Origin of the sequence: Nostoc sp. T09 (assembly GCF_002154695.1) — a bacterium.
Lineage (GTDB): Bacteria > Cyanobacteriota > Cyanobacteriia > Cyanobacteriales > Nostocaceae > Aulosira.
The window spans coordinates 1-53,494 of record NZ_MTAV01000110.1 but is presented as its reverse complement, the minus strand read 5'-3'; the positions used below and the strand labels follow the sequence as shown (position 1 = coordinate 53,494).

Genomic DNA, 53,494 nt, shown 5'->3' with positions numbered 1-53,494 from the left:
TTTGCCTATTAATGGGAAGTTTAATCGCAATAATTACGCAAAAGATAGGGCAGCAAATAGGAATACCAAAGCGAAAGTTAATCCTAGTGCAAATCTTAGCAGCAGTGGCACTGTTGAGCATATTCTGGCTAGATTACTTCGCCGCACCAGCACAAGCACAATTCTTCAAAAAAGCAGAAGACTTCTTCCAAAACACCCTCACCTCGGGTTCAAACACCAACAGCAACAGCCAAGCAGCCGTAGGATTAGTATTCAACGTTTTGCGGGCACTATACCTACTTTATATAGCAGTCGCCTTAATTGGAGTAGTCAACGCCGTGCGCAAAGACGAAGATTGGCAAAATATCGCCAGAACACCCTTATTAGTTGTGGTTGCAGTCACAATCGCGGATGTATTAACAGGGTTTGTCATTGGTAGTGGAAATAAATAAGGGAACAGGGAACAGGAACATAGCGAATGTGTAATGAATTTTATTTAGGTACATAATTAAGCAATTTGTGATGTCTATTGAACCAGACAAAGACTTTCGTCCAGTCAATCAAATTCTCGGCAGCCAACCATCATTAGGGCCATTACCAGCAGATCAAATCTTACCTTGGACAGTCATCGCCCTCTGCGCCTACTTCATCATCAACGGCATCTTTGGGGGACTGTTCACTGACGAATTTAAAAAATGGTTATGGACAGTGCTAATAGCTGGTTGGGGAATGGCAACTTGGTGGATACTAACTGGTGGCAGAAGTTGGAGTTTCTTAAGTAAATTTATCGGTGTTCCTGCATGGACAAGAGGCTTTGCCCGTTATCAAAGCTTGCTAATAGTAAATCATGAAGCAAAAAATCGGAAAACAAAGCATCGCTACCGCCGCCGGCAACACAAGGTTAACACCATTTGAAGACGCCTTACACCTAGCAACAATGCTGCGCGTCGGCTTCAATAAACGTGATATCGGCGCTTATATTCTCACCAAAGGCACCCAAAAAGACAGATTTTGCTTTGTTTTTGGTTTTGATTGTCGTGGCATTCATAGTACCCTGAGAGCCGAACAAATTGAGACCATATTTGACAACATAGAAGCCGGATTAAAAGACATTCCTAGCGGTGAAAAAATGACACTGCATTTAGGGTCTTTTATTGACGACAATCAACGACAACAAGAACTAGCAGCTTTAGCCAAAAGTACGTCATCACGAGATATCAAATATTTATTGATGGCAGAAAGAGCCAGAGCCAAAGAACTAACAAATTCCGGCATTCGCAAACCGAAATTTCTGCGGATATATGTAACTTACACAGTCGAACCAAATGCCGCAAATGCCGATGATGTCATCGAGAAGCTATTAGCCAAATCTGAAGCATGGTGGTTGAAATTTAAAGGCGATATCGCGGAAGTAGAAAACCAGCGCCTAGAAACAGTAATTACCAACGCCTATAAACAAGGTTTTAGCCGTTGGGAACAACTTTTATCTAACAAAATGGGCTTAGATATCAAGCCATTAACAGCCGAAGAACTCTGGGGAGAAATCTGGAGAAGATTTAACGATACACCACCCATAGATATTCCCCAATTACTGACATTAGATGAAAATGGGCTACAGGAACAAGTTTATTCAGACCTAGCTAGTACCAAACTTTTAGTAGACAATATTCACAGTACAACTTTATTGATGGAGTCCGGCGTTCCTTGTGCTGACCGTCGTTGGGTAAATGTTAACAATCGCTATATTGGCGCACTCACATTTCTAGAAAAACCCGGAGGTTGGGCAAATAAATCTTCGCAATTACGCTATCTCTGGGAACTACTCTCAAGAGAGACAGTAGTAGATACAGAGATTTTTTGTCAGCTAACTGCGGCAAATCCCGCATTAGTAAAAACCACCTTACAACGAGTCTTGAAGCAGTCGAATATGACAGCAATCATGGCTCAAGAAAAGAGTCGAACAATTGATGTAAATGCGCAATTAAAATTAAAGAAATCCGTAGCTGCCCAAGAGCAATTGTATGAAGGAGCCGTACCGATATATACAAGTATAGCGATGTTTGTGCATCGTCCCACTGTTGGGGAATTGGATGAAGCCACAAGATATATCGAAAACTGTTTTCAACGTCCAGCCAGGGTAATTAGAGAAACAGAATATGCCTGGAAGATTTGGCTGCAATCTTTACCGATAGTTTGGGAAGGTTTATTAGTCAAACCCTTTAATCGGCGGCAGTTATATCTAACTAGTGAAGTTCCCGGATTAATGCCTTTGGTATTAACCAGAAAAGGCGATAGCCAAGGCTTTGAATTAATTGCAGCCGAAGGCGGTACCCCTGTACATTTGGATTTGTTTACTCAACACAAAAATTTAGCACTGTTTGCCACAACTCGGGCAGGAAAATCAGTGTTAGTGTCAGGAATTTTAACTCAAGCATTAGCCCATAATATTCCAGTTGTCGCCTTAGATTTTCCCAAACCCGATGGCACATCTACCTTCACAGACTACACAGAGTTTATGGGGGAGAATGGAGCCTATTTTGATATTTCTAAACAATCGAATAACTTATTTGAGCAGCCAGATTTGCGGTTGTTGAGTGTCGAAGAACAACGAGACCGGATGCTTGATTATACCGCCTTCTTAGAATCAGCTCTGATGACAATGGTGTTAGGGTCATCCACAGAAAACCAACTCTTAGGGCAAACTGTACGGTCTTTAATTAACCTAGCATTAACAGCATTTTTTCGCGATCGCAATATCCAACAGCGTTATCAAGATGCGATGGCTTGTGGTTTTGGTTCTCCCGCTTGGCAAAAAACCCCCACACTCAAAGATTTCTTAAATTTCTGTTCTGAGGAACATCTACAACTCGATTCAGTAAGTAGCAGAGTTGAAGATGCGTTGAGTCAAATTCAGCTACGCTTGCGGTTTTGGCTTTCTAGCCGTGTAGGACAAGCGATTTCCGCACCATCAAGCTTTCGCACTGATGCCAAACTGTTAGTATTTGCACTGCGAAATTTATCTGATAGTGAAGATGCAGCTGTACTCTCCTTAAGTGCTTACTCCGCCGCCTTGCGCCGCGCACTTAGCAGTCCCGCCTCGATTTTCTTTATTGACGAAGCACCAATTCTATTTGAATTTGAGCAAATCGCCAACTTGGTAGGCAGAATTTGTGCTAACGGTGCGAAAGCTGGAATTCGCGTCATTTTATCTGCACAAGACCCCGATACAATCGCCAAATCCAAAGCTGCATCGAAAATTTTGCAAAACCTCACCACCAGATTAATTGGACGCATTCAGCCAGTTGCAGTTGATAGCTTTGTCGACATCTTGAAATATCCCAAGGAAATTATTGCGCGTAATGCCACAGAAAGCTTCTTCCCGCGCAAAGAGGGTATTTATAGCCAATGGTTGCTAGATGATAACGGGATTTATACTTTCTGTCGCTACTATCCCGGTTACGAACAACTGGCTGTAGTCGCTAACAACCCTCACGAACAATCTGCACGTCAACAAGCGATGCAAAAACATCGTGATAAATATGAAGCAATTTCTGTATTTGCACGTCAATTAGTGGCTTCATTACGCGGGAGTTAATTATGAATAAGGCAGAAGGCAGAAGTTAGAAGGAAACACCAAGTGAAATTTATGGGAGGAAGTTATGCGAAAAACTGTGATTTTAACTTTGGGTTTAGGATTGCTGGTAAGTCTACCAGCAATGGCACAATTAGGTGATGTTTTAGCTGATTTTCAATCCTATTCTGGCGATTTACAAAACTATCTCAAAAATAATTTGAGTGAAACTTTAAAGCCTGTAGAATTACAATCTCAAAATGCACTCAATGAAGCTACAGGAGAATTGAATGTCCCGAATCCAGTTGCAGCAGGTGAACGGTTGGGTGATGTGATTATTCTCAACTCCATCTCAGATAAATTCGATAATAATTCCGTACTCAAATCTACAACAGCGAATAATGAAATCAATCGCTTAATTACTCGCAGTTCTGTTGCGAGTATTTTGGGAAAGAATGGACAGATTAGGACAAAAATTAAGTTACAAGCTACGAAAGATACACTAGATAATATTGCTCAAATAGCTCAAGCAGCGGACAATAATCATCAAAATTTTCTTAACGATATTCAAAAACAAGTAGGTCAATTGAGTGCTGCGAGTATTCCTGGTTTAGGTGCGTTACTAAATACTGGTCAATCTGATTTACAACTGGAAAATATCAAAATTCAAACTCAACAATCTAAAATTGTTGGGGAAACACTGGCGCAGACAATGCAGACCAATCACTTTTTGCAATATTCTAATTTGAATTTAGCAAATATCTCTCAGCAAATGGAAGAAAATAATCGCTCAAGGAGAGTCGATTCATCAGCGGAAGCGGCGCGGCTGTTGCGTACAACTTCGCAAATGGATTTGTTTGGGAGGAAGGAGAAATAATTAACCGTCGATAAATATGAATTTTTATACTTTACAAATTCCTGCGGATACAGGCATTAACGATATTCTCGGTAATGGCGCGACAACTGCCAAAAGTATAGCTGCTTTACCTAATGCTCCAGTTCCACTACAATTGGCTGCTTTTCGGATTTCTGAAGCTCGACTGCAAATTTATCGAATCTGTGAATTAGAAGATAAAGAATGTAATGTAAATTGAAATTAGTTAAAAAAATGACTCAAAATTCAATTTCTTCAAATAATTCTTCACCAAATTTAGTTAATGGCAAATCTGACCATTATTCATTAGAATCAGATGCTCATCCACAAAATTTAGCTAATCCCAAATCTAATAACTACGAACTAGAGGTAGACTCTGCTGATTGGGAATCACGAATGGCAAAATTAGTTGGATTAGAAGCTGAATCTCTATCTGCTGATGTCGAAGTATTAGAAGAATCAGCTAACTTACAGCCATCACTATCTCAATCAGTGGAAGAGAAGACTGAACAATCACTCTCATCAAATCCCTTTGCTAAGTTAGGCTTGGTAGGTACTGCTACGTTAGCTATAGTTTTATTTGCTGGCGGTTTTTTATCACAGTTGATGAGTAGTTCTAATCAAAAGCCCAAAAAAAATAATATTGTTCCTCTAGATATGCAATCGCCAACAAAAGAAGAATCTAGAGAATCAGATTTAGAGGAAAAAGTAGAGACTCTAAAAACGAAATTAGCTCTGACTGAACAAGCAGAAGCTGTGAAATCAGCACAACAACAGTTAAGAAATGGAAAACTGATAGTAGTTCAACAAAATTCACAGCTAGATACTTCTCCGTCTAGACAGACAGTGCTACAAAGAACACCAACACCGATGTCAACAGTTTATGTACCTCGGGTAGTTACAGTTGAGCGCATTGTTAGATCTCCTTATCCTCAACAACCTTTTGCTCAATCTTCACCACCACCTCAACCAATAATTGGCAATCCACAAACTCAACCATTAGTAAATATAACTCCACCACCTACACCAAACCCACTCCAAGATTGGCAAATGTTATCTAAATTAGGTAGCTATGGACAGGTGGCTGTTACTGATAAATCCGATGACCAGGTGCCGCAACAGAAAATAAATCCTCAGATCGAACAAATGCCAAAGCAGCAAACTTCTGTAGAGCGCCAAGCAGTGCAGCAGAGTCCAAAATCTGTAGCAGTCGGAAGTCATAGCAAAGCTGTTTTAGCAACAGCTGTATTTGGAGAAACGACTAAGTCCTCAAATAGCAATAAAGAAAGCGATAACAAAAATGTATTTGTAGTACGTTTAAAAGAACCTTTAAAAGCTGTGGATGGTGCGATCGCTCTGACTGCGAATACTGAATTATTAGCTGAAATGAGTGCTGTTTCTGACCAAGGCTTGGTACAACTGAATGTAGTAAAAATTATTATGCAAAACAATGGCAACCTTTCAGAAAAGAGCTTACCACAAAATGCGCTAATGATTCGTGCTCCTCAAGGTAAACCTCTGATTGCCAACCAATTTCCCAATAAAGGGTCATCTATTGCCAGTATGGATATAGGACTATTTGTTTTAGGTGGTCTTGGTAAAGCAGCAGAGTTAGTTAACCGTAGTGAGTCTCAAGTTGTGACTACAAATGCTGGTGGTACTATCGTTAGTAATACTAATCCTCAACGCAACATCTTGGCTGGAGTGTTTGAAGGTGGTATGAATACTGTGGTTCCCCAAATTGCTCAACGCAATCAACAAGCAATCTCCCAAATGACTCAACGAACCAACGTGTGGTTTCTACCAGCCGGTACAGCAGTTGAAATCTATGTCAATCAAGTTATGCAATTTTAGAGGTCATAAGTAGGAACGACATTTTAAGCATTATTTAAGCGCTGTTACTCTATGTAACTTTTGCAGTTAATGGTTAACACATGACCATTATCAATCAACTCAATAACACGACTAATAGTATTCCGAATTGATTTGTATTTTTAGTAGAGTGGCACGCCTCGGTTGTAAGCATCTATGAAACTTGCATAGTCGTACTCAACTTGAGTTGCGTAGTCCAATGCAAATTTGACAATCTCATTTTTGAATGCAGCCTTGTTACCACTCACCAAATCTGTTACTTCTTTGTCAACACTGTAGGGAACGATCGCATCATTATAATCCTTGTCAGAAATAGCATGGTTCTTGGCTACAACTTTCCCCGCATATCCCATTGCATCCATAAATTTTGATTTGGTTGTTAACAACTTATAATCAAAGTCCTTTTGATAAGGAGATTTTTCATGCAGCATGAATGGAATATTGTTGACTGTAGTGTAACCAACTAAGGGATCGCTATTAGAAAGCATCGCTTTGTTGGTAATTGTCACTCTTGCTCCTTCATTGTTGTCATAGACAGAACTCGGCAACAAACCCGGAACTGCGATCGCAACAGCGCTACTAGTTTCTTGCTTCATCTCTACGATGCGATCGTCATCAGTTACGGAACTGGGGCCCTCAATTAGCAACAAATATCGATATCTGCCAAGGCTACCAGTACCTGAACCTAATTTAAGACGAATATCCTTGATAGTGTAGTAACTATTGATGTAGCGTTTGCTACTAGGAATTGAGGCAATATAGCTACTCATAGCAGCAGAAATATCTTCATAGGTTCTGCTAGATACAGCTTGAAGTTTAGGGGTTGTTTGGAAGATGCGATCGCCACTGCCATTGAGCAACGTATATTTGCTTAAGAAGCGCGAACGGCTTTTGCTTGCAGCTGCTTGAATTAAATTTTGAACTACACCGTTAGTATTACTCGATTCTAAGCGATAAGACAATTCATCATTTGTTCCTTTAAAGTCGCCCATTTTGTTGAGGTAAGTCTCTAGAAAATTGCGAACAATATCTTGAGCATCAGATGAGCTTAGTCTATTCTCTTTAGCAGCTAAAAGAATTGATACTGCCATACGTCGTAAGTCCCAAACGTAGGGACCAAGATAACCTTCATCAAAATCGGTGGTATCAAACACGTTGTTGCCATTGTTATCCCTCATTCCTCCAAGATTCTGCATATGCATATCTCCGTCTAACCAAATGGCTCTTGTTGAAGAATTGACAAATGCTGAAGCTGGTAATGTCTGCATATCACGATAGAAGATGCGATCTGTCCCTCGATAAAATCCGAGAGGGCTAGCTGCCATCTTTTGCATTTTTGTTGCTAGTTCTTGAGGTAATTGAGCAGCAAATGGATGATTATATTGATAAATTTCATTTTCCACCCAATTCGGGCGGAGAGTTGCAGCAGTAGCCGTAGATGCAAATCCTAAAGTTACAATGGCTAAGGCGACAATTATAAATAGTTGTTTTAACATACTAGAAAACTTAGGTTATAAATAAATATATGTTTGCTAGATTACTTTAAAGGCAGACAATTATCAAACAAGCATTTCTTAACCTGTTTGAAGAACTGCAACTATTTGGTTACGGTTACAGGGTAGAGGTTAAACAACACCAAACCGATGTATCATAAAAATAGATTTACAAAAATCAACAATGATAGAACGCCCAATCAAAAAATCGGAACGTCAGTCCCAAGCAAATACTGACAAAAATTCAGAAAATGAGGATTCTGTGCTTCCTATTGAACCAAATACCAAAGGTTCAAAACCAAGCAGTAAACGCTCCTCTGGTAAAGGGAAAAAAGGATCTTTTGGTGATGAAAGCAGGCAGCCGGTTAATCCTGCATTAGCGCGAGGTCCGAAACCCGTTAAACCTAAAATCAATGTCCAAACAAACTCTGAAGCTGAATCAGAACCTATTTCTGAAGAATCTCAAGATTAACATAATTATGGACAAGCTAAGAATCTGTAACTGCTGAAAACAGATAAGCTTAGAATCAATCAGTTTTCAGATGAGACCTACGAGTAGGATATCACCTACTTGTAGGCTATTGATACCAAAAACATTCAAGTGTACGGTACTTTCTTTGCAAATGATTGTGTAGGCTCGGTAGTGAATAGTTAAATCAAGTTATTGCAGGAAAAATCGAGTATCATTTGATAGCTGATCTAGAAAGTTTACTCAGTTTTTTGGCTTGGTAATATTCAAGAGCGCTAATATTTATGAGCTATATTATCTCATCAATTTATGCAATTTTGAATCTTAAAACTGAGCAGTCTGGTAAACATTGAGCAATTTGCGTTCTGTACAACTTCATAAGCACAAATCCTGATTTATCCTGGCTTAAACCAACTGAACAATACAGTATTTTTACTATTCAAATAAAATTAACTCTTTAGATAGAAGACTATATTAAATAGTGAGTTTAGCGTTGAAAGTAGATCTCTCAATTACTAACTAGTAAGGAGAATCTTATGCCTAACCAATCCGAACAAGGACGTGAGGATCGCGGTCCAGACAAGGGCGAGGCTTATGGAGTAGCAGCAGTCACTCAGGCACTGGCAGGTAGAGACTTTCCTGCTAGTAAAGAGCAAATCCTCGAACAAATCAAAAGTCACGAAGAAATTCACTGGACAAAAGAAAAGACTATAGATTTACGATCGCTACTTGAACAAACAGGCCAAGATCGGTTTGAAAGTATGCCAGAGTTAGTCGAAGTTATAAGTCAGAGTGTGAGAGAAGAAGAACCAGTAGCATAGCAAGTAGCTGCTTATTTGCTAAATTTTTCAAGTGCTGTGAATTAAACTCTTGTATACAATCAAATTTTTAGCAAGATCTTGGCAAAAGTGCAGGTTTCTGTAGATTTATGCCATTATTGGGGCAAGCGCGTTTTTCCGGGTAAAGCTTGCCCTTTTCCTGTAAAATACACTGACTCCAAAGGATGCGATCGCAAGGATTATTGGATTGTAGATGCAAGTGGTGACAACACTTGCAGTAGCAACAAGCTAACCTTGTAGGTTAGGGTTGGCTGGGGTGCTTTTGGACAAACGGTAGTAGAAGCTATACCCATTGAGTGAGAACGAGCAGCGGATTGATAATTTACAATGCAAAATAATTTAACTAATTGATAGTTAGATCCTGGCTGCCTCATAAAACTTCTAGGTCAAATGGCAGATACCAGATACTCAATTAATTATCTGTGAAATAATTTCATGCACACCAGCTGGAGATTATGACTAGAAAACTTGCATTGTGGTTACTGTGGGCTGGATTTATCGCCTATATTGTGTTTTTGGCACCGCCTCTGCACTTAGATGAAACGCTAGCGTTGTTGAAAAATATATTTACTTTTAACTGGGCTGCGATCAATCCAATTATCCTTTCTTTATTTTCTCTGGTTGGTATTTGGCTATTAATTTATAGTGGTTTATTGTTCATTGATGGCAGGATGCAGCGGATTGCTTTTTGGCCTTTTGCCATAGCATCAGTGGGTTCTGGTGTACTTGGACTTTTGCCATATTTGGCTTTACGCGAACCTAATCAACAATTTTCTGGGCAAAAGGATGCTTTTTTGAATCTATTGGATTCTCGCCTTTACGGTATCATCTTGACTTTAAGCACAGTTGTCTTGCTTACTTATGGTTTTGCCTTCGGTGATTGGGGAGATTATGTGCAGCAATTCCAAAGCGATCGCTTTATCAATGGCATGAGCTTGGCATTTTGCCTGTTTTATCTGTTATTTCCTACTGTTGTTGGTGATGATATGGCTCGTCGCCGCTTCCCTAATGCCCAAGTATTTTTAGCAGTTGTATTCGTTCCCTTACTTGGTTCTGTTGCTTATCTTTGCCTGCGCCCGCCACTAATGTTATCAACTATTCGTGAACAATCATTAATAGCTAATCAGTAAACAGCCCTTCGCAGGCTTCTCTGGGAATGAAGCGTTACGGAACTCCAAAAAATAAATTATCCAAATTTCTGGACTCAACACGACTTTTTTCCCCCTGCTCCCCTGCATTCATAGCGATGGGATATTTTTATTATTCGGAGCGGCAGAAGCCGTAGTAGACGCAAAGCGGCTTGCCGCAGGTATCTGAACTTCGGTGTGAACACAGATAAATATCAAAAGCCTTCATCTACTGTATTCTCAACTGCTTTAGGATTGCGGCTACATTACAAGCGATATAACCAATTGCCAAAGGAGATTGATCCTTTAAAAGTAACAGCATCCGCTCAAGGGTTTGTGGCAGAGTCGCACCATACAGCCGCCATAAATAATCCCGCAGTTGATGCAAAATGCGATCGCCTGCAATATCATCAGTACCAGGTCGCAGTAACCAATGAGTTCGCAGTATTTTAAAATGACGCATATCATTACTCTGCACTACCTGTTGAATCTCTTGAGCAGCGCGTTCTACCAATTCATCGGTGACAACTTTCATGACTAACGGTTGCAAGCTAAATGAGATTTCCCCTGTACCGATCCATTTTTCCAAAAGCGATCGCCTTTCTAATGCGACAATTGCCTCTAATACTGTAGCTGGATCGACGGATATTAATAGATGGGTTTGCAACCGTGAGAAAGAGACAGGTTCTTGCCAGATTGCTAACCAATAGAGAATATCTTGTTCTAAATCGCCAAGTTGCTCGAACTGTTGTTTGAGGATAACTCGTAAGCGATCGCCAATCACCAGGGTATTCTGAGTGAGAAATGCAGCGACATTCCCAGCAAACACCGACTGAATCAACGGCGTTACCAGTTTCAGTGCCAAAGGATTGCCGCGATAAAGTTGAATTAAGGCTGATAGTCCTAATTCTTTACCTGTAAATCCTTTCGATTGCAATAGTTGTAGCGCTTCGGTTTTTGGCAAACCTTTGAGGCTTAAACAGCGGACTGTTTTTGTATCGATTTCAATCGCCTTTGGTTGTTCGCGGCTAGCGATCAGAATACAACTTTGATGACTGCGGCTGATTTTTTGGATAAATTGATTGTAGTTGTTCAAGTCTGCATCTAACCCATCAAGTATTAATAGACAGCGACGTTGTTGCAGGTGGTGTATGAGTTGTGCTGTATCTTGTTGAATATCATGGACAACGTTGCGATCAAAGGTATTCAGCAAGCTATCCAGTAGAGAATTTAGAGATGGTGCAGAATGAAGAGATTTCCAAATCAAGCAATCAAATTGTGACTGAATCCGGTCTATTAAAGCAAGTGTCAGAGCAGTTTTCCCGATACCAGCAATCCCAACAATCATGACTAACTTACAGCCACTCTCAATCCATTGTTCTAGCTTGGTTAATTCCTGATTTCGCCCATAAAAACTTTCCACATCTGGGGCTTCATTCCAGTCAAGATAAGGTGTAGGGATATCTGCAATAATTTCCGAGTGTAGATCGGGAGAATCTGCGATCGCTTCCCAGTTAGTGATGCCAACAGCTTGACAGATAGCGATGAAAATTTCTCGCTGAATGCGATCGCCCTGCCAAAATCGCCGTAATGTAGCTCTAGAGGTGTGAGCATCTTGCCACCAACGCGCCGTGCTGGTTTTCGTCCATCCAAGACGCAGCCGTGCTTTGTCTACAATTGCCAGTCCTGCCGTTGATGCTTTGAGCGAGTTTGACATACATCTGTTATGTAAGCCGATTATTTCAATTTTGGCTTAGTGGAAAAGGTAATGGTAATTCTAGTACTCATGACTCTGAGATGAATATTCTTCTCTATTTTTACCTGCGATCGCTGCTGCTCTCAACGATAAATGCGATCGCGAATTGTCTCAAAACGAGAATCTCCCTGCCAAAATCGCTGTAAATGGATATTCTACCAAGTCACTGTTGCGTGATTTAGCTACTTGGCCTAATCATTTAAAGACTGAAGTAACTGACTAGGACGTGCAGCCTTCACAGCAAGATAAAGATCGGGATAATGGACAAATATATAGTGTTCATACTCGTACCAATGCATCTCACCCTTGTCTTGATTACAAACTTTGCAAATAACCCACAAATTCTTAAATTCCATTGATAACCAAGGATACTGCGATCGCGGTAACTTGTGATCTATCGTCTTACCACCTTTTTCAGAGTAGTGATGCTCACAAATTGGACAGTACCAATCTGAATTGTCTCTTACCCAGTCTTTGCTTTCTTGAGTGGTTCCACACTCATAATCACCATTAATATACCGCCAGTAGTCGAATTTTCTGTAATTTTCAAAATCTTGATGAGTTAATTTGTGATACCGCTGGTTACCAATCTTGTTGGCAAGCTCAAATAATTCTTTAAGTTCTTTATTTTCCAGATTCATGGTATATCACACTAAAGTTTTATAGTTTTATATATTTTTTGTTTCGATATCTCTTGGTGGAGCTTTTACTAAAATCAATGAATTCTACTTCTGTCTCAAGAAACTGTTTATCTATTTCTTCCGCAATCTCGTTAACTTCTATAGCTAATTTCTGATTAAATTCTTCTATTTCTTGAGTAGTAAGATATTTATTGCCAATACGATCAGCTTCTAAAAATAATTCTTCGAGCGTCAACTCTTCAATTTGATGTTTATTGATAAAATCTTCTATTTTAAGATAAAGATTAATGACATTGCTCCAACCAATGTTTTTATATAAATTTTCTTTTAACCAAGCTTGTTCTTTTTTATGAAGCTTAGCTCTATTTTTAGAGTTAGTAATTTGAATATCGCGATAAGTCATCCCCTTGAAATTTGTTTTGGGACTTTTTTTATTGTTCATAGTAACACTTCCTTAACCTAGTGTCGATTTAAACATATTAATTACTGCTTTGCGAATTTCACTGTCTTCATATTGAAGAAGTCTTTTAGTATCTATAGCTAGTTTGAGCTTAATTGCATCAACTAAATTTTTCAATGCTTTATTATCTTTTTTAAGTTGGTCGTTTAGTTGAATTACTTGATTATGTTGAAAATTGATAGTCTGGAGTTGACTGTCTAAAAACTTATTTTTGGCAGACAAGCTTTGAATTTCAGCTTCGTATTTTTCCTTTTCTTGTTGATGAGACTTATTTAATTGATCAATTTTGGCAGCATATTCCTGATTATTCCTTTCAATTTCTTTGTTTTTCTTGGTTACCATACCTTTCTGAGCAGCCTGAAGACGCTGGCGATTGATAAGTTCAGAACCAGCAAAAGACGAAATAGCTCTACGAATGGTAATTTCATCAGGATTGGTATTAAAGTTAATTAATTCCAGCGCCCGCTTAGCATCTGCTTGTGTCCATCCCTCACTTTCAAGTAGCTGAATAGCCTGTGATTTATTCACGGTTTCCTGAGATGATTTAGGTAATATATATTACAAATTACTAATATATTGTACCCGTGTGGTTAGTTAGACTAACAATTACAGTCTATCTACTAGGGAAAAGTGGAATCTCACACTGAAGCAATCACTGAGCATCTGGTGAGCACAAAGCTGAGCACTTCTACCAGATAAACACACTTACGCTAAAGGTAGAAAACGATAGCGTAAGGTTACTAATATGACTCAAACTCTAGAACGCCAACCTGGTGGCTTATACGTTCAAACTCCTAATCAACAGCAAATTGCTTTTCCTCTCAAGCACACGGAAGTACAAGCGAAGGTTACAGGTAATATCTCACGAGTAGAAGTGACTCAAAGTTTTGAAAATCCTTTCACTACTACACTAGAAGCCGTCTACATCTTCCCGTTACCGGATGAAGCGGCTGTTGATGATATGCTGATTCGCATTGGCGACAAGACTATCAAAGGTAGTATCAAAAAACGCCAGGAAGCACAGCAAATCTACGAACAAGCGAAGCAACAAGGACGCACAGCTGGGCTGCTGGAACAGGAACGGGACAATATTTTTACTCAATCCCTGGCTAATATCAAACCTGGTGAGCAAATTGATGTGATTATTCGCTACTCTGATAGTTTGAAATTTGAGGGTGGGAATTACGAGTTTGTCTTCCCGATGGTGGTTGGGCCGCGTTACATTCCAGGGACAACTATTGAAGAAAATACGGTAGGCGGTGGCTCGGCGTCTGCACCTATGATGTCTAATCAAGATACCGACTTAGTACCAGATGCTTCGCGCTTGAATGCACCCATATTGCCATCGGGTACTCGCTCTCGCCATGATATTAATGTGACGATAGAAATTGATGCGGGAGTTGAGATTCAAGATGTGAAGTCGCCTTCTCACCAAATCCAGATTAGCTATGAAGGACAGCGGGTACTGGTAAAACTTGGGGGTGGAGATACAATTCCCAACAAAGATTTGATTTTACGCTACCAAGTCGCAGGCAATTCCACTCAAACAACCATACTCAACCAAGCTGATGAAAGAGGTGGACACTTTGCGCTTTACTTAATTCCGGCTCTCCAGTACCGTCCAGAACAGGTACTTCCTAAAGATGTAGTGTTTCTCATCGACACATCCGGTTCTCAAAGTGGTGCGCCACTGATGCAATGTCAGGAATTGATGCGGCGTTTTATCAACGGACTCAATCCCAATGACACTTTTAGTATTATTGATTTCTCAGATACCACTCAGCAACTCTCGCCTGTTCCTCTCGCCAATACCCCGCAAAATCGCGCCCTGGCAATTCAGTATGTAAATCAGTTAAATGCTGGTGGCGGAACGGAGATGTTACGCGGTATTCGCGCTGTCTTGAACTTCCCGGTAACAGATCCTGGACGCTTGCGGAGTATTGTACTGCTCACCGATGGCTATATCGGTAACGAAAACCAAATTCTCTCAGAAGTGCAACGTCATCTCCAAGCAGGAACTCGCCTCTACAGCTTTGGTGCAGGTAGTTCAGTAAATCGCTTCTTACTCAACCGCATTGCAGAATTAGGGCGAGGTATTGCTCGCGTCATTCGCCACGATGAACCAGTTAATGAGGTGGTGGAAAAGTTCTTCCGCCAGATTAATAATCCGGTTCTCGCTAACATTAATTTGCAATGGGAAGGTGATGGTGCATCGCCAGAAATGTATCCTTCCACACCACCAGATTTATTTGCAGAACAGCCGTTAGTGCTATTTGGACGCAAGCCTGACAGCCGTGCTGGAAAACTGCACATCAGTGGAATTGCTGCGGGTGGTACACGCTATCAACAAACCTTCAACTTGAACTTTGAGAAAACGGGTAATCCTGCAATCGCACAACTTTGGGGACGTTCCCGCATCAAGGATTTGATGAATCAGATGGTGAGTGGTGAAACTAAAGTAGGCGTAGAAGCAGTGACAGATACAGCTCTTACCTATCAACTGTTATCGCAGTATACCGCCTTCGTTGCCGTCAGTGATGATGTCCGAGTCAATCCAACTGAGGCTTCTGTTTCTGTGCAAGTAGCTGTGGAAATGCCTGAAGGTATCAGCTATCAAGGAATATTTGGTAGTGTTGCGCCAACAATGATGAGTCCTCCGTCTAATGCACCTGAGTTTTTAACTCTCGCAAGAATGCAACCAGTTGCTCCACCAGCCGCAGCGCCTATGTCTCCCCCTCCTCCAACGGCAGCAATGCCACCTACAGCAATACCATCGTTTGAAGAGATAGATTCATTAACTGTAGAAAGAAAACGGGCTAAAAAGGAGGCTAATCGTCCATTCCCGGGTGGAGTACCAAATACTAATCAGTATGATGTAGGATCAGCAATTCCATCTGCTCCCAGAGATGCAGAATTAGAAGATTTAAAAGCCAAACTTTCAGAAGGAATTGCGCCTGTCTCTCGTCTCCAAATTGTGAGTGTATCAGGATTAGATCAACAGATGATTTCTCTTCTGACTCAACACTTGCAATCAATTCGGTTTATTACAAATTTCAATGGTGATTTAGTCTTTGATTTACAAGTCAACAAAGGACGGGTAAGACAGGTGGTGCTTGATGAGCAGTTGTCTTCTTTTAAGGAACAGACAATCATTGAGACAATCAGGCGATCGCTCTTAACTTGGCTACCACCGCAGACGCTTACAACTACGGTAATTCTGACAATTAGAATTCAACCGTAATAAACTAATAACTACCGGGGTCTACCCCGGTTTTTACTTTGAAATAATTATTTTTTCTCACGCAGAGGCGCAGAGACGCAGAGAGGAAGCAAGAGTATCGATTCATCTGTGTTTATCTGTGTCCATCTGTGGTTCCATATTCTTTCATCCAATATGTTTGCGGACAAATTGAATTACTTCTGTCAGTCCCTGTTGGGTTTTTAAGTTAGTAAAAATAAAGGGTTTATCGCCACGCATTTTTTTTGCATCGCGTTCCATCACATTTAAATCTGCGCCGACATAGGGCGCAAGGTCGATTTTATTTATAACTAATAAATCAGATTTAGTAATTCCTGGCCCACCTTTGCGGGGGATTTTATCACCAGCGGCTACATCAATTACATAAATTGTTAAATCTACTAATTCAGGACTGAATGTAGCTGCTAAATTATCGCCGCCACTTTCCAAAAACACTAAATCTAAGTTAGAAAATCGCAGTTCTAACTCTTCAATTGCAGCCAAATTCATCGATGCATCTTCCCGGATCGCAGTATGGGGACAACCACCAGTCTCTACACCCAAAATGCGATCGCTTGTCAAAGCCTGAGAACGCACTAAAAATTGTGCATCCTCCTGAGTATAAATATCATTCGTCACCACCGCAATCTGATACTGCTCGCGCAAAGCCTTACACAAAGCATCTACCAACGCAGTCTTCCCCGAACCTACCGGGCCAGCAACCCCTACTCGAAATGTGTTGTTTGTCATTGGTCATTTGTCATTTGTCATTGGTCATTGGTCATTTGTCATTTGTCTTTCTTCCTCTCCTCCTTGGCGTCCTTGGCGTCTTGGCGGTTTGTTAACTCCGAAACAACCTTGTATACTGCGTCTCATGCTGCATACTAGCTAAAGACAAACCCCAACTACAACAGCCGAGTTCATCATCCTCCAAAGCCAAAATTTCTACCGCCGCAACACTCAGTAATTCTTGTAAATCTAGCAATAACTGCTGTCCTGCTGTTTGTCCTAAAGGAATGAGTTTCACCCCAGCAGTAATTAAATTACTTGCCCAACTATGCAGATATCCTAATAAAGCAGCGTTCACATCTATTTGCCAATGAGCAGCAGCAATACCAAAAGCGATCGCATAATTGCAAGGATTACCAACAGCATTCAGCGTTGGCATGATTTCTGGATGTAGTTTACCAAGTAACTGAATAAGCGATCGCCCCATTTGCCAGCTAGAGGTGCGTAACTCTTCTGTTTCCCTAGCAGCAGATAACCATTTATTCCAATAAGCTAAAGTCTCTAAATCGCCAATTTTCGCAGATTTGTAAGCACGTAACATCACCGCCGCTTCGACTCGAATTGCGCCATAACGCAGTTGAGAATATAACCAATCTTTGAGGTTTTGCTGATTAGCGTTCGCACCTTGTTCAACTAGAGTTTCCAAACCTTCAGAATAACTATATGCTCCCACAGGTAAAGCTGGGCTAGTCAGCTGCAAAATCGATAAAAAAGAGTTATCAGTGAGCGTGATGTCCATAAGCTCCCTGTTCTGGTTGAAATGGTACGATTTCTTCTTTAATTTCTAGCCCCAGTTGTTCCAACATTGTGCGTAAAACTGAGTCTGTAGATAAGCGTAAATAGTTAATTGTAATTTCTACAGGTACATGACGATTGCCTAAATGATAAGCTGCCCTGAGTAATAACTGTGGTGTTTGGGCAAAGACGGTCAAAACTGGTTCTGGTTTGGCGCTAATCCTAATTAAATTAGTTTGGGTTTCATCCTCGAGAATATCACCATCTTGCAATACTGTTCCTCTAGGTAAACCCAAAAACACAACTTTGCCATCTTCTGTTTCCCAACGATGACGACTGCGGCTGCGTTCTTCCGCAGTCAGAGAGAGGGTAAAGCTAACTAAAGCATCAGGATCGGGCGGTTTACGTTGGGTAAACGTCAACATAATTAATAAAATTAAACTGGCAAATTTGTATCTGGGTGAATTGTAAACTCACATTCCGCTTTGTGAAATAGTAACTCGTCGGCGCACAGGTAACCGAGCATCAATGTTTATGTTGTAGTCTAAACAGTAAGTTCTCACATCGCCTGCGGCAACAATTGCCCAGCCTAGTCGCTCAATGGCGTACTCAGTCGAACATGACCCAACACCGTGTACAAGTCTGTGCCTTAAATCAAATGCTTTTATCAGTCCCTCCCAATAACTGATTACTGTATTCAAGCTTTTATGCGTTACTGGAGAGGCTTTATCTAATCCTCCTTGAACCACCTCTTTTTTCCACAGTTCTTTGTAACGTTTGAGTCCGTGACACTGTTCGAGAGCTTGTCGGATCTCATAATTTGATGAAGTTCCTAACGCAATTATTGCTCTCCTTACTGTCCATTCAAAGTGGATAATTGCTAACAATTCAGCTAAAGCAGGGTCTTCATTGGATAATTGCTTAATCCTCTGTTCGCGATTGCTGCTGGCATCTTTCACTAAAAACAAAATTTAACCCCTATAAGTATCAGAGTTTTTTTACAAACTTACTACTTAGTCATAACAATGTTTTTAGCAATTGACATCTTTTAAGAGCTTTTCGAGGTTGGCCCCGACAACCATTTCTCATGCAGCATTTATCAAGACAATACTAATTGTGTAAATACAGCAAATTACAACTTGGTGAGGTACGGATAATCGTAGGGGCACAACATGTTGTGCCCCTAACCGTGTACTTCATTTAACTGAAATACGCTATATGAATCAACAGTTCTAGGAAATCTCCAGGTTGAACCACTTATTCAGCTTTGTTTGTCTACTGGAACCAAGATGTAGGCTGTCTGGTCATCAGCTACGTTGGCCTTTTGACTACTAGGCTGCTCATGCTCAACTACACTACTAGCTAGGTCTACTGTATTTTGGACAGTATCACTAACACTGACAGCTGTACCCTTAACAGTAGATACTGTATCTTGAACAGTGTTATTAACTTTGACTGATGCCACCTTGACGGCGCTTACTGTATCTTGGACAGTATCGTTAACACCCTGAGCTGAAGTTTTGACAGCATCCCCTACATCTTTTGCAGTGTCGTTAACACCCTCAGCTACAGTCTTGATTGCCTCTCCTACACCTCTTACAGTTTGGTTCACACCGTTAGCTGCACCTTTTACCCCATTTCCTAAACCTTGGATAGTTTGGTTAATTCTTTGGGCTGTGCCTTTAATACTTAAAGCAACGGCTACTGCGCCCAATGTAGCACCAACGATCGCTCCCATTGCTACTTTAGCTAGATCATTCGTGCCCCTATCACCTGTATAAGTCTCAGATTCTTCTGTTACCAGATCAATGTCGCCTTGGGACTGATCTAAAAGCTGCTGGTTTCCATTCATAGTAATTTTCTCCTTTGTCACAAAATCACTTAAGGCTGATCTATCTTTAGTATTTCTAAGTCCTGAGAACTCAGGAATACTTGTGCTCTCAGGACTTATTGCTCAGCAAGATTTGCTGAAGTTCGCACTAATGAAGTCTTGGTTTGGAATATCAGCTATCTGCTTCTAACATTCAGTCAAGCCGAGCAATTTCTTCTTCCAGCGAATTCTCTTCTAAAGAAGTTAGGTTATCCACATCTTCTGTGGTAACTGAAGTAATAATCAGTCCCTCTGTCTGCTCTGGAGATGAAATGTAGAACATCGACTCACGGTCTTGTTGACCTATGCCCATTTGATCATTCCTGTTCTGCTGGCTACCTGTCATCTGGCCTTGAGATTGATAGCCCTGATTCCCAGATGGTTGGAAATCGTTAACTCTATCCTTGGCTGATTCTGCTGTACCTTGCACAGCTTGGTTAACACTCTGAGCTGTATTCTGTACTGCGTCCAGCGTACCTACTGTAGTTTGCCTAGCTACATCAGTGACGTTCTGTGCTGCATCTTTTGCGATGTTGGCTCCAGCTTGTACAACTTGACTAACACCCTGAGCTGTATTCTGTACTGCGTCCAATGCACCTGCTGCGGTTTGCTTGACTCCCTCAGCAACACCCTCTGCGGTATCCAAAGTACCACCAACAATAGCTTGGCTAGCACCTTCAGCAACACTCTTTGCTGCTTCGCCTAAACCTTTGGCTGTTTGACCAAGACCCTCACCAATAGTCTTTGATGCTTCTGCTATACCTTTAACAGCAATGTTCAAGCCCAGACCGATTCTTCTACCAGCCAAAGCTCCTACAGTAGCACCAATGAGTCCTCCTATTAGTGCTCTAGTTAAGGTAGGATTTATACCTCTATTTTCTGAACGAGTATCAGGTTGAGGCGTACTTCTAGAGGCATTTACATCTCTAGCTACTCCAGCACCTTGGTTTAGGTTAGTTGAACCTGAATAAGATTGACCCGTTGTCGTACCACTATATCCAGTTCCAGATACTCCAGTACCTTGGTTTACGTTACTTGAACCTGGATAAGATTGACCCGTTGTCGTGCCACTATATCCAGTTCCAGATACTCCAGCACCTTGGTTTATGTTGGTTGAACCTGGATAAGATTGTCCCGTTGTTGTGCGGTCAATATATTCGTTTCCAAATACTCCAGCATCTTGGGTTGCATTACTTGAACCTGGGTAAGATTGTCCCGTTGTTGTGCGGTCAATATTTCCACTTTGGTTGTTCAAAGCCTGGCTGCTTTCTACCATATCATTGGTCTCCATAAATTAAAAAGGATTAACAAACATTAGATGAATGTTAATTATTGCCAGCTATTAACCTAACAATTACAAACAAAAACTTAATTACTCTAAAGAAACACATAATTAAGTGAGTTTTTGTCTAAAGGAGTAGTTTTTAAATCTAAGTTGCTAGTAAAAGAACAAAGAAACAACAGCTATCATAAAATTCCTTGCTGAGACTGGCTCACAGAAAAAAATGGTTAACAAAATTATTACTATTTACTGTAGCGTTTACGACATTCAATTAATTAATTGACATAAGAAAATAGGCGTATAACGTCGCCTATTGCAATAATCTTGAGAAACGCTGCATAATAGCTAAATTTTTTCGCGTAAATCAGTAAAAAACTTGTAAATACATGGCAGAGCATGGTTAAAATACTTAGATATTACCTAAGTTTTGCTTCAATATCGTTCACATGCGATCGCAAAATCTGCCATTAGATAGAAATAGCGCTAACACAAGTTACCCTTGGGTAAAATAATCTGCTCCTCTTTATTAAATATGTTAAGCGAACTCATCTATATATAGTTTATTAAGTGTGTCTAGCGAGCGCAAAATCATATAAATGATGTGCCATTTGCAATTTAGAACAAGGGGCAATTTCTACCTGATTTCCTTGTTTATCTAAAAATATCGCCTGATTATTATCGCTGCCAAAACCAGTATCGGTTCTGTCGATGGGATTAGCAACAATCACATCTAATTTCTTAGTTTTTAATTTTTCTAAAGCAGGCGCGACAATATCGCCAGTTTGGGCAGCAAATCCAATTAATTTTTGATGAGGCTGCTTTAGTTTTGCTAATTCACTAACAATATCTGGTACAGGTTCTAGAGGTAAAGATTGGGGAAGCGATCGCTTGGGTAATTTTTCTGTACTATAATCTCTGGGTTTGACATCTGCTACCGCTGCGGACATGACTATGACATCTGCACTGGCTAAATACTCCCGCATGACTTGCTGCATTTCCTCCGCATTAGTCACGGGAATTGCTTGCACTCCCAAAGGGACATCCCAATTGGCTGGGCCATGTACTAAGGTAACGTTTGCGCCTCGATGGAGTGCTGCTTGTGCTAAAGCCAAGCCCATTTTACCTGTGGAAGGATTGCCGATAAACCTTACTGGGTCAAGATACTCTCGCGTTCCCCCAGCACTAATTAATACTCGTTTACCTACTAAATCTCGTTTCCCACTCGTATGCAATAGAGATTGAATATAAGTCAAAATCTCTGGCGGTTCTGCCATCCTACCAGCACCGATGCGATCGCAAGCTAATAATCCCGATGCTGTACCCATCCCATGATATCGATTATCTGTCAATAATTGCCGCCAATTGCGCTGTACAGCCTGCTGTTCCCACATATCTGTGTTCATCGCTGGTGCTAACAGCACAGGACAAGTAGAAGCCAGTACAGTATTTGTCAGTAAATTATCAGCCATCCCATAAGTTAACTTGGCTAATGTATTGGCGGTTAAAGGTGCAATTACCAACAAATCTGCCCATTCACCCAATTCAATGTGTAATGGACGAGAGTGAATTGGTTGCCAAAACATATCATCCGTATAGGCGGGATGACGGGAAAGGGTGGCTAGAGTTAGGGGTGTAATAAATGCTTGCGCTGAATTGGTGAGAATTACGCGCACTTCTATCCCAATTTTAAACAGCGTCGAAACAAGCTCACAGACTTTATAGGCGGCGATACCGCCGCCTACACCGATTAAAACCCTGTGCAATTTTGGATTAATGGCTGATGGCATAGAAAAATTAGATCAAGTAGGTAATACATTACCCCGATCATCTCTGATTCTAGCCAGTCAACCTTAATCGCAAATCTACAATTTAAGCCTCATCGTAGGGTTCTAAGTCTAAGAGGTGGATATAGGGTTCAACTAACTCCGGACGCTGAAATGCGATCGCTCGCAGTAGATGCCAATCATTCAAACCCTCAAAAGCATTGCTATAATTATCCATCTCTAGACGTGTAGCTAACTCTTCAACTTCTGCCATAGTCATGGCATCAATTTCTTTCCTAGAAATGCCTAGAGTTTTCATAATGCTTGCCCCTCCCTTTTGCAGCATTGGCACCCAGCATGGGTCGGGTTGTGCTTTTCACGGCCACCCAATATATCTTACTCATTAGATGGCGTGGATTTTGTAAAAATTTTCCGGAATTCTACGATATTTTGTAAAAAAATTGCAACCGAGACTACTCAATTGCATTCACCACAAAATTCCGTAGCAGGTCTAACATTTGCAATCCGATTTCATGACCCATATCAAATTCTTCGTACTGCACTGCAACCCCCAACGCTTCAAGGGTTTGTCGTGCCTTCACAGCAGCTATTAATGGTACAACTTCATCCTGTCTACCATGAGTAATTAATGTTGGTGGAAAAATATTTTTAGTGACCTTTCCGGCCTCAGGATGTAAATAACCACTCATGGCAACTAAACCTGCTAGAGGCAAGTTTAATCCAACATCCAAAGTCATTGCTGCCCCTTGAGAAAATCCACTCAAAACTGTCCGCGATAAAGGTACACCAGTCACACTTTCCAAAGATAGCAACCAATCTGTGAGTATTTGCCGACTTTCTGTTAACCCCTGATACATATTTTCTGACCTCAGGTCATACCATGCCCTACCTACGGGAGCATAGGGATAAGGAAAAGGACCATTAGGAAATACAAACTGATAATCTGGCAAGTTAAAAAAAGGCAATAAAGCTGCCACATCATCGGCGCTGGCACCCCAACCGTGTAAAGTAACGATTAAGCCTGATGGTGCTTGCTCTGATTCTGGGGGAACGGAAATAAATTCTAAAGTTTGAGTCATTAGTTGGTGGTCTTTAGTCAGGGATCAGTATTAAAGTACAACCGACCACCGACAAAGGACAATCCTCTTGCCAAGTATAGGAAATTCTTTCTTTCTGTTCCCAGGCTTGCCGATATGAAAAATTTCATCTTTTGCAATTCTTCTTGGTGTTCTTCATGGCTAGTAAAATAATCTTCTGCCTTCATTGTTTATACCAAAGGAAACTGGGGAATTATGGCGCGTCTGGCTCTGCTGAGTGTATCCAACAAAACTGGTTTAATTGACCTAGCTCGTAGCTTAGTTGAAGAATTTAACTTTGATTTAATTAGCAGTGGAGGCACAGCTAAAGCAATCAAAGATGCGGGAATACCAGTTACAAAAGTCTCTGAGTATACAGGTTCGCCGGAAATTTTAGGCGGTCGAGTTAAAACCTTGCATCCCCGGATTCATGGCGGTATTTTGGCAAGAAGAGATTTTCCTCAAGATGTGACAGATTTAGAAAATAATCAAATTCGTCCGATTGATTTGGTGGTCGTCAATCTTTATCCTTTTGAGGAAACTATTGCTAAACCAGGCGTGACATTACCAGAAGCAATTGAACAAATTGATATTGGTGGGCCAGCTATGTTAAGGGCTGCATCCAAGAACTTTGCCCATCTGACAGTGTTATGCGATCCCGCCCAATATGATGAATATTTACATGAATTACGTCAACATGATGGCGCAGCTTCCCTAGAATTTCGGCAAAATTGTGCCTTAAAAGGCTTTTTACATACTGCTAGCTACGACCAGGCGATCGCATCTTACCTCGCAGCAGCACAGCATGGTGACTCCTCTTTACCTCAGCAATACAGTCTTTCTGGTCAACAACTGCAATCTCTGCGTTATGGCGAAAATCCCCACCAAAGCGCTGCTTGGTATGAAACAGGTACTACCCCAACTGGCTGGGCGGCTGCAACAAAATTACAAGGAAAAGAACTCAGTTACAACAACTTAGTTGATTTAGAAGCAGCACGCCGAATCATTACGGAATTTACAGATGCTCCCGCCGCCGCAATTCTCAAACACACTAATCCCTGCGGTGTGGCTTTAGGAGATAGCCTCAAAGAAGCTTACGAAAAAGCTTTTAATGCTGATGCTGTTTCTGCCTTTGGGGGAATTGTTGCTCTTAACCATCCAATTGATGAAGCTACAGCCAGTGAATTAACCAAAACGTTTTTAGAATGTGTGGTAGCACCGGGTTGTGAAGGAGATGCGCAAGCAATTTTGGCTGCTAAATCTAAAGTCCGGGTTTTGATTCTACCAGATTTGAGTAGTGGTCCTAAAGAAACAGTCAAAGCGATCGCAGGTGGTTTTCTCGTGCAAGCTGCTGATGATGCGATTTCTGACGCTAGCCAATGGCAAGTTGTCACCGAACGTCAACCTACCGAGAGTGAATTAGCCGAATTGCTATTTGCCTGGAAAGTTTGCAAACACGTAAAATCGAATGCAATTGTCGTCAGTCGCGATCGCGCTACTCTAGGAGTAGGTGCTGGACAAATGAACCGCGTCGGCTCAGTTAAAATTGCCCTCGAACAAGCTGGAGACAAAGCTAAAGGTGCATTTCTAGCTAGCGATGGCTTCTTTCCTTTCGATGACTCAGTTAGAACAGCAGCATCTGCGGGAATTACTGCCATCGTTCAACCAGGAGGAAGCTTGCGGGATCAAGATTCCATCAAAGCTGCCAATGAACTAGGTTTAGTGATGGTGTTAACAGGGGTGCGACACTTTTTACACTAATTTTGTGCCCGTGTTTAGTACAGTTGATAAACTGTCACCTAATTTACTTGTAATTTTCGGGAACAACTGATATTTTATAGTTGTGTGTGAGGAGCAAGTTAAAGATAAAAAACGTCTGGGGTGGAAACACGGCAACACTCCCAGGCGTTTTTTAATTGGTATACAGAGATTTTATTCTTTTTCATCTCATACCAATTTAAAAAAAAATGCGACTGAAATTCCTGTTTCCCTATCTGATGATTTCATCTTAAATGCTCTATCTGTCGCAAACATTTTTGAATTTGGTGTTATTTTCCGAAATTAGCAACTCAAGCGTGGTAGTAACTACCAGAGCGCCAATTTATAACTAACTTCTATAACTAACCTTACAGGGAATATAGCCCCAGCAAGAACCCGGTCGTTGTGACCGGGTTTTTGCTAAGAGTATTTGTCGTCAGCATCGCATCCATCGACAACAAAAAACCCCGGCGAAACTAACCGAGGCTATCCAGAGAAGAACAAATGACGAACAGAGATACCGATAGCGAAATCAAAAAATCTTAGCTAACGCTCAATGCAACTAAAACTAAAGTAGCGACCATTAAACTAGCAAAAACACCTTGTACAAGGTATTTACGTTGTTGCCAAATTGCAGGGTATTCAGCGTAATGCATCTGGGGTTCAGTTGCGTAGTTGTTGAGAACGCCGTCTTCATTAATAGTGGTATACATAGTTGTTTTCCTTTATTTGTTACTTTATGTAAATAAATTTAACAATATTGTTACAAACAGTCAATATGGCTTGACAAATAATTTTAGATGATATTTATAAGGCTTGCTTATGAAGTGCATAGACACTGACTCCGGCAAAGAAGCAACTTGTATGTCTATAGAACTCTAGAACAGTAATGAGAAAGCCAATCTTTTCACCCTTGACTATGGTTATGCTAACTACGCTGACACTCACCAGTTGCAGCACCATAACTACTCACCAATACGAAGCAACAGCGCTTACCACTTATACATGGCAGGTTAAATATGCTAACAACCTAAGCAATGAACCATCACCGCAATTTGAAACCTTTGCTACCACTTCCTTGCTCAACCGCAATGGCTTAAAACCAGAAGGAGCAGTTACTGGGCCTGATGACCAAGGTCTATGGTGGCCTGCGCTACCACCACGTCCTTCAGTAGATGAATTGGAACAACGTAAAAAAGCCCAGCAAGAAATAAGTAAGCCAGAATTATTGAAAACTGTAGAGTACAAAATCACCTATGGAGTAGATTCCCAACAGAGGACATTACCCACTAACTACGATGTCTACCGACAGATAGTGAAAGCGTATCCATCGCGCACTCCCTTGCATCTGACTTTGGGAGTTGACGATAACTCAGTGGAGAAAGCTGAGCCTGTTGGCAATTAAACTTACTCAGGAATTAACGAATCCCATTCCGGGAAGGTGGTTGAGTGAGAACAGAAGTTGGTCGGGGAGGAACTTGATTTCGCAACAGAAGTAAAGGAATACTGAGAAATCCTAAAATCATGACTACTCCGGTAATTATCCAAACTGATAACCGATTGGGTTGATAGTCACCTCGTTCAATTTGCCAGAAAACCTGGTTATATCGCCACGCTGCTAAAGCAATTGTCATAATCCCAACAATTACTAAGACAACCCCCAAATCTTCAGAACTGAATAAAGAATTTGCAGGAGTGTCTCGTTGTGTTATGGCAGAATTAAGCTGACGCAAAAATAGACTAAATCTAGCCAGCGCAAAACCAAAGCCAATTAATGCAATGGAAGTCCGTAGCCAAGCTAAGAAAGTACGTTCGTTTGCTTGATGCTCACGTTGACGGTCTATTTTCGATATTTTATTCATCAGTTTCTTCGCATTTCACACTCCCCCGACTGAATATACATAAGCGGTACAGTAGAAAAATTCATCTCCTAAATGGTACAGAATATCATTAAGAATTCTGACGTTACCAGAAAAACTGTCTGCTGGCAGAGACTTTGAGCAAGGGCAATAGTTCATAATAGTAATCAGCTATCAAATAGGTAGGGTGCTGCTATGTTTCGTGTAACTCAAATTATTCGGAACTTGTACCTTCGCATTGAAGGTTTTGTCTCTGTTGTTTTGAGAAATATTGCTAATTTTTTCAAAAATTTCTTTGGTTTTTTTGCCAACCTCTTTGGCTTGACAGAATCTGGTTATTTTTTAGATTCCGATCAGGCACAAACTCTAAAGCGATCTGAAACTCAAGAGAAAATAGAATCCAAGCAGGATATTACTACTGAAAATACCGCTACTAATCGCCGCCGTTCTAATGCCAAAATGGACTACTATATCAAGATGGCTCGTGATATTAAAAAGAGCTAGGGGCACTTAACGCCGAGTGCTCTAGGTAATAATGGACATATGGAATTAACAATTTGGTTAGGGCGATTTCTTCTAAAATAGGGTGCAGACGATCATTTTAAAATCTGGCTCACAGTTGCTTGGCTCTTTAGCTGATCAATCACAGCAAAACGAATATCCCGTTTTTCGGCAATCAGCTTAATACCAGATTGTTGAAGATTTAAGAAATCTAATCCTTTTTCTTTACCACTGATTAAAAAGTCATTAATTGCAACTTTGTAAGTCCTTTTGGGGTCAAGAGGTTGGCCTTGAATTAACCAATTTCCTGAACTTCGTGCTTGGCTAATTTTGGCTGTTTGCAAATAGCCACCAGTACCTTTATTGGCTTGACCTTGATCCAATACCCTTTTTAACAGCGCACCATTCATCTCTAGCGCTACAACTTTGCCGCCGAAAGGCAGTATCCGAATTATATCGTACTGGGTAATCGGTCCTGGTGGAATAACATCATCAATCCGAATTGAACCACCATTAAATACGGCTAAATCTGCATCTGGTACTTCCTTCAACATCGCCGCCGCAATTAACTCTGTCAGCTGCGTAGATTTATTGCGGACGCTAGATTCTAAACCATCTAAAGCAAAGGATAATTTCGCAATTACCCGTTCTGGTTCAAAACCATTGGCGCGAAACGCCTGATAACCTCGTTCTACCCATTCTTTGACTACGCTTAAAGTTTTGGGTTCGTCGGGAATTTTATCGGTAATTGCTACTAGTCGGGAGTTAATCTGGAGGCTTCTTTTGATAGTATCGTAGTTCAATTGGTGAACGTAGACTGTACGCGCATTAGCATCTGCTTTAAAAATCGGTGTAAAATCCCGACCCCGCCATTGCTGGATATTTTCATGCTCGTGACCACCGAGAATAATATCAATTTCTGGTACAGTTTCCGCTAGGATGCGATCGCCTTCAATTGGTAGATGGGTGATGGCAACTACAATATCAACTTTACCCTTCAGTGCCTTCACTTGCTGTTTGGCTGTTTCAATTGGATCGGTATAACTAACGTAATTAGGCTGATTACTATTAAGAGTGAGGCCAATTAACCCTACCCTAACCACAGCACCGCGATCGCCTTTGACATTAAATATTATTGATCGAGGTACACCTTTGAAAGGTTGCCCTTTGCTATCTAAGACATTACCCGACACCCAGCGAAAACGAGATTCTTGCAAACGTTGATAGAAAAGGTTTTCCGGTAGGTCAAATTCATGATTGCCAAAAGTTGCGTAGTCAAAGCCTACAGCATTCATCACAGCTACCATTTGCTGACCAGCTAGCGGTGTACCGTTAATTTTGGCAGTTCCCAAAGCCGATGGACTAAAAGCATCTCCTGCTAACACTGTGTATGTACGGGGGTTAGCCTTATAAAGTTGTTGCCTTAAAGTAGCGACCCGCGCCAAACCGCCGCGAGTTCCACCCTCAACTGGTGTAATTTCGTAAATATCATTGAGTTGCAGCAGGTTAATATTAACTATTTCTGCCATTACAGGCGTAGCTAAAGCTACTGTCGCTAATACCTGTAAAACTAAGCCGCAACCCTTCCAGATAAGTTTCATTTTTAGCTTGCAAACCCTTACACTCTACGGAATTGATTTTAAGGGTTTTTATCGTTCTGGAAAAAGCGATTGCCTCTTTTATTGAGATTTTGCAATCAGTCCATTGCCAATAGCAGGTTGTCCCTGAGTACCGTAGCGATTGACTGCGGAAATAGCTATACTATCAATTTGTGATTGAGAATCATGGCTATCAAATAAGTAGGAAGTTTGCCAGCCAGGGAGGATTTTTGTACTCCATTGATTGCCAGTTCTAGTCTGCATTACCCACAACCAGACATTCTTTTGTCCTGTAGATTGCCAAGTAAGTTTGCTGATTTTACCTGTAGTTGCATCTCGATCAATTTTCAGGGCAGGTTGAGTAGGTACTGACTTATTTAACCAGGGAGAAGCGGGAACCAGTGCAGGAGTAGAGTAAGCTTGCTTTTCTAGCAAATCGGAAATGCGATCGCGATTTTGCATTAAAGGCTTCATACTGTAGTGAATGTTACCCGTTGCTCCTGCAAAACCTCGCGTTGTCTTAATCTGATAGAGAATTTCATTTGCGGGCCAAGCAGCTGAACTACGGTCACCTATACGACTCGTAAAATTACCCGGCCAGATATGTCTTCCTAGTTGGTTTTGTTTGAGCCACCAATTCAGCAAAACAGGATAACTTTGTTGAGTTTTCTCAATTTTCCAATACAACTGGGGTGCAAAGTAGTCTAACCACCCGTTAACTAACCATTGGCGGGAATCAGCATATATCTGCTTGTACGCATCGAAAGTCCCACCACCATCAACACTTTTTGTCTGAGCAGGATAGCCTGGTCGCCAGATACCGAAGGGACTAATACCTAACTTGACCCAAGGTTTATCCTTTTTTATCGCTTGATAGAGACGCTGTACTAATGTATTAATGTTTTCCCGCCTCCAATCATCGCGGTTGAGTGTCCCGCCAGATTTGAGGTATCTCTGCCAACTTGGTGTGTCGGGAAAATCCATAACACGCCTGTTAGCATCTCGTTCTGGATATGGATAAAAATAATCGTCAAGATGAACTGCATCTATGTCGTAGCGCTTGACGACATCCATAATGACTGTGAGGGTGTAATCCTGAACTTCCGGTTCACCAGGATCTAGCCAGAGATATTTGCCATATTGCTTCACCCATTGAGGATGAAGCTTGCTGACGTGGTTCGCAGAAATAGGCGATTTGGATTGGGGATGATGGGCGCGGTAGGGGTTGAACCAAGCGTGCAATTCTATGCCGCGCTTGTGCGCTTCTTCAACTGCAAAAGCTAAGGGGTCATAATCAGGTAAGGGTGCTTTCCCCATCTCTCCCGTCAAAAAATCCGACCAAGGTTCATAGGGAGAAGCGTACAGTGCGTCAGCAGCAGGGCGTACCTGTAAGATGACTGCATTCAGCTTTAAAGCAACAGCGCGATCGAGCATTGCAATCAGTTCTGCTTGCTGCTGTGATGTTGTTAATCCCGGACGGGAAGGCCAATCAATATTGGCTACAGAAGCAATCCATACACCACGGAACTCGCGTGTTGGCGAAGGAGGGAGAGACTGAGATCGCGGCTGCGGAACTTCTGTAGACTTAACAGAGGGGCTAACTAGAAGTAATAATCCACTAAGGCAAATTGCTTTTAAGTAGCTAGACATCAGATAAAGTAAAGTTTTAAGAAAAATCAATAGCAGTCCGAACTAGTACAGCAAGGCGGAAATAAAGCTACCATACCCTTCTCCTTTGGAGACGCTAACGCGAACGGGAAGCCGCTTTGCGTCTACAAGATACACAAAAAGCATAGGTTATCAGTTTTTTGACTTTTGATTTCGGACTTGCGCGTAGCAGTACTAGGCATATAAACCATTGGAGAAGCAATTGACCCTACCTCAACGTCTTAGATCTCTGGATGTGTTTCGTGGTTTTGCGATCGCCTCAATGATTCTAGTCAATAATCCCGGCAGTTGGGATGAGATTTATCCGCCGCTAGATCATGCCGAGTGGAACGGTTGCACACCCACAGATTTAATATTTCCTTGCTTTCTGTTCATTGTCGGCGTGGCGATGCCTTTTTCCCTGTCCAAATATACAAAAGAAAACCGTCCTACTCAGGCTGTTTATTGGCGAATTGTACGTAGAGCTTTAATTTTATTTGGACTAGGGTTATTTTTAGCGTTATTTTCCTTAACTCTGGATTTCTGGCTAAATGGTGCCCCTGCTGACTCGTTCGCCAAGATTCGGATTATGGGTGTATTGCAACGGATCAGTCTAGCTTATCTAATAAGTGCGATCGCTATACTCAACCTGGAGCGCCGTTCTTTATGGATACTAGCGGCAATCTTGCTGATTGGGTACTGGGCCGCAATGCAACTGATTCCCGTTCCGGGTTATGGTGCTGGTAATTTGACACCAGAAGGCAATTTGGTAGGGTACATCGATCGCTTAATTTTAAGACAGCAACACTTGTTAGCAGGAAAACCCTTCGATCCAGAGGGTTTACTGAGTACCTTACCTGCTGTGGTTAGCGTTCTCGCTGGTTACTTTACTGGGGAATGGCTGCGGCGGCAACCTCACCAAAGTCGCACCAGTATTAATTTAGCTATTTTTGGTATTAGTTGTATTTTAGTCGGGCATTTGTGGGGCTTTTTATTTCCTATCAATAAACAATTGTGGACAAGTTCTTATGTAATTTTCACCGCTGGTTTTGCGCTGTTATTTCTGGCTGCTTGTTATGAATTAATAGAAGTACGTGGTTTAAAGTTGTTAGGCTTTCCTTTTGAAGTAATGGGATTAAATGCTATCTTCGCTTTTGTAGCATCTGGTTTTGTCGCCAGAATATTAATTAAAACTCACATTGGTAATGGTAGTGATGCCCCAACTACATACACTTGGATTTATGAGCATTTATTTAAACCTTGGGCAGGTTCACTGAATGGTTCTCTGTTATTTGCTATCACAACCGTAGGTTTTTGGTGGTTGATTCTTTATTTTATGTATCGCCGTAGTTGGTATTTCAAAATTTAATCCCCCAATATAAGAACCCATTGGCGATGCCTGCGGCAACCTTACGGAACGCTTGCAGGTATATTAACGTTTGCTTACCTCAATAATTTTTTTTACAAGTAAGAAATCCGGTTTTTAGTGATTCCTCCTTGAGGCATAACTTATATCAGATTTTTTTAAGTCGTGGATAAAGGGATTGATATCGCATCCAAGCCTCTTCTAGGGACCGATCAACTGATTGGGGAGTTGCAGCAAGGGTTGGGGTGGCTGCCAGTTTGAGCGTGTCATTAGCATCTGCGTATACGCCAATTCCGATACCCGCCAGTAGAGCAGCACCACGCGCGGAAGCAGCAGTAATGTTAGTTGCATACAGGGGTATTCTCAATACATCAGTTAGTAATTGTTTCCAAGGCATTTCTACGGTTCCACCACCGGCTAAACGCAGTTCTGTGGCTGTAAAACCTGTTGCCTCAAGCGCTTCAAAACCTTGTCGCAAAGCAAAAGCAACTCCTTCTAAAGCCGCCCGCATCAGGTGCGCCTGTGTGTGATGAAGTCCAAGCCCTACCCATGCCCCACGAACATAAGGGTCAAGGTGTGGAGTCCGTTCACCCGTAAGGTATGGCAAAAATGTTAACCCTTCACATCCTGGGGGAACAGAAAACGCTTTAGTATAGACTTGCTCCCAGCTCAAGCCGAGGATACCTCGCACCCACTCCAGCGCTAACCCGGCATTTTGCATTGCTGCCAGAGTGTACCATTGGTTAGGTACGGCGGCTCGATATAGGTGTGTACGACCATGAGGATCGAGAATTGGTTGGGAGCGAGGTGTAATGATTTGAGCGCCTGTGCCAATGGTTAGTTGAACCAAACCAGGCTCTAGTAGACCGTTACCCAGTGCGGCTGCGGCTGTATCCGCAGCACCAGCGATAACGGGTAAGCCAACTCTTAAGCCAAGATGCTCTGAAGCAATAGCTGTCAAGTAACCTGCGATCGCACTAGAGGGGATAATTTTTGGTAACCAATCACAACGTAGATTCAGCGCTCTTATTGCATCCATTGCCCAGTTGTCCGACACAATATCGTAAAGCAAAGTACCACTAGCATCAGATGGTTCGGTTGCAACTTCTCCAGTCATCTGTAACCGTAGCCAATCTTTTGGCTGAAGCGCCCAACGCGCTTGGGTATAGACAGTAGCCTCGTGTTCTCGTAGCCACAGCAAGGTTGGACCCGCCATCCCAGCCGTAATCGGGTTGCCCAATCGCTCTAGAATCGTGGCATCAAGCGAATGATAAGTGTTTTGCGTGGCACTAGAGCGAGTATCTGCCCAGAGGATAGCAGGACGCAAGGGCTGACCAGACTCCGAAGCTAGGACAACACCATGCATCTGTCCTGAAAGTGCGATCGCCTTTACCCGATCGGCGTGATTTCCCACTGCCTTTCTAACAGCGGCGCCAACAGCTAACCACCAATCCCCTGGCTCCGACTCAGCCCATCCAGGGTGGGGTGCATGAACAGGATATGAGCTTGACGCTTCACCTATTGCTGTTCCGTCTGTAGCTAGCAGCAATGCCTTAGCAGAGCCTGTTCCTAAATCTATGCCAAGCAGCATTAGGCTAGTCCTCAAATAGTTACAGCTTAAGAATAAAAATTTAAAGAACTCTTATTTCTCAGATTCTACATATTCAGATCCCCCTAAATCCCCGAATTCTGGCGGACTTTGAAATCCGGTTCCCCCTAATTTTGGGCTATGCATTACGGAAAGGTAGATTAATTATCTTCTGCAAGAGTCGCTTTGGGCGATAGTTTGTCATCGCTTCCCACCTGTTTAACCTCAGTCGTACCTTTTGGTTCATTTACCGGACGTTCGTTATTCCGTCGTGCGGCGCGATTGCTCAAATAAGTTAACCAGGAGGGCGACCAAGCTGAGTGGCTGTCCTTGCCAAATGCCCGCTGTTTGCCAATTCCACCCGGTTCTGGTAACAGGCGATTTACCAAACTGAATAAATTGGTACTCAGTCCGGGGAACAGGGCATAGAATTTGACCGAGAACCAGGTTGGCAACGGCACAATGACTTCCGTAGCACCTCGACGTAATCCGGCGATCGTAGCACGGGCAACCTTTTCGGCGCTGGCAGAAATCAACGGTAGTGAATCACCAATGCTAAACCAGGCATACTCCTTGCGGTGCTGACCTTTCATTACGGCATGATCCACAACGCCAGTACGAATGAAACCAGGGCATACGGTTGTAACAGGAATTCCATCTTTTGCTAACTCGGTTCGCATTCCTTCCGATAACCCAACCAGGGCGAATTTGCTGGCGCAATACCCGACCATGTGCGGCGATGCTAGTTTTCCCCCAATCGAGGAGATATTTACAATTCGTCCACTCTTTTGCTGCCGCATCTCTGGCAAAACGGCATACATTGTGTAGAGTGGTGCCCAGAAATGCAGTTTCATCATATCGTCGTAGTCCTGCATAGTTAGGGTTTCTACTGGGCCGACAATGTCTGTTCCTGCATTGTTGATGAGAATGTCGATCGCCCCATAGCGGTCTTTTACCTGTTGTACCATTTGCTCAACCTGAGCTTGATCTGTCACGTCACAGGTTAACGCGAAAACTTCTTTGCCTCGTTGATCCAGTTCAGTTCGTGCCCGTTCCAGTTCTGCTTCATCCCGCGCACAGATTGCTATACGTGCACCTGCATCAATCAACTGGCGCGCCATCACCAGTCCCAATCCACGTGAGCCACCTGTAATCAGAATGGTTTTACCTTGCAGTTGGTAAATCCGTTCGCGCCACCAGCGATCGAGCAATATGAAAATGGGTAGTGATGCGATCGCAAAGGCGATGAGCCTAAAAAGGCTGTCATAGTTGATATGCATTAATCAAAAATTCCTGCGATAGATTTGTGAACAACTCAGGCACCAACGGTGACGCGATCGCTGATTTCCATTTCCAGAACTTCTTCAATGCGTTGAATGCTTACCGGAGATAGTTGCTTACCCGATGCACTAACGTTTTCTTGTACCTGTGTTGGTTTGCTTGCGCCGATGATCACGCTGCTAATTTCGGGATTGCGTAAGCACCAGGCAAGCGCCAGTTGGCTCAGGCTCAACCCTTCCTGCTCGGCAATGGGCAACAGTCGCTGCACCTTGAGCAACTTTTGCTGATCCAGTTCCCCATTGTTCAAAAACATATTTTGTTTGGGGTCACTTGCCCGTGACCCCTCCGGTAATGCTTGATTGGGTTTGTATTTACCAGTCAGCAAGCCTTGCGCTAAGGGAGAGTAGTTGATTATGCCAATTCCTTCTCGACGGCACAAAGGTAATATTTCTTCTTCAATCGAGCGATCGAACATGTTGTAACGAGGCTGATCGGATGCGATCGGTGCGAAATTTGCCAACCGGGTCAAGTCAGTTGCATGAGCGAGTTGTCCGGCACTCCATGCAGAAACCCCGTAATAAAGGATTTTTCCCTGTTTCACCAGATGATCAAATGCCGTCAGGGTTTCAGCCAGCGGTACGGTTGGGTCATAACGATGTGCCTGGTAGAGGTCAATGTAATCCAGCCCCAATCGCTTCAAGCTGGCATCACATTGCTCTAAAATATGTTTGCGTGATAGCCCGCGATCGTTTGGCCCATTGCCCATTGGGAAATAAACTTTGGTTGCCAGAACATATGATTCACGCGGGTACTGCCTTAGCACCTTACCCACAATTTTTTCGGCTTCTCCCCCAGCATAAACATTTGCTGTGTCAAAGAAATTAATTCCCAAATCATACGCTTGCTCAATACATTGACGGGCAGTATCTTCTGCCGTTGCACCACCATAGGTGAGCCATGACCCTAAACAAATTTCCGAAACCCGAATGCCGTGTTTACCTAACTGCCGATATTCCATAAGTTATCTCCTTTTCGCCAAACCTCCGTTGACTTCCCTGTGCTGTCAAAACCAATGCTAAAATTTCGCACTTCAAACAGGATGCGATCGAGTGATGGCGATCGCATCGAGATTAATTCTTTAAGCCCACTTTAGAAAACGCTGATGGCTAGGTTCTCTTTCATCAGGAAGAGACACCAGTTCATCAATAGGTGAACTTATGATAAAAACTCTTGTAGCCAAACTAACAAGTATAATTCTTTACTGTATGTAGAAATTATTAACCTGGCAGATTTTCGTATGCGATGCAAGGAGAATGTAAGTAGAGAGACGCAAAAAACCGAAGTATGTAACTAAAAGTAAAGTTGGCTAAAAAACGTCAGTTCAGGTTAAGGAGGTTTATTAAACGTTAAATGCCTGAAACAGCGCAAGCAGGTTGACAGATCCTAGAATCAAGCAACGGAGTAATGAGGGTTTCAGATTATCCCGAACTCAGGTTATTTATTTGGAAGTCCCTTAGCCACCATCCCCCGATAAATTTAGCTCCCCATAAACATTGATATCAAATGTAAATTGAATATGGATATATTTGTTGGGATACCCTGTAGGCAAAGGTGCAAAGGGCGCAGCTCGCTGTATAGCGTTGAGTGCGGCTTGATCGGTGACGCTAAATCCAGAAGTTTGTGCAAGCTGGATATTGCTCAGTTGACCTGAACGGTTAATACTAAAGTTAAGCACCGTTCGCCGGTCAGAATCGCTCAATCCTGGTAGCCACTGCTGCTTCACGCGTTGCTTTAGTTGCTTTAAGTAAGAGGTGATATCTATATCTTGACTTGTGGCATCAATACCAGAAGGAGCTTGGTTGTTGCGGTTGGAATTAGGTAAGGCTGCCAGATTATCACCGCTAAAATTTCGACTAGATACACTTACAGTACCACCCAGCAAGCTTGCTGCACCTGTGTAATGAGAAGGCCGAGCTTGAGATGGTGTTGGCCGACTTAATCTAGTTCCCGCCTGTCCTAAGTTATTAGGATTGGATACTGGTGATCTAATAGCTCTTGAAAGCGCTGTTTTTCTCGGTAGATCTGGCGGTGTTGTGATTGGCGCTACTGCAATTTTTTTTGGTTTGGGTGCTGTTGGTATAATTGCACTTCTGAGCGCTGTTGGCTCAACTTTGGGCACTGGTGGTGTGGTTGGCGTTACTGCAATTTTTTTTGGCTGGGGTGCTGGTGGTATGGTTGCAGATGCGAACTCTGTTTTTCGCGGTTTGGGTTGTTGAGGAGATAGATTTGGTGATTCCGCTTTCTGCTGCCTTGGTTCTGGCTGGAATACCTTGAGGGGAGATAAGGCTGTTAAGTCCTTTGGACTCTGAACAGAGGTTTTATGTGCATCTATTGGCGGCTTGACAGCAGAGACAGGCCTTTTTGGTAAAGCTTTACCACCCGCAATTGAATCTTTAGTAGCGCGGAATGGAGTTTTTTGGGGTATCTGTGTTTCATTGGGAGAAACTTCAACTACCTCAATTGGAATTTCTTGTTTAGGCTCAGGCATAAAAGCTCTGAGCCAATATTTGCTTACCATCAGTAAAGTAGAGTGTAGCAAGATGGAAGTAACTAGACAAAGAAGCATCTGTGCTGGGCGCACGCTCCGATAGCGTTGAAATTCATGAGAAAAAGCCATGTTATTGTGCTTTCACGTGATAGATAACAGCCTCAGTAGTCTATTTCCATTCTTACAAGCTTCACCGATACTCTTAGCACAGGCCAAATAAAGTTCTACTTAGTTTTGGTTTTAGTAGTTACACACCTTGGTAAGGTGCTAGGGCTAAAGTTTTCGTTTCTCCAGCAAGAAGAAAGCGATCGCAGATGTTAAACAGTTCTACCTCAGTCTGCGTCTGTCGCATCAGCCGTAGGAAATGCCCTTGGGCATCAACACTTAAGGCAATGTAGTTGAGGAACATTTTGAGGTAGCCTACGCGCGCTCGCTCTGGTATATTTGGTGCTTTAGGGGTCTGCCATAAACGCTCAATATAGTTGCGTACCTCTACTAAAGGAACGGGCGTGATCGGCTCTCCTCGCAAAGCTTGCCGAATTTGATTAAAAAGCCAAGGATTCCCAATTGCCCAGCGTCCCACCATCACACCTGCCGCGCCCGTTTGGGAAAGCACTTCTTGGGCTTTGGTCGCTGAGTAGATATTACCATTGGCAAGCACTGGACAATGAACCCGTTTGACCGCTTCAGCAATCAAATCATATTTCACTGGCCCGTGGTACATGTCTTTGACTGTGCGACCATGCAAACTCAGCAAATCAATACTGTGGCGATTGATTATATCGAGAATTGAGTAAAAAGTATCTGTATTTTCAAAGCCTACACGCATCTTAACGGTCAAAGGGCGATCGTTGACTGCCTGCCGCAGTTCTCCCAAAATCCGATCCACTTTTTCTGGTGAGAGCAGTAATCCACCCCCAACTTTTTTGCGATAGATTCTGGGTGCTGGACAGCCCATATTCAAGTCAACTCCAGCGATATTATAGGTGCAGAGTTCCTGTGCTGTTCTTACCAAGTCAGGAATGCTTTCGCCGATCATTTGCGCAAAAACGGGGCGACCTGTGTCGTTTTCGGTGATTGCTGCCAGAATGTCACGATTGAGCCGTGAGGTCTCATTCACGCGGAAATACTCAGTGAAGAAGTAGTCAGGGCTGCCGTAGTGGGCAATGACCTTCATAAACCAGAGGTTTGTTACATCCTGCATAGGCGCAAGAGCAGTGAGGGGTAAGTCTCGTTGCAGCGATTGGGGGAGCGATACCTGGGACGACATAGAGATGAAGAGCGTTCGACAAAGCATCACTCTATCAAAAAATCGTTGCTGTCTAAAATTGGAAAAAGTTTAGCTTTCAAATCAATACCTTTGTAGCGCTTGGCATCCCGCCTCATGCTTCAACAAATCAAAGGCGGCAACTCATACCAATTTTATGTAAGGTTGCGCTATATTCGCCCTCAGGCTGGAAGCCTGGAGCTACAAAAACAAAGCCCACCTACGTGGGCTAATTAGGTGCATCTTCATACAGAAACGGTATCAGGTAAGTCCCAGCCTTCATTAAAGATGAGTGTGGTTTCAATGCCACCATTGCTGATAAATAAGTCACTTGATAATTGTGGCAAATGATTTCTGTATTGTGCCATTGTTTTTCTCCTGAAAGTTCATCTAAGTAGAGAGACGCAAAAAAACCGAAGTATGTAACTAAAAGTAAAGTTGGCTAAAAACCTCTTCCCCTTCGGGTGACGCTCGTACCTCGCTAACGCTGCGTAACGTCACTTGACGACAGTTGCACGCCAGTTGCTTCAACGCGACGGCACTTCCTACAAGTCGGCAAAGCCGCCCAACGGAGTGCCTTGGGAACCCGCGCAACGCACTGGCTCCTCAAGTCGGGAAACCCGCCCACGGCACTGTCTCCTTTATGCCGGGGAACCCGTCCACCGCAGTGACTCACCTTCTGCCATCTGCCATCTGCCATCTGCCTTGTCATAACGACAATTTTTAACGCTGACCTACTTAGTTCTATTTGATTTGTGAACTTGCTTGTAGAAGAAGTCAACAGAGAAACAAGGGAGATATGGGAAGTCAATTAATAGCGCGTTCTTTTCAAGAATTAACCCGGATTTCTATATCAACAGTAAAATCATAAAAATGTAAAATTTAATGTAGTTTGTTGAAACTCAATGGATTTACTGTTATTTTTCTTCACAATTTAAAATAAAATTATTCTTATATTTAGGTTTCTATAATATTAATTATATAAAGTTTAGCGCTATAAAAATTCAACCGCCCTCAAACAATCGAGGGCGGCTTTGTACTCTATATGAATTAGTTAATTTACAACTATGAAGAATGCTAATTCTGAAGAACAAGCATACTTAATGTTCGCTTTATCTGAGCAGCCTTGTTACTCTAACATCGTACTCAGTGCCTTGTGGATGCTCGCTTCTAGCCTTTTGAAACGCCATGCCATCAGCTGTTTCTTTTGAAGGAGCGTCGATTTCGTACCTTGTTGTTCCGCGTTGAAAGCTATTGTTCGGCAGGTCAATAAATTCCTTAATATCAACCAATACTTCGTATGTATGAACCATTTTGGAACCTCCAAATGTGCAGTCTGCACGCGAATGGGGAACACCATAAGTATATGAGCATACAGATGTGTCAGTTCTCAAACTAATACAATTCTTTATTTAATATGCAGATACTGCTAATTATTTTGTTAAGAAAATTAGAGCCAGCCTCGCTACAGATAACCCACTATAGGACTCATATTTGATTTTTGAATAAAACTCAGTACAGTTTTATTCCTTCTTCCCTGTTCAGTAATCAAATCGGATTGCTATATATATAAGGTTTGTTGAAGCTTGGGTATTGAATGCGATCGCAAAATTGGATGATGCTACAACTCTATACTTTCGTTGTCCGATTTTGGCAATGAATTGACATTAACAGCTATTTCTCGACAAGCACCTTATTATAACTATTAGATATTTAAGAACTCCGAATCCAGATCGTCAAATTCAATGCAACGCATTTCTGTTGTTGGAACAAGTGGTTCAGGTAAGACGACTTTGGCGCAGCAAATTTCTCGGCGTCTCAACATTCCCCATGTGGAACTAGACTATCTGCACTGGGAACCCAACTGGGTAGAAGTGCCAAATGAAGTCATGCGATCGCGAGTTTCTCAAGCACTGTCAGGTAATAGCTGGGTTGTAGATGGTAATTACAGCATAGTACGCGACATTGTTTGGGCAAGAGCTGACACCGTGATTTGGTTAGATTATTCTTGGCCAGTGGTAATGAGTCGAATATTATGGCGGACACTTTCGCGAGTAGTCACACAACAGGAAGTCTGCAATGGTAACCGCGAAACATGGCAAACCACCTTTAGCCGTGATTCAGTGATTTTGTGGGCGCTGAATACTTATCATAAAAAGCGCAGAGAATATCCGCAGCTATTTACCAAACCTGAGTATGCACATCTGAGAATTGTACATTTGCGATCGCCATCAGAATGTAAAAAATTATACTGAGCCTTCAGTTGCGATCGCTCTTAGAATTCGGGCTGTTGAAGCTAAAGTTTAAATAGCATCTAAAATAAGCATGAGCGCCTATAGATTAGCAAAAAGGTAGATTATGTCTATATTTATTGAAATTTTTGGAAATATACAAGTTTACCAGTTGTGAAGCTAAATTCTGAATCAGAAACTTAATTTACGAGTCAGAAACTTAATTTGCGAGTCAGAAACTTAATTTACGAATCAGAAACTTGATTTACGAATCAGAAACTTAATTTACGAGTCAGAAACTTAATTTGCGAGTCAGAAACTTAATTTGCGAATCAGAAACTTGATTTACGAGTCAGAAACTTGATTTTTGAGTTGAAAATAGCCTAAATGCGATCGCATTCCTCTTTTAGGGTGCGTTGTCATAATAGTGCAATCTTATATAGATGTTGTACAGTTACAGATTGGCGAAATCTGCACTTAAAAAACTCGATTAAGAAATTAGAACTAGATTTCTGGAACTGCAAACACTGTTGCTGTATGATTACTGGTTTGCAAATCAGTTCTTTAGGAAAAATAGGTATGCCTAAAATCCGGCGAATGTCCCTGGCAATTGCGATTGCTATTGGTATTCTGGTTACATTTCTAACTATTAGCAGTTTCCGAGGTATGCCTGCACAATCTCAGGAGATTAAGACGCCTCAAGTTGCTGCGAGTGTTGACCTTGGGCGTTCTTTTAATCAACTGGGCATCAAAGGTTCTATTATAATTTACGACCGAAACAACAAAAAGTTTTACGAACACAACGCTTCTCGCAACTCACAAGCCTTCTTTCCCGCTTCGACTTTCAAAATTTTCAACTCTCTGGTAGCCTTAGAGACTGGGGTGATACCAAATGACGTGGCTGTTTTGACTTGGGACGGTATTCAGCGCCAAGTCGCTGTATGGAACCAAGACACCAACATCCGCCAAGCTTTCAAAAATTCAACAGTCTGGTTCTATCAAGTACTAGCTAGAAAAATTGGTCATGAACGGATGGAGAAATTTATTAAACAAGTCGGCTATGGAAACCGTCAAATTGGTACACCTGAGCAAATTGACCAATTTTGGTTACAAGGACCACTGCAAATTACACCCAGAGAACAGATTGAGTTTCTCCAACGCCTCTATCGCAAAGATTTACCCTTCGCCCAACGTACTTTAGATTTAGTTCAAGACATTATGATATACGAGCGTACCCCAGATTATGTACTGCGAGGAAAGACAGGCTGGGCAACAAGTCTCACCCCTAACATTGGCTGGTTTGTGGGATATCTAGAACAAAAAAATAATGTATATTTCTTTGCGACAAATATCGATATACGCAAAGATGATGACACTGCTGCTCGAGTTGAGATTACTCGCCGCAGTCTCAAAGCTTTAGGATTGCTATGAGGCGTTGCGGCTGTGAAGGAAGACGTGCTTGGGGAAGATGAGAGTGTGAATTGTATCAGGATTTTAGCGATCGCATTGCTGTTTGAGGATGAGCTGTCGCAATAGCGCGATCGCACCTGTGTATCTGTGTATACTCGTTTAAGAATTTTACATCTGCAATCACTATCAGATGCACAAAATTGGGAGGAGGCGCTACTTAAACTATTTTGTACTACTATTATTTATTACGCTGAAATAAATCTATTAAATTACCAATTAAAGGTAACTGCTTAAGAACCATTCTTACTAAATCGACAAAAGATTTCTCAGAAAGGCGATCATCCTGACGAAGTTGCAAAACTCCAATTAAGGTCATAATAATCACAGTACCAATAATAGTTAATGCCAAAGAATAAATTGGTAATAACCCTGCAAAAATACCTATTGTATTAAATACAATTGAGAATAAAAATACATAAAACATTCCATTTCTAAAAGCGAACGGAAGTGTAACTTGTGCTTCTGGTTTAGAATTATCTTCATTATGTGGCTGTTCTGTCATAACATTTTTTCCTTGTTGCAGTTTCAACACGTCAATTCTTTCAGTATTAATATAAATGTCGCCACCTGGTTTATTAGGTTCTGTTTGAGTTAACTGGCTTCTGTCCATGACATCATCAATTAATCCCAAGACATTTACCTTTTCATAGCTAATATCACATTCAACATTATATTTTTGATTAACAATCCTATTTCTTAAGTTTTCAAATTTATAAAAGTGTGGAGCTTGCTGATTTTTACATACTGAGCAATTACATGGGATTAGCTTATTAAATTTTAAATGTTTGTAAGAAGCATGAATTTTATCGAGTTCGTGATTTACGCAAGTCAATAAATCTCTTTTGTGGCGACCTGTAACTCGAATTTTAATTTCTCTGTTATCGTAATATTCAATGACTTCTGCTTTTGTATTTTCTAAATTGAGAATAACACCACTTTTCCACACATATTTTTGTTCATCAATCAATCCATGCATGGCAACAATCAATTGGGTAATCAGTCCTTTAGGCATGAAATCATAAATGTAGCGTAGGATAAGGTTATTTTTTTGATTCCAAGGATATTCGGGCTGTTTTTCAGTTAACAATTGCGGCGCAATGTAAGTTTTAGGATTGTTAGTAATTTGGTAACACAACTTGAAGTTAATCATCAGTTGCAGAAGTTCACCTTGCTTTGTGGCATATTGTTCTTCATGCCAGATATTTTGTAAGTCTTTCCAGGTGAACTTGCCCAAATTGCGAATTACCTGTTTGTCGTCCAGAACTTTATAAACTGCATTAGTGCCCCACTTAGGTTTAAGGATGACGATATTATTTAAAATTGGGTCATCTTGAAAGTGTAAGCACACTCCTAAATCGTGCAGATAGTTACTTAATTGCAACTTGTCTTTATGTAGTGTAAAGCCGTGTTTTTGGCAAATTTGTAAATATTCATCTAATCTAATGTAGTTGCGTGGGTCATTCTCTAATGCTTCCCGAACTCTCACCCAGGTTGTGGGCAATGCTGTACCAATATGAGGTAGAGAGGTAATATAATGCTTGATTTCTCGCAAGGCTTCTGCTAAACCCCTGTTGGTAGCAAAGTTAGTTGCTAAGGTCTCTTTCAGGTTGCTAAATCGCCCCCGCAATTGTGGTTCATTGATTTCACGAATACGGTCTTGCTTCTCATTTTTGATAATTAAAGCTGGGCTGTTATCACTCAACAATTCCACCACATTCAGCCAGTAGTAAAAATTAGTATCTTCTTTGCGATTATCAGCTACCAAAGCATAGAGGGAACGTTTGGTGAGAAAGAACTCATGGGTAGCATGGTAAATTTCTTGCCCGCCAAAGTCCCAGATATTCACTCGAAATTCTCGTCCATTATCCCAAGGGAAACGCCACTGGATAACCTCAATTCCTTTTGTAGAATCTTCTTCTTGAAGTTGATAATTTGGGTTTTCAATCTTTTTAGCTAGTGTGGTCTTGCCTGCGCCTGCTTCGCCGACAATCAGCAATTTTGCCTCATATAGATAATCTGTTCCTTGTGCTTCCAGTTGTCGGAAATAATTTCTAATCGCTTCAATACCTTTTGCAACAACTTCTGGCGGTGGCTTTTGGATTACATTGTTGTTTAAATCTAGCGAAGTTAAGTGTTGCAGATGGGAGATAGCTTTTGGTATCGTCGTGATTTGGTTGTTGCTTAAATATAGCCTTTTTAAACGTTGCAAGCGGGAGATAGCTTCTGGTATCGTCGTAATTTTGTTACCACTTAAGAACAGCACAGTTAAGTGTTGCAAGCGGGTAATAGCTTCTGGTATCGTCGTGATTTCGTTGCGGCTTAAAGATAGTTCAGTTAAGTGTTGTAAGTGGGTAATAGCTTCTGGTATCGTTGTAGTTTGGTTGTCGCTTAAATCCAACGAAGTTAAGTGTTGCAAGCGGGTAATTGTTTCCGGTATCATCGTGATTTTGTTGCCGCTTAAATCCAGGTAAGTTAACTTTTGTAAGCGCGTGATGACTTCTGGTATGCTCGAAATCTGGTTACAGCTTAAAGATAGCCCAGTTAAGTGTTGTAGGCGAGTGATGGCTTCCGGTATCGTCGTGATTTGGTTTCCGCTTAAATCTAGGTAAGTTAACTTTTGCAGGTGGGTAATAGCTTCTGGTATTGTCGTGATTTGGTTGTATCTTAAATTCAAGACCTCCAACCATTTCAGTTCAAAAACCATAGTCGGAATCTCTGTTAATGTGTCCTGATTGTCAGTCCGCAAATCACTGCTTAAATCTAATTGTTTAAGCTGTTTCTCTTTTGCTTCTTGAATTTTTTGTCGGACACGCTGAGGCGTAGTTGTCATACTAGTGTCTTGAAATCAAATAAAATCCTGCTTTATGCCCCTAGTGGACTGAAATATTTGGGAGCATCTCACTAAGACTAGTGTTTTGATATCCAACTACATCAGTGCTATCAATTTTTACGGATTATGAGGAAAATATATCATTATCACTCAGGTATTGCTGAATTTCGGCATGAAAAGTAGGGGCACGGCATCGATCAAATGTCTGTCTTCCCGAAAGTCTGTGGAAGCCGTGCCCCTACAATTTGGGTATTTTTTAATTGAAAACTCTCTTACGCACCATCCGAGATTTTCGGTGCGTTAGCTTTAGTTAAAGGCTGAAGACCTTACTAAGGTTAATTAAACCTTAGCCGCAGCAGGTGTTGGTAAATTCACTTTCAACCGCTTAAACATCGCTTCCCGTGCTTGCATTGCCAAAGTATCATCCAAGGGTTCCAGAGTAATCGGCTGTTGATACTTCAGCCGCAACGCTGTTTGAATTAACCAGTCAGCAACAAAGGGATTTTTTGGTAACAGTGGGCCGTGGGAATAAGTAGCGATCGCATTCTGATAAAATGCTCCCTCACTCCCATCTTCACCATTATTGCCTAAGCCGTAAACTACTTTTCCCAGAGCTTCCACTTTCCCTAACTTGGTGCGTCCGCCGTGATTTTCAAAGCCAACTAAATACGGTGTACTACCCGTCATCGCTTTTAAATCCTGCGCTAGGCGAGATGCTGTAACTTCAATTACTAAGTTACCTATACAGCGTTTGGTATTTTCACCAGGATGGACGGAGACTAAATCTAGTATTCCCAAGCCTTGAATGCGTTGTCCTAGTCCGGGTTCGTAGTAATGTCCTAGTAACTGGGGTGAACCACAGGTAAATACTCCTGGTGTGCCATTTTCAATTTTTTCACGCATGGCATCGGCTTTTGCACCTTGCAAATCGCGCATGACGATTTCTTGCTGGCGGTCTTGTGCGCCACCACCGACGATCAAATCTACAGATTTAATATCTTCTGCTGTAGCATTTTGATCTAGAGGTACAACTTTAACAGTGTATCCCCGCCATTGAGCGCGGCGTTCTATAGTAATTACATTACCGCGATCGCCATAGGTACTCATCAGTGTTGGATATAACCAACCAATTGTAATTTCAAATTTTTGAGAACTCATATAACCTAATTTTGATAATAAGGCAGAAGGCAGAAGGCAGGAGGTGAAGCAGTCGCAGTCTTGGCGCTTTGCGTCGATTGCGAACTGCTGAACCCGAAGGGCAGAAGGAAGGAAACAGTTTTTATCCTTGGTTATGTCTGTTGCATAACTGGATTACTCATATCTTTTTCTGTTTATGGTGGGATAATCCGGTGCATATCCAGATTTTGGGTAAGCATATCGTACATTTGACTTAGTTTCTATAGGACTCCTATTTGATTTTTCAACAAATTCTGCACACTTCAATTTTCCCTTTTCCCTGTTCCCTAACTCTACGAGTGATTTTTCCGAATCAAACCGGATTGCTATATGTTTATTCGTATTTTATGTAACAGTTTTGCAGTAACATTTTGCCGATAATCCCAAAAGAGTTACCAGGGAATTTCAAAAATTCAGTTTCACTTTTCCTGTTGAGCCGTAAGATTACAGATTGGCATAGGTTTGTTTCACAACCTGAAAAATTGCTTTATGGATTGTAAAACTGCTACATTAGTCTACCAAACTGAGAATCATCTCGAAAAAATTCGTGAGATTTTCCCCGAAGCATGGAAGTTCTTAGAAGAGCAATCTTTTGCTTATATTCAAGGTAAAAAAGATAATTTTGACTCAGCTGTTAAAGATTTAGTTGGTGAAACCAATTTCAAATTTAGAATGGTTCACCGGGATGATAAAGACCAACTCACCAAAGACATTTCAGAATTATTAGGAGATATTACCTCCCGGTTACTTTTAGAAAAACATTTTTCTCAATTAGTTGGTCAAAAAGTTTTCTTTAGTACTATTTGTTGTAGTAGCCATCTAACAGCCGACCATGAGTTGACTTTAGAAGAAGTTCTGCCAATTCAACGTGCAGCAGTTAAGTTGCAATAAGCAGAGGGATGGGGACAAGGATACTATTGGCTAATGGTAGGTCTGACCCTTCAATTCATATAAAAAAGTTCTCTCGCATACCCGAAATAACGCCAACAGGCTGGAAGCCTGGGGCTACCGTTACAAAGCCTGCCTCCGCAGGCTGAATTTCTTTAGCCTGCGGAGGCAGGCTTTGTGCAATTAGCCACACCCTTCTAGGGTGACAGCGGGATTGTGCGATAACCAAAGGGTCTTACTCTTGATTCGCCAAAGAATCGGCCAAAGAAATAGGAAAGCAGAGGAGAAATAACTATTCCCTATTGCCTCCTGCCTTCTTAACGAATTTTCCTCCCAGTTAATACTTCGCGGACACTCAACATCGCTGTATATGTAGGTAAAATATGCAACGTTTCATTGTTGGGTGTCCGCGCTAATGCTGTGTTAATAGCATCACGTAAATCTTCTTCAACAATTAGATTAAAATTAGTGTGAGGATTGGGATCGCTGTAACGTAAACGTAAGGCCATATCATAAGCGCGATCGCCACTCACTACTAAAGTACCTCCACGCTGGACTAGTTTCTCTGTATCTACATCCCAAATCCAAGATACATCTTCGCCATCTTGAACTCGGTCATTTAATACTAGCAAAGTGGTTTTATCTGTACTTTGAGTGACTACGCGAATTGTTTCATTAGTCCCTACAGGATTTTTGGATAATAAAATCCGTACCTTTTTACCGTTAATCTCCAACTCTTCAGCACGACCGAAAGCTGCTTGGAAGTTGGGAATGGTATCGCGGATAGTAGCTGCATCAACTCCTAATTCTTGGGCAGCAGTGGCAGCAGCTAAAGTATTGTATTTGTTGTATAAGCCAACAAGAATTTGCGGCCATTCGCTGCTATTGAGGCTAGGTTGACTTCTACTAAAGCCGCAATTAGAACAGCTATATTCTCCCATGTGGGACAAGTACACACCTTCGTAGTCTAGAGCTTGTCCACATTTGGGGCAGTATATAGAATCGACAGCATGGGGAATGGCTTCTAAATAATGTTCTGGTTCAGTCAAACCGAAAAACGAAACTCGCTGTTGAGATAATTGTTGACCGAGATGGCAAATTGTTGGGTCATCAGCATTTGCCACTACGATGGTTTGGGGTGGTAAAGTAGCGATCGCACGTCCCCAGCGCTTACTAATAGTATCGACTTCCCCGTACCTATCGAGTTGATCGCGAAACAGATTTAAACACAGGATCAGCTTTGGTTGAATCGGTGCTAATACCCTAGGTAAAATATTCTCATCAACTTCTAAAATTGCGTAGTCAACATCTAAGCTGCCCGTTAAGCTAGCATTGTCCATCAACGCCGTCATCAAGCCATTTTCCAGATTTGCGCCTGTGGAGTTATGAGAAACGCGGTAGCCTTTGCGTTCTAATATCTCCCGTAACAGCAGCGATGTGGTAGTTTTACCATTAGTGCCAGCAATCAGAATTGCCCCTTGTTTCACCTGCTGACTCAATAATTGTAGTAGTCGGGGTTCGATGCGACGGGCAATAGAGCCTGGTAATACACTAGCAGCACCTAGACGGAGCGATCGCACCATAAACGTCACGCCTTTTGCCACTGACACCGCAAAACCAAGCCTGAATCTATCTATAAGTTGTATTTTGTTTCCCACAGTAGTTAGCTAATAGCCTTAAGTTTTAAATTAATTTTGTGAGTTTAGCGAATCCTTGCTTAAAAAGCCAGCCATAAAAAATTCAAAGTTAAAAAACTAGCTTTGGCAGGTATTGGCGAGAATTATAGTATTCTCTATTTCCTGTTCCCTGTTCCCTGTTCTCTCGTTGAGAGCAATCAATCTTGCACTATAACGCCACCTGCTTTCGAGAAAGCATCCCAGTAAGCGTTATCTTAAAAAATGGTGCATGGACGTAATCATATATCCAGCACTGTTTGCTGAATTCAGCACAAACTTACAAATAGTAGCTCTCAAGGTTTCTTTTGATGAATGGCATAAAGTTTCTTTTTTTACATAAAAAAACTAATTGGCAAAGATTAATTTTTAAAGCTTTGGTGCTGCTTGCCTGCTTGTTTATTGTAAATATACAATCTGCATTTGCTGGTATTAAGAATGACATTTATGATGGCAACATCTTCGTAGTTTATGCTGGGAATGGTTCACTAGTTCCTGCGAAACAGACACTAGCACAAGCCATAGCAGAGCATAAACCCGTATTTTTGGCTTTTTATGTCGATGACAGCAAAGATTGTAAGGAATATGCCATCACAATTTCACGAGTCCAAGAGTTCTACGGTAAGGCCGCAGAGATTATCCCTCTCAGTGTAGATACTATCCCATCTAAAAAGACCTATAGCCCTACTGAACCAGGATACTACTACTCAGGGGTTGTACCTCAAGTCGTAGTGTTCGATCAATCAGGCAAAGTAGTTTTAAATAAGCAGGGTCAAGTGCCTTTTGAGGAGATAGACGATCGCTTTCGTGAAGTGTTTAATTTACTACCTCGTACCGAGTCAGTACAGTTAAAGCGGCGTTCCTTCAATGAATTCAGTAGTGAGTTAAGTAAGTAAATTTGGGGGTAGACCGAATTGGTCTGCCCTAATTTTTCGTGCTATCTGATACTACATTTCCAATTTTGTCAATGGATAATCTTTAAATAATCTAATTTAACAACAGAGGAAGTTAATTCATCGTCTATAGTCCATAGTAAATGACCAATGACCAATGACCAATGACTAATTAGAGTGTGTTCTGATGTCAAAGGTTTATAATACCGAGGAACTCATCAAAATTTTGGCAGCCGAACGACAAGCGTGCCTGAAAGGGGAACGCCTAAAGTTAGAGGTAACAGTCTCTGGCAATCCTTTAATTGACCAGTTTATTAGAACTGATGGGCTGCAAAAGTTCACCGCCTATCAAGATTTTAAAGCTGCCATTCACGACTATCAAAGACAAAATCGAGTGTCAGGAATTATCTGGCATGAAGTGAATGTCAAAGGTAAAACTGTGCGTTATCCCAAAATAGATAGTGAGTTAATTGCTCTTAGCAATGACTTGGAAATATTACAATCTGCCAAAAATTCTATATTGGAATTTTGGTATGAAGTCACATCGGAAATGGATTTGTACTTGAGTTTTAATAACAGCAAACAATACCAGCAAATTCATACAAATGATGTTGAAAGAATTGCTCAAAGAACCGAATGGGCAAGTTTATGGAAATGGGAAAATTCCAACTTTTTAGAAATAATTTTGCAGTTAGGATGGGGTCAACCAGAAGAAGCCTATTATAAACGTGGCAGACCGCACTCTGGTAGTGAGTACATTCATGCGGTAAATCCTGGCAATCGTCCCATTGGTTGATTGAGAACTAGGATAATAAGGCTGAAATCTATCGTCAAAATGCCGGACAAAATTGCGACAAAAATGACGACAAAATTGTCTTTACTTAAATTAGGAATAAAGGCACTATATCTGTAACAGAAATTTCACCTGTACAGATAAGCATTAGCATGAAAGTACGCGCAGTTATCAAACTTCTAGAAGCAGATGGTTGGTATCTTGATAGAACTAAAGGTAGTCATAGGCAGTTCAAACATCCTGATAAACCCGGTGTGGTTACAGTTCCAGGTAAATTGTCTGATGACTTAGCTCCTGGTACTCTAAGTAGTATTTGGAGGCAAGCACAGTTGTAAGGAGAATATTGATGCGGTACGCAGTGGTGATTGAAAAGGCTGAAGGTAATTATTCTGCTTATGTCCCTGATTTACCTGGTTGCATAACTACGGGCGAAACCATAGAAGAAGTCAAGCAGATGATTGCAGAAGCTATTGAATTTCATATAGAAGGAATGCGAGAACAAGGTTTACCTATCCCCAAACCTATAAGCATCGCTCATGAGGTGGAAGTTTTAGAAGTAATAAATTAAAATTTGCACTCAGAAAACTATCACATTTAAAAACCTGACTTTAAATGAGTCAAATTGAAATTATTGCTGCTCTCTTTGGTCTAATTAGTGTTTGGTTAACTGTTAAAGAAAATATCTGGTGCTGGCCCACAGGCTTGGTGATGGTGTTTCTGTACATCTTCATCTTCTACGAAGCCCGTCTGTACTCAGATGCAATACTGCAAGTTATTTATGTCTTTCTGCAAATCTATGGTTGGTACGCTTGGTTGCACGGAGGTAAGGATAAGGGTGAACTTCATGTAACTCGCATTACCCGCTTGGGTGCAATAGTCTGGGGTGGGGTAGCAATTGCAGGTAGTTTCAGCCTTGGTTTTGTCATGCATCGCTACACTGATGCAGCGTTACCTTACTGGGATGCTGCTATTACTGTTATCAGCTTAGTTGCTCAATGGTTGATGGCGAAGAAGGTTTTGGAGTCTTGGCTACTTTGGATTACAGTAGATATACTGGCTGTTGGGGTTTATGCATTTAAAAAACTTTACCCTACTACTGGGCTGTATACGGTGTTTCTTGTGCTAGCAGTGCTGGGATATTTGACATGGAACAAGGCTTTGAAAAAGCGGCTACTGGTATGATTCTCGGCAAATTCATGCCGCCGCATCTTGGACACCAGTACCTTGTTGATTTTGCCCGTAACTATGTTAACCATCTCACAGTTCTAGTTTGTTCGATTAAATCAGAGTCAATTCCCGGACATCTCCGCTATGGTTGGATGCGAGAGATGTTTCCTGATGTGGATGTGGTGCATGTAACTGATGAAAATCCCCAAGAACCAAAGGAACATCCAGATTTTTGGCAGATTTGGCATGATACTATTCGCCGAGTGCTGCCAACTGGCCCTAACTGTGTGTTTGCATCGGAAGATTATGGTTGGAAGTTGGCGGAAATATTAGGTGCAAATTATATTCCAGTAGACCATGCTCGCAGTCTTGTACCAATTTCTGCAACCAAGGTGCGGCAAAATGCGATCGCTCACTGGCATTATATCCCGCCTTGTGTCCGTCCCTATTTCCTGCGTCGTGTTTGCATCTTTGGGCCGGAATCCACAGGTAAATCAACCTTGGCGCAAAATTTAGCAGCACATTACAACACAGTTTACGTCAGCGAATATGCCCGTGGTTTGCTAGATCCTAAAGACGGTAGATGTGATTTTGAAGACATAGAACTTATTGCCAGAGGACAAATCGCTTCCGAAGATGCATTAGCTAGGCAGGCAAACCGCGTCATGTTCTGCGATACTGACCTGATAACCACTACAATCTGGAGTGATGTGCTGTTTGGTAAATGCCCTCAATGGATTGATCAACAAGCAGAACAGCGACAGTATGATTTGTATTTAGTTCTAGATGTAGATGTGCCTTGGGTTGACGATAACCAACGCTACCTACCTCATCTGAGAAAAGAATTTCGCGATCGCTGTATTCAAGAATTGAAATCAAGAAACAGGCGCTATGTTCTAATTAGCGGTTCTTGGGAAGAACGCTTCCACAAGGCTTGTGCGGCAGTAAATGAAATCATACATTCTTGATAGCAACGACGGGAATTGCACCCGCATCTCCTGGCCTACTCCCAGGAATTTGCTATTTAAACTACGTTGCTGAGCAATACATATAGCAATCCTAAATGGTTTATGAGAAAACACCATATTCATGAAGTTTAGGGAAG

Annotated in this window: 53 protein-coding genes; 23 read left to right on the top strand and 30 right to left on the bottom strand. The window is 41.7% G+C overall.

All coding sequences use genetic code 11. The features are described from left to right. The 6 genes from BV372_RS21795 to BV372_RS21770 all read left to right on the top strand — a co-directional run. Positions 1-431, top strand: a 431-nt coding sequence (locus BV372_RS21795) for a hypothetical protein (RefSeq protein ID WP_086688594.1), incomplete at its 5' end; no start/stop codon positions are given. A gap of 70 nt (positions 432-501) precedes the next feature. Beyond that, positions 502-894, top strand: a complete 393-nt coding sequence (locus BV372_RS21790; protein ID WP_086688582.1) for a hypothetical protein — start codon at positions 502-504, stop codon at positions 892-894. After that, entirely contained in the window at positions 827-3,574 is a 2,748-nt protein-coding gene (locus BV372_RS21785; RefSeq protein WP_086688581.1) for a hypothetical protein, read from the top strand. The genes BV372_RS21790 and BV372_RS21785 overlap by 68 nt, the downstream gene beginning before the upstream one ends. A 64-nt stretch (positions 3,575-3,638) precedes the next feature. Beyond that, positions 3,639-4,427 (top strand): hypothetical protein, encoded by a 789-nt coding sequence (locus BV372_RS21780; RefSeq protein ID WP_086688580.1) that lies wholly within the window; start codon positions 3,639-3,641, stop codon positions 4,425-4,427. A gap of 16 nt (positions 4,428-4,443) precedes the next feature. Continuing rightward, positions 4,444-4,644 (top strand): hypothetical protein, encoded by a 201-nt coding sequence (locus BV372_RS21775; protein ID WP_086688579.1) that lies wholly within the window; start codon positions 4,444-4,446, stop codon positions 4,642-4,644. A gap of 14 nt (positions 4,645-4,658) precedes the next feature. Continuing rightward, a complete protein-coding gene (locus BV372_RS21770; protein ID WP_086688593.1) occupies positions 4,659-6,278 on the top strand; it encodes a TrbI/VirB10 family protein in 1,620 nt (539 codons plus the stop codon). A 140-nt stretch (positions 6,279-6,418) separates the two neighbouring features. On the opposite strand, the gene BV372_RS21765 is transcribed toward BV372_RS21770, so the two are convergent. Continuing rightward, positions 6,419-7,792 carry a DUF2252 domain-containing protein gene (locus BV372_RS21765; protein WP_086688578.1) on the bottom strand — a complete coding sequence of 458 codons (1,374 nt, stop codon included), beginning with the start codon at positions 7,790-7,792 and terminating at the stop codon, positions 6,419-6,421. Positions 7,793-7,973: 181 nt separating this feature from the next. On the opposite strand from BV372_RS21765, the gene BV372_RS21760 reads away from it, so the two are divergent. The 3 genes from BV372_RS21760 to BV372_RS21745 all read left to right on the top strand — a co-directional run bounded on the left by BV372_RS21760 (position 7,974) and on the right by BV372_RS21745 (position 10,227). Further along, a complete protein-coding gene (locus BV372_RS21760; RefSeq protein ID WP_086688577.1) occupies positions 7,974-8,261 on the top strand; it encodes a hypothetical protein in 288 nt (95 codons plus the stop codon). Between the two features lie 533 nt (positions 8,262-8,794). Continuing rightward, positions 8,795-9,079 carry a hypothetical protein gene (locus tag BV372_RS21755; RefSeq protein ID WP_086688576.1) on the top strand — a complete coding sequence of 95 codons (285 nt, stop codon included), beginning with the start codon at positions 8,795-8,797 and terminating at the stop codon, positions 9,077-9,079. Between the two features lie 473 nt (positions 9,080-9,552). After that, on the top strand, positions 9,553-10,227 hold the full coding sequence (locus tag BV372_RS21745; protein ID WP_086688574.1) for a hypothetical protein: 675 nt from the start codon (positions 9,553-9,555) through the stop codon (positions 10,225-10,227). Between the two features lie 226 nt (positions 10,228-10,453). On the opposite strand, the gene BV372_RS21740 is transcribed toward BV372_RS21745, so the two are convergent. The 4 genes from BV372_RS21740 to BV372_RS21725 all read right to left on the bottom strand — a co-directional run bounded on the left by BV372_RS21740 (position 10,454) and on the right by BV372_RS21725 (position 13,609). After that, entirely contained in the window at positions 10,454-11,941 is a 1,488-nt protein-coding gene (locus BV372_RS21740; RefSeq protein ID WP_086688573.1) for an NB-ARC domain-containing protein, read from the bottom strand. Positions 11,942-12,171: 230 nt separating this feature from the next. After that, on the bottom strand, positions 12,172-12,621 hold the full coding sequence (locus BV372_RS21735; protein ID WP_086688572.1) for an HNH endonuclease: 450 nt from the start codon (positions 12,619-12,621) through the stop codon (positions 12,172-12,174). 19 nt (positions 12,622-12,640) lie between these two features. Beyond that, positions 12,641-13,063 (bottom strand): hypothetical protein, encoded by a 423-nt coding sequence (locus BV372_RS36565; RefSeq protein WP_179198184.1) that lies wholly within the window; start codon positions 13,061-13,063, stop codon positions 12,641-12,643. A 12-nt stretch (positions 13,064-13,075) separates the two neighbouring features. Further along, positions 13,076-13,609 (bottom strand): hypothetical protein, encoded by a 534-nt coding sequence (locus BV372_RS21725; protein ID WP_086688571.1) that lies wholly within the window; start codon positions 13,607-13,609, stop codon positions 13,076-13,078. Positions 13,610-13,826: 217 nt separating this feature from the next. On the opposite strand from BV372_RS21725, the gene BV372_RS21720 reads away from it, so the two are divergent. Next, complete coding sequence (locus BV372_RS21720; RefSeq protein WP_086688570.1) at positions 13,827-16,322, top strand: VIT domain-containing protein; 2,496 nt, start codon at positions 13,827-13,829, stop codon at positions 16,320-16,322. Between the two features lie 144 nt (positions 16,323-16,466). Here BV372_RS21720 and ureG read toward each other — a convergent pair whose 3' ends face one another. The 9 genes from ureG to BV372_RS21675 form a co-directional block, all read right to left on the bottom strand. Next, positions 16,467-17,069, bottom strand: coding sequence for an urease accessory protein UreG (gene ureG, locus BV372_RS21715; protein WP_086688569.1), 603 nt, complete (start codon positions 17,067-17,069; stop codon positions 16,467-16,469). 91 nt (positions 17,070-17,160) lie between these two features. Continuing rightward, positions 17,161-17,847: an urease accessory protein UreF gene (locus BV372_RS21710; protein ID WP_086688568.1), complete on the bottom strand. Its 687-nt coding sequence runs from the start codon at positions 17,845-17,847 to the stop codon at positions 17,161-17,163. Further along, positions 17,828-18,268, bottom strand: coding sequence for an urease accessory protein UreE (ureE, locus tag BV372_RS21705; protein ID WP_086688567.1), 441 nt, complete (start codon positions 18,266-18,268; stop codon positions 17,828-17,830). The genes BV372_RS21710 and ureE overlap by 20 nt, the downstream gene beginning before the upstream one ends. Before the next feature lie 48 nt (positions 18,269-18,316). Further along, entirely contained in the window at positions 18,317-18,802 is a 486-nt protein-coding gene (locus BV372_RS21700; RefSeq protein ID WP_256973378.1) for a hypothetical protein, read from the bottom strand. Positions 18,803-19,104: 302 nt separating this feature from the next. After that, on the bottom strand, positions 19,105-19,695 hold the full coding sequence (locus BV372_RS21695; protein WP_086688565.1) for a hypothetical protein: 591 nt from the start codon (positions 19,693-19,695) through the stop codon (positions 19,105-19,107). A gap of 172 nt (positions 19,696-19,867) precedes the next feature. Further along, positions 19,868-20,989 carry a hypothetical protein gene (locus BV372_RS21690; RefSeq protein WP_086688564.1) on the bottom strand — a complete coding sequence of 374 codons (1,122 nt, stop codon included), beginning with the start codon at positions 20,987-20,989 and terminating at the stop codon, positions 19,868-19,870. Between the two features lie 569 nt (positions 20,990-21,558). Beyond that, positions 21,559-22,782, bottom strand: a complete 1,224-nt coding sequence (gene coaBC / locus BV372_RS21685; RefSeq protein WP_086688563.1) for a bifunctional phosphopantothenoylcysteine decarboxylase/phosphopantothenate--cysteine ligase CoaBC — start codon at positions 22,780-22,782, stop codon at positions 21,559-21,561. Positions 22,783-22,864: 82 nt separating this feature from the next. After that, a complete protein-coding gene (locus tag BV372_RS21680; RefSeq protein ID WP_086688591.1) occupies positions 22,865-23,077 on the bottom strand; it encodes a DUF2555 domain-containing protein in 213 nt (70 codons plus the stop codon). 154 nt (positions 23,078-23,231) lie between these two features. Next, the gene (locus BV372_RS21675; protein WP_086688562.1) at positions 23,232-23,858 is read right to left on the bottom strand and encodes an alpha/beta hydrolase; all 627 of its coding nucleotides are present in this window, start codon (positions 23,856-23,858) and stop codon (positions 23,232-23,234) included. A 213-nt stretch (positions 23,859-24,071) separates the two neighbouring features. Between BV372_RS21675 and purH the strand changes: the two genes are divergently transcribed. After that, complete coding sequence (purH, locus tag BV372_RS21670) at positions 24,072-25,616, top strand: bifunctional phosphoribosylaminoimidazolecarboxamide formyltransferase/IMP cyclohydrolase (protein ID WP_086688561.1); 1,545 nt, start codon at positions 24,072-24,074, stop codon at positions 25,614-25,616. Between the two features lie 539 nt (positions 25,617-26,155). Here the strand turns inward: purH and psb34 are convergent. After that, a complete protein-coding gene (psb34, locus tag BV372_RS35360) occupies positions 26,156-26,326 on the bottom strand; it encodes a photosystem II assembly protein Psb34 (RefSeq protein WP_143845233.1) in 171 nt (56 codons plus the stop codon). Positions 26,327-26,502: 176 nt separating this feature from the next. On the opposite strand from psb34, the gene BV372_RS21665 reads away from it, so the two are divergent. Further along, positions 26,503-27,018, top strand: a complete 516-nt coding sequence (locus BV372_RS21665) for a hypothetical protein (protein WP_086688560.1) — start codon at positions 26,503-26,505, stop codon at positions 27,016-27,018. Between the two features lie 13 nt (positions 27,019-27,031). Here BV372_RS21665 and BV372_RS21660 read toward each other — a convergent pair whose 3' ends face one another. Further along, entirely contained in the window at positions 27,032-27,475 is a 444-nt protein-coding gene (locus tag BV372_RS21660) for a YidH family protein (RefSeq protein ID WP_086688559.1), read from the bottom strand. Between the two features lie 192 nt (positions 27,476-27,667). Between BV372_RS21660 and BV372_RS21655 the strand changes: the two genes are divergently transcribed. Then, entirely contained in the window at positions 27,668-27,976 is a 309-nt protein-coding gene (locus tag BV372_RS21655) for a threonine dehydratase (protein ID WP_086688558.1), read from the top strand. A 92-nt stretch (positions 27,977-28,068) separates the two neighbouring features. On the opposite strand, the gene BV372_RS21650 is transcribed toward BV372_RS21655, so the two are convergent. Beyond that, a complete protein-coding gene (locus BV372_RS21650; protein ID WP_086688557.1) occupies positions 28,069-29,574 on the bottom strand; it encodes a bifunctional UDP-sugar hydrolase/5'-nucleotidase in 1,506 nt (501 codons plus the stop codon). 78 nt (positions 29,575-29,652) lie between these two features. Further along, positions 29,653-31,221 (bottom strand): glycoside hydrolase family 10 protein, encoded by a 1,569-nt coding sequence (locus BV372_RS21645; RefSeq protein WP_086688556.1) that lies wholly within the window; start codon positions 31,219-31,221, stop codon positions 29,653-29,655. Positions 31,222-31,441: 220 nt separating this feature from the next. Here BV372_RS21645 and BV372_RS21640 point away from each other — a divergent pair, with 220 nt between their 5' ends. Continuing rightward, a complete protein-coding gene (locus tag BV372_RS21640) occupies positions 31,442-32,587 on the top strand; it encodes an acyltransferase family protein (protein ID WP_256973373.1) in 1,146 nt (381 codons plus the stop codon). 145 nt (positions 32,588-32,732) lie between these two features. Here BV372_RS21640 and xylB read toward each other — a convergent pair whose 3' ends face one another. From xylB to BV372_RS21610, 9 genes are all read right to left on the bottom strand, one after another. Next, positions 32,733-34,175 (bottom strand): xylulokinase, encoded by a 1,443-nt coding sequence (gene xylB, locus BV372_RS21635; RefSeq protein WP_086688554.1) that lies wholly within the window; start codon positions 34,173-34,175, stop codon positions 32,733-32,735. Positions 34,176-34,333: 158 nt separating this feature from the next. After that, complete coding sequence (locus BV372_RS21630) at positions 34,334-35,452, bottom strand: SDR family oxidoreductase (protein ID WP_086688553.1); 1,119 nt, start codon at positions 35,450-35,452, stop codon at positions 34,334-34,336. 35 nt (positions 35,453-35,487) lie between these two features. Then, positions 35,488-36,471 (bottom strand): aldo/keto reductase family protein, encoded by a 984-nt coding sequence (locus BV372_RS21625; RefSeq protein ID WP_086688552.1) that lies wholly within the window; start codon positions 36,469-36,471, stop codon positions 35,488-35,490. Then, positions 36,453-36,578 (bottom strand): hypothetical protein, encoded by a 126-nt coding sequence (locus BV372_RS37775; protein WP_256973371.1) that lies wholly within the window; start codon positions 36,576-36,578, stop codon positions 36,453-36,455. The genes BV372_RS21625 and BV372_RS37775 overlap by 19 nt, the downstream gene beginning before the upstream one ends. A 388-nt stretch (positions 36,579-36,966) precedes the next feature. Continuing rightward, the gene (locus BV372_RS21620) at positions 36,967-38,001 is read right to left on the bottom strand and encodes a TonB family protein (protein ID WP_179198182.1); all 1,035 of its coding nucleotides are present in this window, start codon (positions 37,999-38,001) and stop codon (positions 36,967-36,969) included. 247 nt (positions 38,002-38,248) lie between these two features. Then, a complete protein-coding gene (locus BV372_RS21615; protein WP_086688550.1) occupies positions 38,249-39,271 on the bottom strand; it encodes a tRNA-dihydrouridine synthase family protein in 1,023 nt (340 codons plus the stop codon). A gap of 242 nt (positions 39,272-39,513) precedes the next feature. Further along, positions 39,514-39,636, bottom strand: a complete 123-nt coding sequence (locus BV372_RS37770) for a hypothetical protein (RefSeq protein ID WP_256973370.1) — start codon at positions 39,634-39,636, stop codon at positions 39,514-39,516. Positions 39,637-39,749: 113 nt separating this feature from the next. Continuing rightward, positions 39,750-39,980: a hypothetical protein gene (locus tag BV372_RS35350; protein ID WP_143845231.1), complete on the bottom strand. Its 231-nt coding sequence runs from the start codon at positions 39,978-39,980 to the stop codon at positions 39,750-39,752. 400 nt (positions 39,981-40,380) lie between these two features. After that, the gene (locus BV372_RS21610) at positions 40,381-40,581 is read right to left on the bottom strand and encodes a hypothetical protein (protein ID WP_086688549.1); all 201 of its coding nucleotides are present in this window, start codon (positions 40,579-40,581) and stop codon (positions 40,381-40,383) included. A 432-nt stretch (positions 40,582-41,013) separates the two neighbouring features. On the opposite strand from BV372_RS21610, the gene BV372_RS21605 reads away from it, so the two are divergent. Both BV372_RS21605 and blaOXA read left to right on the top strand, forming a co-directional pair. Continuing rightward, on the top strand, positions 41,014-41,523 hold the full coding sequence (locus tag BV372_RS21605; protein ID WP_086688548.1) for a EutP/PduV family microcompartment system protein: 510 nt from the start codon (positions 41,014-41,016) through the stop codon (positions 41,521-41,523). A 555-nt stretch (positions 41,524-42,078) separates the two neighbouring features. Continuing rightward, positions 42,079-42,930 carry a class D beta-lactamase gene (gene blaOXA / locus BV372_RS21600; RefSeq protein ID WP_086688590.1) on the top strand — a complete coding sequence of 284 codons (852 nt, stop codon included), beginning with the start codon at positions 42,079-42,081 and terminating at the stop codon, positions 42,928-42,930. 217 nt (positions 42,931-43,147) lie between these two features. Here blaOXA and BV372_RS21595 read toward each other — a convergent pair whose 3' ends face one another. Both BV372_RS21595 and BV372_RS21590 read right to left on the bottom strand, forming a co-directional pair. Further along, entirely contained in the window at positions 43,148-45,799 is a 2,652-nt protein-coding gene (locus tag BV372_RS21595) for a COR domain-containing protein (RefSeq protein WP_086688547.1), read from the bottom strand. A gap of 339 nt (positions 45,800-46,138) precedes the next feature. After that, on the bottom strand, positions 46,139-46,957 hold the full coding sequence (locus BV372_RS21590; protein WP_086688546.1) for a type 1 glutamine amidotransferase: 819 nt from the start codon (positions 46,955-46,957) through the stop codon (positions 46,139-46,141). Between the two features lie 507 nt (positions 46,958-47,464). Here BV372_RS21590 and BV372_RS21585 point away from each other — a divergent pair. Next, positions 47,465-47,866 carry a hypothetical protein gene (locus BV372_RS21585; protein WP_086688545.1) on the top strand — a complete coding sequence of 134 codons (402 nt, stop codon included), beginning with the start codon at positions 47,465-47,467 and terminating at the stop codon, positions 47,864-47,866. A gap of 314 nt (positions 47,867-48,180) precedes the next feature. Here BV372_RS21585 and BV372_RS21580 read toward each other — a convergent pair whose 3' ends face one another. Then, a complete protein-coding gene (locus tag BV372_RS21580; protein WP_086688544.1) occupies positions 48,181-49,521 on the bottom strand; it encodes a Mur ligase family protein in 1,341 nt (446 codons plus the stop codon). A gap of 326 nt (positions 49,522-49,847) precedes the next feature. Between BV372_RS21580 and BV372_RS21575 the strand changes: the two genes are divergently transcribed. The 6 genes from BV372_RS21575 to BV372_RS21550 all read left to right on the top strand — a co-directional run bounded on the left by BV372_RS21575 (position 49,848) and on the right by BV372_RS21550 (position 53,357). Continuing rightward, positions 49,848-50,432, top strand: coding sequence for a thylakoid membrane photosystem I accumulation factor (locus BV372_RS21575; protein ID WP_086688543.1), 585 nt, complete (start codon positions 49,848-49,850; stop codon positions 50,430-50,432). Positions 50,433-50,616: 184 nt separating this feature from the next. Further along, positions 50,617-51,225: a hypothetical protein gene (locus BV372_RS21570; protein ID WP_086688542.1), complete on the top strand. Its 609-nt coding sequence runs from the start codon at positions 50,617-50,619 to the stop codon at positions 51,223-51,225. Between the two features lie 149 nt (positions 51,226-51,374). After that, the gene (locus BV372_RS21565) at positions 51,375-51,557 is read left to right on the top strand and encodes a type II toxin-antitoxin system HicA family toxin (RefSeq protein ID WP_086688541.1); all 183 of its coding nucleotides are present in this window, start codon (positions 51,375-51,377) and stop codon (positions 51,555-51,557) included. 11 nt (positions 51,558-51,568) lie between these two features. Next, on the top strand, positions 51,569-51,790 hold the full coding sequence (locus tag BV372_RS21560; protein ID WP_086688540.1) for a type II toxin-antitoxin system HicB family antitoxin: 222 nt from the start codon (positions 51,569-51,571) through the stop codon (positions 51,788-51,790). A gap of 44 nt (positions 51,791-51,834) precedes the next feature. After that, on the top strand, positions 51,835-52,404 hold the full coding sequence (gene pnuC, locus BV372_RS21555) for a nicotinamide riboside transporter PnuC (protein ID WP_086688539.1): 570 nt from the start codon (positions 51,835-51,837) through the stop codon (positions 52,402-52,404). Further along, on the top strand, positions 52,368-53,357 hold the full coding sequence (locus BV372_RS21550; RefSeq protein ID WP_256973368.1) for an AAA family ATPase: 990 nt from the start codon (positions 52,368-52,370) through the stop codon (positions 53,355-53,357). The genes pnuC and BV372_RS21550 overlap by 37 nt, the downstream gene beginning before the upstream one ends. The last annotated feature ends 137 nt before the right edge of the window (positions 53,358-53,494 follow it).

Coding starts and splice junctions, on each gene's coding strand:
- BV372_RS21790 (WP_086688582.1), top strand. CDS start 502: ATGTCTATTGAACCAGACAAAGACTTTCGTCCAGTCAATCAAATTCTC.
- BV372_RS21785 (WP_086688581.1), top strand. CDS start 827: ATGAAGCAAAAAATCGGAAAACAAAGCATCGCTACCGCCGCCGGCAAC.
- BV372_RS21780 (WP_086688580.1), top strand. CDS start 3,639: ATGCGAAAAACTGTGATTTTAACTTTGGGTTTAGGATTGCTGGTAAGT.
- BV372_RS21775 (WP_086688579.1), top strand. CDS start 4,444: ATGAATTTTTATACTTTACAAATTCCTGCGGATACAGGCATTAACGAT.
- BV372_RS21770 (WP_086688593.1), top strand. CDS start 4,659: ATGACTCAAAATTCAATTTCTTCAAATAATTCTTCACCAAATTTAGTT.
- BV372_RS21765 (WP_086688578.1), bottom strand. CDS start 7,792: ATGTTAAAACAACTATTTATAATTGTCGCCTTAGCCATTGTAACTTTA.
- BV372_RS21760 (WP_086688577.1), top strand. CDS start 7,974: ATGATAGAACGCCCAATCAAAAAATCGGAACGTCAGTCCCAAGCAAAT.
- BV372_RS21755 (WP_086688576.1), top strand. CDS start 8,795: ATGCCTAACCAATCCGAACAAGGACGTGAGGATCGCGGTCCAGACAAG.
- BV372_RS21745 (WP_086688574.1), top strand. CDS start 9,553: ATGACTAGAAAACTTGCATTGTGGTTACTGTGGGCTGGATTTATCGCC.
- BV372_RS21740 (WP_086688573.1), bottom strand. CDS start 11,941: ATGTCAAACTCGCTCAAAGCATCAACGGCAGGACTGGCAATTGTAGAC.
- BV372_RS21735 (WP_086688572.1), bottom strand. CDS start 12,621: ATGAATCTGGAAAATAAAGAACTTAAAGAATTATTTGAGCTTGCCAAC.
- BV372_RS36565 (WP_179198184.1), bottom strand. CDS start 13,063: ATGAACAATAAAAAAAGTCCCAAAACAAATTTCAAGGGGATGACTTAT.
- BV372_RS21720 (WP_086688570.1), top strand. CDS start 13,827: ATGACTCAAACTCTAGAACGCCAACCTGGTGGCTTATACGTTCAAACT.
- ureG (WP_086688569.1), bottom strand. CDS start 17,069: ATGACAAACAACACATTTCGAGTAGGGGTTGCTGGCCCGGTAGGTTCG.
- BV372_RS21710 (WP_086688568.1), bottom strand. CDS start 17,847: ATGGACATCACGCTCACTGATAACTCTTTTTTATCGATTTTGCAGCTG.
- ureE (WP_086688567.1), bottom strand. CDS start 18,268: ATGTTGACGTTTACCCAACGTAAACCGCCCGATCCTGATGCTTTAGTT.
- BV372_RS21695 (WP_086688565.1), bottom strand. CDS start 19,695: ATGAATGGAAACCAGCAGCTTTTAGATCAGTCCCAAGGCGACATTGAT.
- BV372_RS21690 (WP_086688564.1), bottom strand. CDS start 20,989: ATGGTAGAAAGCAGCCAGGCTTTGAACAACCAAAGTGGAAATATTGAC.
- coaBC (WP_086688563.1), bottom strand. CDS start 22,782: ATGCCATCAGCCATTAATCCAAAATTGCACAGGGTTTTAATCGGTGTA.
- BV372_RS21680 (WP_086688591.1), bottom strand. CDS start 23,077: ATGAAAACTCTAGGCATTTCTAGGAAAGAAATTGATGCCATGACTATG.
- BV372_RS21675 (WP_086688562.1), bottom strand. CDS start 23,858: ATGACTCAAACTTTAGAATTTATTTCCGTTCCCCCAGAATCAGAGCAA.
- purH (WP_086688561.1), top strand. CDS start 24,072: ATGGCGCGTCTGGCTCTGCTGAGTGTATCCAACAAAACTGGTTTAATT.
- psb34 (WP_143845233.1), bottom strand. CDS start 26,326: ATGTATACCACTATTAATGAAGACGGCGTTCTCAACAACTACGCAACT.
- BV372_RS21665 (WP_086688560.1), top strand. CDS start 26,503: ATGAGAAAGCCAATCTTTTCACCCTTGACTATGGTTATGCTAACTACG.
- BV372_RS21660 (WP_086688559.1), bottom strand. CDS start 27,475: ATGAATAAAATATCGAAAATAGACCGTCAACGTGAGCATCAAGCAAAC.
- BV372_RS21655 (WP_086688558.1), top strand. CDS start 27,668: ATGTTTCGTGTAACTCAAATTATTCGGAACTTGTACCTTCGCATTGAA.
- BV372_RS21650 (WP_086688557.1), bottom strand. CDS start 29,574: ATGAAACTTATCTGGAAGGGTTGCGGCTTAGTTTTACAGGTATTAGCG.
- BV372_RS21645 (WP_086688556.1), bottom strand. CDS start 31,221: ATGTCTAGCTACTTAAAAGCAATTTGCCTTAGTGGATTATTACTTCTA.
- xylB (WP_086688554.1), bottom strand. CDS start 34,175: ATGCTGCTTGGCATAGATTTAGGAACAGGCTCTGCTAAGGCATTGCTG.
- BV372_RS21630 (WP_086688553.1), bottom strand. CDS start 35,452: ATGCATATCAACTATGACAGCCTTTTTAGGCTCATCGCCTTTGCGATC.
- BV372_RS21625 (WP_086688552.1), bottom strand. CDS start 36,471: ATGGAATATCGGCAGTTAGGTAAACACGGCATTCGGGTTTCGGAAATT.
- BV372_RS37775 (WP_256973371.1), bottom strand. CDS start 36,578: ATGCGATCGCCATCACTCGATCGCATCCTGTTTGAAGTGCGAAATTTT.
- BV372_RS21620 (WP_179198182.1), bottom strand. CDS start 38,001: ATGCCTGAGCCTAAACAAGAAATTCCAATTGAGGTAGTTGAAGTTTCT.
- BV372_RS21615 (WP_086688550.1), bottom strand. CDS start 39,271: ATGTCGTCCCAGGTATCGCTCCCCCAATCGCTGCAACGAGACTTACCC.
- BV372_RS37770 (WP_256973370.1), bottom strand. CDS start 39,636: ATGGCACAATACAGAAATCATTTGCCACAATTATCAAGTGACTTATTT.
- BV372_RS35350 (WP_143845231.1), bottom strand. CDS start 39,980: ATGACAAGGCAGATGGCAGATGGCAGATGGCAGAAGGTGAGTCACTGC.
- BV372_RS21610 (WP_086688549.1), bottom strand. CDS start 40,581: ATGGTTCATACATACGAAGTATTGGTTGATATTAAGGAATTTATTGAC.
- BV372_RS21605 (WP_086688548.1), top strand. CDS start 41,014: ATGCAACGCATTTCTGTTGTTGGAACAAGTGGTTCAGGTAAGACGACT.
- blaOXA (WP_086688590.1), top strand. CDS start 42,079: ATGCCTAAAATCCGGCGAATGTCCCTGGCAATTGCGATTGCTATTGGT.
- BV372_RS21595 (WP_086688547.1), bottom strand. CDS start 45,799: ATGACAACTACGCCTCAGCGTGTCCGACAAAAAATTCAAGAAGCAAAA.
- BV372_RS21590 (WP_086688546.1), bottom strand. CDS start 46,957: ATGAGTTCTCAAAAATTTGAAATTACAATTGGTTGGTTATATCCAACA.
- BV372_RS21585 (WP_086688545.1), top strand. CDS start 47,465: ATGGATTGTAAAACTGCTACATTAGTCTACCAAACTGAGAATCATCTC.
- BV372_RS21575 (WP_086688543.1), top strand. CDS start 49,848: ATGAATGGCATAAAGTTTCTTTTTTTACATAAAAAAACTAATTGGCAA.
- BV372_RS21570 (WP_086688542.1), top strand. CDS start 50,617: ATGTCAAAGGTTTATAATACCGAGGAACTCATCAAAATTTTGGCAGCC.
- BV372_RS21565 (WP_086688541.1), top strand. CDS start 51,375: ATGAAAGTACGCGCAGTTATCAAACTTCTAGAAGCAGATGGTTGGTAT.
- BV372_RS21560 (WP_086688540.1), top strand. CDS start 51,569: ATGCGGTACGCAGTGGTGATTGAAAAGGCTGAAGGTAATTATTCTGCT.
- pnuC (WP_086688539.1), top strand. CDS start 51,835: ATGAGTCAAATTGAAATTATTGCTGCTCTCTTTGGTCTAATTAGTGTT.
- BV372_RS21550 (WP_256973368.1), top strand. CDS start 52,368: ATGGAACAAGGCTTTGAAAAAGCGGCTACTGGTATGATTCTCGGCAAA.